Genomic DNA, 56,696 nt, shown 5'->3' with positions numbered 1-56,696 from the left:
CCGCACCTCAACCGGATCGCGACCGGCGCGGGCGCAGGCGGCGGTGATGCGGTGACGCAACTCGGCGAGATTGGCGCGAATGGTCGCGCCCGGATCGGTGCCGAAGCGGTCCGTGTCGAACCCGGTTCTCGTCATCTTCCATCCTCCGCCCGATACCTTATCGTACCGGCCACAACCCAGGGCATCGCCACGAGGGCCGCGGCATCGGCGGCTGGCGCAATCGAGGCGAAACCATACGTGCCGCGCTTGGGCAGGCGCCGGACGCGGCCCAGATCATTGGCGGGGCAAGCGGCAGGGCTGGCATCCATCCGTAGAGCGTGCTCCAGATACGGGCCCAGTCTGCATCAATCCGGTCCGGCGAGAAGGACCGGAAGACCACGCAGCCTTTGTATGTGCAACCGCGCGAGGCGCTGCGCCCTGCTATTCTTGCAGGCCGCTTTGCACCTGGCCTGCGCCCGGGGCATGGTTCCAACTGCGCCGGAGGTACGCCAGCAGGCGGTACGGATGGTGCTGGACCACGGCAGCGGTCACGCGTCGCAACGGGCTGCGATCGGCTGCAGGGCCGAGACGCTGCGGAAGCGGGTGAAGGCCAAGCGCGACCAGGGACAACAGCCTGGCTGGAGAGAGCCCATATCTCCAGGGTGCAAGGAAGGTTCGCCTCTCCGGTGAAGAGGCGAACTGGATCTTCGACGAACTGGCGCATTGGGAGCAAATACTAAAAGATACATCGATGACGGGGCCACCGCCGCCGTCCCTGTGGGCGGGGGCGGCCATGTCCCAGGGCTCCGAACTCATTTGAGGCGCCGTGACAGGTTGCGATTTTTTTCGCTTCGATGGATGTGGTCGATTCGGAGCCTCCGGCCATGCCCGCTGCTACCGCTACCGCTCAGGGGAAGTCCCGCCTGGGCGTTCTGCTGGAGCATTTTGCGGCGATCGACGATCCGCGCGACGTGCAGCGGATCGCCCATCCGCTGCCCGAGGTGCTGCTGCTGGTGGTCTGCGGGACCATGGCGGATTGCGATGACTACGACCACATCGCCGCCTGGGGCGAGGCCCATCTCGCCTTCCTGCGCCGGCATCTGCCCTATGAGCATGGGGTGCCCGGCGGCCGCTGGCTGACGATCCTGATGAACCGCATAAACCCCGCGCTGTTCGCCGCCGCCTTCACCGCCTGGGTGCGCGAGGCCTGGCCCGACCGGCCGGACTTCATTGCCATAGACGGCAAGACCTCGCGCCGCAGCCACGACCGGGCGGCGGCGGTTGCGCCCCTTCGCCTGGTCTCCGCCTTCGCCACCACCAGCCGCCTGGTGCTCGGCCAGGAGGCGGTGGCCGACAAGTCCAACGAGGTGACCGCGATCCCGAAGCTGCTGGAACGCCTGGCCGTGCAGGACGGGCTCCGGGGCGCGCTGGTCTCGATCGATGCGATCGCCACCAATGCCACCATCGCCCAGACCATCAAGGCCGCCGGCGCCGACTATCTGCTCGCGGTCAAGGCCAACCAGCCGACGCTCCGCGCCGAGATCGAGGCCGCCTTCGCCGCCGCGCCCCCCGGCACAATCGAGACCGACACCGAACACGACAAGGGCCATGGCCGCATCGAGCAGCGCAGCGTCAGCCTGCGCCTGCGAGGTCGATTGGCTCGCCAGCGACCGCCGCTTCCCCGGCGAACTACGCCTGCCAAGCGTCGCCTGCGTCATCCGCGTCGAGAGCCGCAGCGAACGGGCCGGCAAGAGCCAGGCCGAAACCCGCTACTACATCGCCTTGGCACCCCTCACCGCACCGCGGGCGGCGCAGGCCATCCGCGGGCATTGGGGCATCGAGAACCGCCTCCACTGGGTCCTCGACGTCGTCTTCCACGACGACCAGTCCCGCCTTCGGAAAGGCCACGGCGCCAGGAACATGGCCGTCGTCAGGCATCTCGCCCTCAACCTCGTCCGCTCCGCAGCCGATAGGAAATCCCTCAAGCTGCGCCGAAAACTCGCCGGCTGGACACCCGACTACCTCAATCACCTCCTCAGCCTGCCAGCCCTATGAACTTGGATTCGAAGCCCTGGGCCATGTCCTTAAGCGAGAATTTCGGCGGCGTCGTCGGCTTCGTGCCGCCCGCCCCCGGTCAAAGCGTGTTGCCCCGTTCAGCCTCCGGCTGTCTGAGGCAGAACGGGACCGCCTGACGCAAGAGGCGCGCGGCGCGCCTCTTGGCAGCTACATCAAAGCCAAGGTTTTGGGGGACGCGCCGCCGCTGCGGCTGCGCCGGACCGGCCTTGCGGTCGAGGACCGACAGGCACTGGCGAAGGCGCTGGCCCTGCTGGGAGAGTCCCGTCTCTCCAGCAACCTCAACCAGCTCGCGCACATGGCCAGTATCGGCGCGCTGCCGGTCACGCCGGAGCGGTTCTGTCGAAGCCACGACGAGCTCCGCAACTTCCTCCGCCTTCGAACCCGTCACCGCCAGCACGTCCCCGCCGACCGTCGTCGCCTGCTCCACCTCCGTCGCGCCGCCATCGCGCTCGCCCTCCTCGAGGCGGCGTAGGCCTAACTCGCCCACCAGCTCATGCCGGCAGGTTTGGCGCGAGTGCTGACAAAACCATCACCTCGGCCGGAAAGCGGAATCCGGCATAGAGGGGCCTGGCGGCGGGCGAGCTCATTTCGGATGCCTACCGATGCCGGATCAGACCGCCAACCCCCTGCCAAGTTGACGGCGCACCTGCCATTGCTGCCCGGCGAACAGGATCGGCTAGTGACCGGCCGGCCGCCACTCCAGGACGCGGCCCGGCATGCCTTCCACCGGCGACAGGTCCATCACCGCGGCCAACCGCGCGGTGGCGGCGCCGCTCCGCGCCTCGGCCTCAAGCCGCCAGATGCTGCGCCGGCCGCTGCCGGGCAGGGCCTGGGGCACCCCCGGGCGCAGCCCGCGCGACAGTGGCAGGCCGCCCCTCGGCGCCTCCGGCAGGAGCCCCCGCACCAGCGGTGGCGCCGCCTCGGCCGCCGGGCGGGAGCGGCCGGAATGCACCGTCACCGCGGGGCGGAGCGCCTCGGCCAAGGCCCGGTCGAAGCCCGGTACGGCGCCGAGTTCCGCGGCGCTGCGGAACGGCCCGAGCCCTTGGCGGTCCGGCTCGCGCCAGGCAACGACACGGGCGGCCAGGGTGGCGGCATCGCCGGGCGGCAGGCCGGCGGCTGCGAACAATGCGGCAAGCAGCGCCTCGGGCGCAGCGTTCAGGTCGAGCCGCCCATCCTCATCCGTGGCCCGCACCACCACCGGCACGCCGCCGGGCGCGAAGGCGAAATCGGCCGGGTGCGGCCGGGACTGGCGCGGCAGCGTGGCCAATTGATGCGCCGCCGCCCAGATTCCGCCCTCGGCCGCGGCCCGGGCGCGCGCCAGATCCGCCTCCAGCCGCGCCGCGCCGGCGCCGGTGGCGGCAAGGCGGGTGGCGGCAATGCCCGCCACGCCAAGCAGCAGCGCCAGCCACAGCGCGAGGACGAGCGCCGAGCCTGGGGTCTCAACGCGGCGGCGCATTGGGCCGGCGCGGTGGTTCGTCGCGCGGCTGCATGCTGCGCATCCGGCTGCGCAGCTCCTCGGTCACGCGGCGCAGATCCTCGGTGGTCTGCACCACCCGCGGCGTCAGCAGGACCAGCAGCTCGGTCCGCCGCCGGGCGCGGCTGGTGACACCCAGAACATCCCGCAGGACAGGAACCTGGTCGACGAAGGGCAGGCCGGTGCGGCTGCGGGTGTCGCTTTCGCGGATCAGCCCGCCCAGCGCCACCGTCTCCCCATTCGGGACCGAGACCATGCTGCGTAACCGGCGCTGCTGGATGGTCGGGCTGTCGATGCCACTGGTGGTGGTCCGCACCGCGTCGGAGACGTCCTGGTCCACCTCCAGCAGCACGCCGCCGGCGGCATTCACCCGCGGCGTGACATCCAGCGAGACGCCGGTGTCGCGCAACTGCACCGAATTGACGATGCGCGAGTCGGTGATGCCGCCACCGGTCGCCTGCTGCGTCACGATCGGCACCGAATCGCCGACCCGGAGCCGCGCCGTCTGGTTCGAGAGCACCATCACCTGCGGCGAGGAGATCACCCGCACATCGGTCATGGTGGCCAACGCGTGCAGCACCACCCGCGCGTCCGTATTGCCGGAATAGAGGATATTGAACCCTGGGAAGCTCGGGCTTGGTGTGGGGCTGTTGCCCGCCGTGAGGCTGAATTCGAAGAGGCCCGAGCGGAAGTACCAGGACAGGCCGTATTCGAGGTCGTCGTTCAGCGTCACCTCGGCGATGATCGCATCGATCGCGACCTGGCTCGGTGGCCGGTCGAGCAGCAGGATGGCGCGCTCCACCAGCCGCCAGTCCGCCTGGCTGGCATAGACGATCACCGCGTTCTGCCCCTCATCCGCGACGATGCGGACAGGCGCGGCCGGCAGCCCGCCCGCGGCGCCGCCCAAGGGCGGCGGGGGCTCGCCGGGGAGGCCGCCGGCGAGAGCGCCAGGGATCGAGCCGGGAAGGACGGGCGGCAGGCCCGGCGCCTCGCCGCCACCCGGCACGGCGCCGGGCGCCAGGCCACCCGGCATGCCCCCGTTCGGCACGCCGCCGGCCACCATGGCACCGGGCAGGCCGCCGGGCACCAGGCCAGGGGCGCCGCCCGCCGCCACCGCGAGCGTGCCGCCCGCCGCGGCCAGGGCGCCCGGCAGTCCGGGCGCCAGCAGTGGCGCCCCGGCGCCGCCCCGTGCATTGCCCTGCAGCAACTGCCGCAGCGTATTGGCGAGGTCGGTGGCGCGCACATACTGGATGCGGTGGACGAAAAGCTGCGGCGAGCCGCCGAGCCCCGCATCCAGCTCCCGCACCCAGCGCCGCACCCGCTCCAATTGCTGCGGCTGGGTGGTGACCACCAGCAGGGCATTCATTCGGCTGACCGGCACGATGCGGAGCGCCTGGCGCCCGCCCTCCGCGCTGAAGACTGCACCGATCTCCTGCGCCACCAGCGCGGCCGGCGCATTCTCCAGCGGCAGCAACGCCATGGACTGCCCGCGAAGCCAGTCCACGTCGAAGCTCTCGGCGGTGTCGAGCAGGGTCGCGAGCTGCGGGCCGGTGCCGGCCAGCAGCAGCACGTTGCGCGCCTCGTCCGCGATCACTGTACCGCCGCGCGGCGCCAGGGGTTGCAGCACGCGTTGGAGGTCGGCGGCGCGGGCATTGGTCACCGGCAGGGCGACGATCGCGAAGCCCGGCCCCGGCACGGCCCCGGCGGCGCGCAGCCCGACCGGCGGGCCGGCCTGCATCGCATCCTCCAGTGGCACCACGCGATAGCCGGTGCCACCGCGGACCAGGGCGGCGTTGTTCACCTCCAGCGCCGATTCCAGCAGCGAGAGTGCCGCCGCCTGCGGCACCGGGCGCTGGGTCTGCAAGGTGACGGTACCGCTGACGCGCGGATCGATGGTGTAGTCGGTTCGCAGCAGGTCGCCGAGCACCGCCTGCACCACCTGCGGCACCGGCGCCTCGACGAAATTGAGCGTGACCGAACCGCCGCCCGCCTCCGCCGCGCCGAGCGGCCCAGGCGAGCGCGCCGGCCCGCGCCCGGCCAGGCCGAGGTCAATCACCGTGCGGCGCGGCCCGCCACGCACCGGCTGGCCCTGCACCACGGTGCTGCCAGGCGCCAGGCCGAGGCCGGGCGGGCGGCGCTCCGGGTCCTGCAGGCGCCGCATCGCCTCGTCGAAGGCGGCGGGGCCACGTGGCCGGGACTCGCCGCAGGCGGCCAGCGCCAGGCTAGCCAGCAGCAAGGGAACGAGGCGCCTCATCTTGCCCCCAGGGCAGCGGTATTGGCGCCGAGGATCGCGTCCAGCGTCGCCAGGACGATGCTGGCGACCAGCCCCCCCAATACCAGGGTCACGGCCGGGACCAGGAGCGATAGCAGGCGTTCCGTGGCACGCTCCAAATCCTCTTCATGAATGATCGCGACTTCTTCCAATAATTCCCTGAGCCGCCCGCCTTCTTCGCCCACCCCCGCCAGGGTGATGGCAAGGCGCGGCAGCGCCGCCTCGCGCGTGAGCGAAGCGGCGAATCCGGTGCCGGCGGTCAGGTGCAGCCGGGCCCGTTCCAGCCCCGCCGCCACCGCCGAATTGCCCGAGGCGGCCGCCGCATGGCCGAGCGCATTGGCCAGTGGCACGCCGGCGCCGAGCAGGGTCGCCAGCGCCCGGGCGAAGCGCGCCGTGGCTGCGCGCCAGGCAATGGGGCCGAGCAGCGGCAGGCGCAGCAATTGCGCATCCCGCCAGCGCCGCCCCGCCTCCGCCGCCATGGCCCGCTGCGCCAGCAGCGCAAGCCCGAGCAGCGCCGCCAGGCCGATACCGCCCCAGTCCCGCAGCCAGGCCGCCGCCGCCAGCACATTGCGGGTGGAGGCGGGCAGTTCCCCCGCCGCGGCGGTGAACAGCGGCTCCAGCGCCGGCAGCACCACCGCCACCAGCACCGCCACCGCGACCAGGGCGAGCATCAGCACGATGGCCGGGTAGGTGAGGCCGCTGCGGATGCGTTCGGCGATGCGGGCGCCACGCAGGATCTCGGCCGCCATGCGCTCCAGCACGGCGGGGAGCCGCCCGGTGCCCTCGGCGGCGCCGATGGCCGCGGCATACCAGGACGGGAAGGCGGCCGGCCGCGCCGCCACGGCGACAGAAAGCGCCGTGCCGGCGGAGACCCCCTCATGCAGGGCGCGCAGCAGGGCGCGCGCGGCGGGATGTGCCTCCGCCCCCGCCAGCGCCTCCAGCGCCGCATCCAGCGGCAATCCGGCGCCGAGCAGCAGCGAGAGGCCGCGCGTGAGGCGGGCCAGCTCGCGGGGCCGCAGTCGGCGGTCATCGCGGGCCGGTGGTGCGGTCATCGCCTCGCCGGCCGGGCGGAGCTCCACGGGGAGGCTGCCGCTTTCCTGCAAGCGACGGGCGGCGGCATGCGGGTCCGCGGCCTCGATCCGGCCACGCAGCATGCGGCCGTCGCCGGCGATCGCCACGTAGTCGAAGCTCGGCAGGGGGGGCGACCCGCTCATGTGCCTACCACCCGCAACACCTCCTCAATGGAGGTGGTGCCCGCCAGGGCCTTGCGCTGCGCCGCCTCCAGCAGGCTCGGCATGCCCGCGGCGGCGGCACTCTCGCCGAGCGTGCCGGCATCGGCGCGGCGCAGCACCAGCTCGCGCAGGGCAGGATCGAGCGTCATGATCTGCAGCACCGCGGTGCGGCCGCGGTAGCCGGTGCCGCCGCAGGCTGGGCAGCCGCGCGGCCGGTGCAGAGTGATCGGTCCCCCATGCCCGGCCCGCCGCGCCAGGCCGAGCCGTTCCACCAGCGGCTGCGGCGCCGCATAGGGTTCCCGGCAGGCGGTGCAGAGGCTGCGGACCAGGCGCTGCGCCAGGGCGCCGCGGAGCACCGAGGCGATCAGGTATTCAGGCAGGCCGAGATCCATCAGCCGCGTCACGGCCGAGGGCGCGTCATTGGTATGCAGCGTGGCCAGCACGAGATGCCCGGTCAGGGCCGCCTGCGCCGCGGCCTCGGCCGTCGCGGCATCGCGGATCTCGCCGACCAGCACCACATCGGGGTCGTGCCGCAGCATTGCCCGCAGCGCATCGGCGAAGCCGAAGCCGATCTGCGGCCGCACCTGCACTTGGCTGACGCCCTCCAGCCGGTATTCCACGGGGTCCTCGATGGTGACAACCTTCAGCCGCTGCCGGTCCACCGAGCCGAGTGCGGCATAGAGGGTGGTCGTCTTGCCGCTGCCGGTCGGGCCGGTGACCAGCACGAGCCGGCTGGTTTGCGCCAGCAGCCCGTGCAGCGCCGCGATCTCCTCCGCGGCGAAGCCCAGCGTGTTGAAATCCAGCGCCACCGCGGCGCGGTCCAGGATTCCGGAGCACCACGCCCTCGCCCTCCAGGGAGGGAATGACCGAGATGCGGAGGTCGACATCGCGCCCGCGCACCGCCAGCCGCAGCCGCCCATCCTGCGGCAGCCGCCGCTCCGCCACGTCCAGCCGCGCCATGATCTTGAGGCGGGAGACCACGCCGACCCCCAGCGCCGGCGGCACCAGCCCGGCATCCTGCAGCACGCCATCCACGCGCAGCCGGGTGCGCAGCCCGGTTTCGGTGGCTTCCAGATGGATGTCGGATGCGCCCAGCTCGACGGCCTGCAGGATCAGCGCGTTGACATGGCGCACCACCGGCGCCTCGCTCGCCTGGTCGCGCAGCCGGGCGGCGTCTTCGGCGCCGCCGGCCGCGGGTTCCGGCGCGGCGATGGCGGGGGCGGCGGCAGCCTCCAGCCTGGCATGCGCGGCCTCGATCGCGGCGGGTTCGGCCACCGCGACCAGCACCGGCAGGCCGGTGGCGAGCGCCGCGGCCTGGGCGGCGAATCCGTCCAGCGGGTCGGCCAGGGCCAGCAGCAACTGCCCGGCCTCGATCCGCACCGGCCAGGCGCGGGACCGGCGCAGGAAGCGCGGCGCCAGGCGCCCGGGCAGCGGCGGCTCGGCCGGCAATTCCTCGCGCCGCAGCAGCGGCAGGCCGAGCGCCTCGGCCATGGCGGCGGCCAGCACATCCTCGCCGAGCAGGCCAAGGGCGAGGAGGGCACCGGCCAGCGTCTCGCCGGTGCCGCGCCGGGCCTCTTCGGCACGTGCCAGGGTGGGTGGCGCCAGCAGGCCGCGGGCCAGCAGATGCGCCGAGAGGCGGCGCCCGGCCTCGGCGGCTTCCGTGGTCACGGCGCCACCCAGGAGGCGGTGCCGCCGCCGGCGATCCAGACCAGCCAGGCGGAAGCGGCCAGAGCCGGCGCGAAGGGCACCGCGGCATCCGGCGCCAGGCGGCGGTCGCGCAGCAGGACCATGCCCAGCGCAAGGGCGGCCGCCAGCGCGACCATCAGGCCAAGCCCGCCCGGCCCCACCCAGGCGCCGGCCGCACCGAGCACCCAGGCATCACCCCGGCCGAGACCCTCCCGCCCCCGCAGGCGGCGGAAGCCCCATTCCACGGCAAGGAAGCCGAGATAGCCCAGCGCCAGCCCGGCCAGGGCGGCGGCGAGCACCGCTGCTCCGGCCAAGGCGGCGAGCCCGAGCCCCGCCAGGGCCAGCGGCACGGCCAGCGCGGCATGGACAATGCCGGCGCGGAGATCGAGCCAGGCGATTGCGAGGAGAAGGGCGCCGAAGACCGTTGCGGCGGGCCAGGCAGCGGCCGGCAGCAGCAGGGCCGCCAAGGGGGCGAGCGCCGCGCCGCAGGCCATGGCCGGATAGGGCCAGGCCTGCGGCGGGCGGCCGGCCAGCCGGCGGACGGCCAAGTCGGCAAGGCCACCCAGCAGCGACCCCGCCCCGGCCGCGCCGAGGATGACCCCGAGCATATGGTATTCCGTCATGGCCAAAGGGCGTGCCGTCCTTGCGGCGCCCGAAAGAATGCTCTCGGGAATGCGAGTAGATTGTATTGAGATTTGGCCGGCCCCTCAAGGGTAAGGCGAATTTTGCGGAGAAAAGAGCAATCGAAGGGCGATTTCTCATTTCGTCCACAAAATGTGAAGAGCGTCGCCGAAACGTATCGTTATGCTTCCGTTAAGTAAGGCCGGCACGCCTCGTATACAAAATCGGCAACGGAAGCGCCCTCCGGCGCCCATGTTGTCGAAAAAGCGCGACGGTTCCGGGAATTCGGGTGAAGGAATCACGATGAGTTACAACCATTCCGGTGCGTTTCGGCCGATGGCGTGGCGCGTCCTGGCTGCCTCCGCCCTTGCCGTCCTGCTCTCCGGCGATCGCTCCGCGGCCCAGGATCGCCCGGCGCCGGGCCCGCAATGCGCGCGGCAGCTCACCGCGGATGTGGTTGCCCTGGAACAGGCGGTGCAGTTCAACCGCTACGGCTCCCACTACCCCGCCTTCATGATCTACGCGCTGCGGCGGGACGTGGTCGCGACCGATGGCGGCACCTCGCTCAGCCCCGGCCATGTCCGGCTGCGCGACGACCACCGGCCACGGCCCCTGGTGCTGCGGATGAACCAGGGCGACTGCCTGACCGTCACCTTCACCAACCTGCTGAGCCCGGATGGCTCCCCCCGACAATGGCGCCAGTTCCAATGGGGACCCGACGGCCACGCGGATGGCGGGGCTGCATGCCACCGGCCTCAACTACACCCGCAGCATCCGCGACGACGGCGCCGAGGTCGGCCGCAACGTCAACAGCCTGGTGGCTCCCGGCGCCAGCACCACCTATCGCCTGCACGCCGCGCATGAGGGCACTTTCCTCTTCTACAACCAGGCGGTCACCACCGGTGGGGAGGGCAATCTCGGCTCCATCGCGCTCGGCATGTTCGGCGCGATCACGGTGCAGCCGAAAGGGGCCGAGTGGTACCGCAGCCAGGTCACCCGGGCGGACCTCGACCTGGCGACCGAGCGCGACGCCATGGGCCGGCCGGTGCTGCTGCCGACCGGCCAGCCGCGCATCGACTACGACGCCGCCTATCCGGCGGGACATCCGCATGCCGGCCGGCCGATCCTGGCCATGCTGCAGGGCAACGCCATCATGCATGGCGACCTGCATGCCATCATCACCGGCCCGAACCGCGGCGACCTCACCTCGGTCTCGACCGGCAATGTGGTGCTGGAGCCGAACGCGACGATCCCCCAGGACACGGGCGCCCTGCCGCGGCGGCGCAATGAGGCCTTCCGCGAATTCACCATCATCTTCCATGACGAGGTGAAGTCGATCCAGGGCTTCCCGCACTTCGACGACCCGGAACTCGGCCACACGCTGAAGGGCGTGGGCGATGCCTTCGGGATCAATTACGGCATCACCGGCATCGGCAACCAGATCCTGGCCAACCGGCTCGGCCTCGGCCCGGCCGCCGGCTGCGCCGAGTGCAAGTACGAGGACTTCTTCCTCACCGCCTGGGCCGGAAACGACCCGGCCCTGGTCACGGATGTGCCGGCCAGCGCCGGGCTCCGGTCCGACGGGACGGCGGACCCGGATGCGCCGCGGGCGACGCGGGCGCTCTATCCCGCGGACCCCGCGAATGTCTTCCCGAGCTACCTGAACGACCGCCTGCGGATGCGGAACCTGCATGCCGGGGCGGAGCAGCACATCTTCCACCTGCATGCGCATCAGTGGCTGGCGAATGCGGAAAACGCGGATTCCTCCTACCTCGACAGCCAGTTCATCGCGCCGGGCACCGGCCGCACCTACGAGATCGCCTATAACGGTTCGGGCAACCGCAACCAGACGGTCGGCGACAGCATCTTCCACTGCCACCTCTACCCGCATTTCGCCCAGGGCATGTGGGGCCTCTGGCGCGTCCACGACACCTTCGAGCAGGGCACCGAACTGAGCCCGGATGGCCGCCCCGCGCCCTTTTCCCGCGCCTATCCGGATGGCGAGATCGCCAGTGGCACGCCGATCTATGCGCTGGTGCCCATCCCCGGCATGGCGCTGGCGCCGATGCCCGCCACGGCGCATGTCGTGAACGGCCAGGTGGTGCTGGCCTCCCAGGGCACCGAGGCCGCGGACAATCCCGGCTATCCCTTCTTCATCCCCGGCCAGGCCGGCCATCGTGCGCCGCGGCCGCCGCTCGACACGCTGCATGACGGCGGCCTGCGCCGGCATGTCGTGCTGTCGGGCGCCGCGCATTCGCAGCTCACCCGCCTCGACATGGACAAGGTCAGCGAGGAGCTCAATGTCCGCTGGCTCGACGAGCAGGGCGAGCCGCGGGAGCGCGCGGCCATGGCCTTCCATGCGCTGCGCAGCCACGAGAGCGTCACGCATGACGGCACGCCGCGGCGTTTCGTGACGAATGGCCGGCCACCGGTGCATGGCGCGCCCTATGCCGACCCCTGCATGACCGATACCGGAGCGGCCAGCTCCGGCGCGGCCACGCCGCGCACCTACCAGGGCGCCGCCATCCAGGTCGGCATGACGCTGAACCGCGCCGGCTGGCACTTCCCGCAGGCCCGCATGGCCGCCCTCTGGCAGGATGTGGCGCCCACGCTCTCCGGGGCCCGGCCGCCCGAGCCGCTGGTCCTCCGTGTGCATGCTGGCGACTGCGTCGAGTACCAGCACGCCAACCTGGTGCCGAGTGTCTATGAACTGGACGATTACCAGATCAGGACGCCGACCGACATCATCGGCCAGCATATCCATCTGGTGAAGTTCGACGTCACCTCGGCCGACGGTTCCAGCAATGGCTGGAACTACGAGGACGGCACGCTGGCGCCCGCCGAGGTGCGCGAACGTATCCGCGCGATCCGCCGCCACAATGGCTGCGGCGGCAGCGACACCGGGCCGGACTGCCCCCTGCCGGTACCGCACCCCTTCTTCGGCGCCGGACCGGCCCTTACCGCCTCGGAGGGTGGCGACTTCCCCGTGGCGGGGCAGTGGGTCGGCGCCATGACCACCTTCCAGCGCTGGTATGCCGACCCGCTGAAGGGTTCGACCGGCCAAGCCCGTGAGCAGGGCGCGGTCTTCACCCACGACCATTTCGGCCCCTCCACGCATCAGCAGACCGGCCTCTACGCCTCGATCGTCATCGAGCCTGCCGGGTCGACCTGGCTGGAGGCCGAAAGCGACCAGCGGCTGGGCTACCAGCGCGCCGACGGCGGCCCGACCAGTTGGGCGGCGCGGATCATCACGGCGGATCCACAGGACTCCTTCCGCGAGTTCACCCTCCAGGTCGCCGATTTCGTGCATGCCTATGCCAGGGGTGGCGGCGTGGACGGGAATGGCCGGCCGATCCCCGATCCGGCGCGGGTGGTGAACGGCCCGTCGCGGGAGCGCCTGCCGCTGCCCTACCTGATCGGCCGCGGGAACAACTGCGAAAACGGCGACCGGGCGCCCTGCCCGCAGGCGATCTCGGTCGCCGATGTCGGCACCTTCACCGTCAACTACCGCAACGAGCCGCTGGCGCTGCGGGTCTTCGACCCCAATGCGCCGCGCCCCGATGGCAGCGGCAATGGCGGGCAGGCGGCCGGTCGGGCAGGCGACCTGGCCTATGCCTTCCGCTCCGACGTGCCGCGGGCACTGCCGGACTTCAATCGGCAGCCCACCAGCTATCCGCCACTGACCGCCGGGCTCTCGCCGGGCGACCCCTGGACGCCGATGCTGCGGGCCTACAAGCGGGACCGCATCCGGGTCCGCCTGCTGGCCGGCGCGCATGAGGAGCCGCATGTCGCGCATATGCATGGAGCCCGCTGGCTCGCCGATCCCGACGACCCGCATTCGGGCTGGCGCAATGGGCAGCAGCTCGGCATTTCGGAGCATTTCGAGATCAGCCTGTCGGTGGTTCCGCCGGAGAGCGACCTGGCGCCCACGGTCGACCATCTCTACGCCGCCTCGGGCGGGATCGAGGGCTATTGGAACGGCACCTGGGGCCTGGCCCGGACCTATGAGTTCGAGCAGGCCAATCTGCGGCCGCTGCCGAACAACCCGCCGCCGGCCCGCCGCTTCGTCAGCACGGGCACCGGCACGGTGAGCGCGGGCGCCACCTCGGTCATCACCAACCTGGCGGAGTTCAACGGCGCCTGCCCGCGCAACGCGCCGGTACGGCGCTATGCGGTCTCAGCCGTCGCGGCCAGCGTGGCGGTCGGCCCGAGCGGCATCGTCTACAACAGCCGGGTCGGCAACTATGGCGGCCAGCCCGGCCCCATCACCGATCCGACCGGCGCCTTCTACGTGCTCGACAGCGACCTCTCGGCCGGCAAGCTGCTCCCCGGCCGCACGGTGGAGCCGCTGGTGCTGCGTGCGGCGGCGGGCGACTGCATCGAGGTCACGCTCACCAACCGGCTGCCGGCCACCTGGGCCAGCCAGGTCGTGGCCCCGGCCAACCACAACTACATGATGCTGCCCTTCCTGGTGGATCGCTTCAACGCCAACCAGCTGCGGCCTTCGATGGAGGTGGGCCTGCACGCGCAGCTCGTCACCAGCGACCTCAGCCGGAGCGACGGCGCCAATGTCGGGCTGAATGCGGCGCTGCGCGATGGTGTCCGCAGCACCAGCCAGACCGCGGCCTCGGGCCGGAGCATCACCTACCGCTGGTATGCCGGCATCCTGCAGGAGCAGGCGGTCGCGCCTGGCCAGATCCGGCTGGTGCCGACCCCGGTGGAATTCGGCGGCGTCAACCTGATGCCGGCCGACCGCATCCGGCAGAGCGGCAAGGGGCTGGTCGGTGCCCTGGTCGTGCTGCCGGAGGGCGCGCAATGGGCGGAGGATGCGAATACCCGGATGCAGGCCACGGTCACGACCCCCGAGGGCCGCAGCTTCCGCGACTTCGTCCTCATCGCGCAGGACGATCTGTCGCTGCGCGCCGGCAATCGGCCGATCTGCATCGCCGGCGCCGATGCCGCCAAGGAGGGCGGGATCGAGCCGAGCGTCACGCAGACCGGCTGCATCGGCCTCGATGACTCGCAGGATGCCGGGCATCACGGCTACAACTTCCGCACCGAGCCGATGTGGTTCCGGCTTGGCCATCCGCCCGGCGAGAGTCTCGGCATCACCAACGGGCTCGACTATGCGAGGGCCCTGTCGAACGCCATCGCCGGCGCCGATCCGCGGACGCCGATCTTCGCGGCGCAAGCGGGGCAGGAGGCGCGGTTCCACCTGCTGCAGCCTGGCGGGCACATGCGCACCGGGGCCTTCACCCTGCATGGCCACAGCTTCGTCGAACGGCCCTATGCGGCAGGGGCCGTGCCGTCGCAGCGGATCGAGGGGCAGTCCTGGCGGGCCGGCTATCGTCCGGGGCAATGGCTCGGCACGCGGGAGGGGGTGGCGCCGGGCAACCACCACAACGTCGTCGTCGAACAGGCGGGCGGGCCGTTCCGCATCTCCGGCGACTACCTGTTCCGCAACATGTTCCCGAATGCCTTCGATGGCGGCCAATGGGGCATCCTGAGGGTGAAGCCATGATCCGCCGTCACCCCATGGCGGCCCGCCAACTGGCCGTGGCCGCGCTGCTGCTCGGCACCGGCGCGGCCGGCGCGGAGGAGACAGTGGTGCGGGCCAGCCACAGCGCGGCCGGCCTCACCGCCACGCTGGAGATCCGCGGCGCCGCCGGTGGCGCGCCGCGGGCCGGGGAGCTTGCCCTGCTCAACCTGCGCTTCGCCGCCGAGGATGGCGGCCCGGCGCGGGGGCTGCGCCCGGCCGCCTGGGCGGAACGCGCGACGCTGCACGCCAGCGAGTGCCGGGAAAGGGTGCGGGGGCTGATCCAGGCGCGGCTCGGACGCCGGGCCGAGATCGACCTCAATGCCTGGCAACTGGTCTATCTCGGCGACAACGGCGCGGTCTATGCGCTGGACCCGCTGGGCGGCAATACCCGCACGCGGCTGCTGGCGGTGGTGAATCTCGGCGACCGCCCCGGTGGCTTCGCCGAGGACCAGGCGCGCGACGCGCTGTTCGTCGCACTGCCGGAGACCGGCGAGGTGGTGGAGGTCGATACCAGGCGCTGGGTGCAGCGCCGCCGCATCGCCGTCGGCGGCCGGCCGGCGCGGATGGCGCTGGACCCGGGCGGGCTGCGGCTCTGGGTCGGCCAGGACGGCGCGGCGGGCGCGCAGGAGACGGTCGCGGTGATCGAGCGCGCCAGCGGCGAGGTCACGGCGCGGCTGGCGGCCGGCCCCGGCCCGCATGCGGTCACGGCCGCGGGCCAGGGCCGGGCGGTGGTGGCCTCGCCAGCGGGCGCGGCGGTGCTGGAGGCGGCAGCGTCGCGGCCATTGCCGGCGCTCGGCGGCGGCTTCAGCGACATCGCCTGGTCGCCGCTGGCCGAACTGGCCCTGCTGCTGGACCGAGCCGAGGGCCGGGTCCTCGCGCTGCGGCCGGACGGGCGGCCGGTGGCGAGCTGGGAGGTGGCGCCTGCCGCGTCCGGGCTCTTCCCGGACCCCAGCGGCCGGTTGCTGCTGGTGCCGGAGCCCGAGGAAGGGCGGCTCACCGTCATCGATCTCGGGCGCGGCGTGGTGGCGCATCGGGTGCCGCTGGAGGGCCGGCCGCTGCGGGTCGGCTTCAGCCGCGGCCAGGCCTATGTGCAGCGCGAGGGCTCGCCGCAGATCGCGCTGATCGCGCTCGGCAGCCTGGTGGAAGGCGGCACGCCCGCCATCGCCGGCATTGCGGTGGGGGATGCCGGGCTCGTCGCGGATGCGGCGCTCGGCGCCACCATCGCCATCGCCCCGGGTGACGGGGCGGCGCTGATCGCGGCACCGGGCGAGCAGGCGGTGCATGTCTACATGGAAGGCATGGCGGCGCCCTCCGGCGCGCTGCGGACGCCGCAGGCCCGGCCGCTGGCGATCATGGCGGTGGATCGCGGCCTGCGCGAGACGGCGCCTGGGCAATACGAAACCCAGACCGTTTTCCCCGCCGTTGGCCGCTATGTGGTGCCGGTGATGCAGCAGGGCGGCGGCTTCCTGCATTGCTTCGAGGTCGAATTGCCGGGCGAGGCCGCGGCGTCGCAACCGCTGGCGCAGCGCCTCGGCCTGGAACTGGCTGGGCCGGAGGGGAGGGTGGTGCCGCTGGATGGCTCGCCGGCAATGCTGCGGGTGCGGCTGCACGGCCCGGAAGCGGAGGGCGCCTGGCGCGAGGCCGCCGATATGGTGGCCCGGGTGGTGCAATTCGCCGGCCACTGGCAGATGCAACTGCCCATGCGGCCGCTGGGCGACGGGCTGTATGAAGCGGCGGTGAAGCCGCCGCGGCCGGGGCCGGTGAATCTCTATGTCGAATCCGCCTCGCTCGGGCTGCAACCGGGCAGCTTGCCGCACATCACGCTGCGGGCGGTGGCGCCATGAGCCGCGTCGCGAGGGAGCCGAGGCGGCGGCAGGCGCTTGGACTGCTGCTTGGCGCGATGGCGGCCTGGCCGGCGGCGGCGCAGGACGGGCAGCAGCCTACCGCGCCGGTTCCGGCGGGGGCAGGCGTGATTCGGCTGCGTGGCCCACTGCCGGATCCGCGCGTGGTGGATGCCGCGCGGCGGCGGCGGCGCCTGGCTTCGGAGGTGATTGGCGGCCGGGTGGTCGCGGTGGATTTCGTGCTCACCGGCTGCGCCTCGCTGTGCGGCGTCGTTTCCGCCGCCATGGCGGGGGCGCAGGAGCTGCTGGCGGCGCGGCTGCCGGGGGAGGCGGGGCTGCTCAGCATCGGCCTCGATCCCTTCGGCGATACGCCGGAGGAGCTGGCCGCCTATGGCCGCCGCTTCAATGCCGGGCCCGGCTGGGCCCTGGTGAACGTGCCGGTCAATGCGCTGGACGAGGTGCTGCGCCGCCTCGGCGGGCCGGCGCCGGGCGCCGACCACGCGCCGATGGTGGTGGTGCTGGACCCGCTGCGGGGCGAGATGCGGCGGCTCTCCGGCCTGCCGGCGCCGGAGGCGATCGCGGCGGCGGTCAATGCGGCGCTCGATGCGCGGAGGGCCGCGGCATGAGCGCCGGGCCGATCTCCCGCCGCGGCCTGCTGCTCGGTGCCGCAGGCCTGGCCATGGCGCGGCCGGCTGCCGCCGAACTTGATTGCGACGGGCGCGAGCGGGACTACTTCACCAATCGCCTGCTGCTCGACCAGGAAGGCCGGCAGGTGCGCTTCTATGACGACGTGCTGCGCGGCCGCACGGTGCTGATCGGCTGGATCTTCACCTCCTGCCCGGATGCCTGCCCGCTGCTGGCGGCACGCAGCCTGGAGATCGCCGATGCGGCGGCGCAATCCGGCCCGCCGCCGCGCATCCTGCACCTCACCACCGACCCGCGGCGCGACCGGCCGGAGCGGCTGAAAGCCTGGGCGGCGCGCTTCGGCAGCTATGCCGACTGGCAATTGCTGACCGGCGCCGCCGCCGACCTGCGGGAGGTGGCGCGCCGCCTCGGCCAGACCGTGGACGAGGAGCGGCCGGACCGGCACACCACGCTGCTGCTCGCCGGGAACGTGCCGGCACGCCGCTGGACCCGTATCCGCCCGGATACCCCGGCCGCGGCGGCGGGGCTGCAGCTTGCCGAGGTCGCCCGCGCACCGGCGGTGGCGGATGCCGCGCGATGCGCAGGTTAGCGCACCGGACCCGACTGGTATTGGGCACCGGGGCGGCGCTGTGCTGGCTTGCCGTGCCGGCGCTGGCCGATCCTGGTGAAGCGTTGTTCATCCGGGGTGCCCGTCCGGGCATGCCGGCGCCGCGTGCCATCGCCGCCGGCGGCACCGTGCTGACCGCAGCCGCGCTGCCCTGCGCCGGCTGCCATGGCGCCGAGGGGGGGCGGCGGGCGGGCGGAGGCCGGGGTGCGGCCGCCGCCGCTCGCCTGGTCCGTGCTGGCCAGCGCCACCGCGGAGCGTCCAGCCTATGACGAGGCCCGGCTGCTGCGCGCGGTGGCGCAGGGGGTCGGTGCCGGGGGCCGGGCGCTCGACCCTGCCATGCCGCGCTATGCGCTGACCCTGGAGGATGGCCAGGCCCTTGTTGCTTGGTTGCGGACGCTCGACCATCGCGCCGTGCCGGGTGTGGCGGAGGACCGGCTGCGGCTCGGCCTGCTGCTGCCGCCGGGGCCGCAGGGCGAGGCTTTTGCCGCCGCCTTCACCAGGGCGCTTGCCGCCGCCGCGCCGGAGGGCGTGTTCGGCCGCCGGATCGAAGCGGTGCGGATGGGCGCAGCATCGCCGGAGGAAGCCGTGGCGGCGCTGGGCCGAATGCTGCCGGCGCCCGGTGTGCTGGCGGTGGTATCCGCCCTGCCGGAAGCCGCGAATGCGGCGGCGGCGGGCGCCGCGGGCGAGGCCCGTGCGCCGCTGCTGTCGGTCCGCGCGGCGCCGGAGGCGGGGCCGCTGGCCTTCGCCCTGCTGCCCGGCGCCGTCGAGGAAGGGGTCGCGCTGCTGCGGAGCCTGGAGGATCCCGGGCAGGCCCTGCTGGCAACCGGCACCGCTCCGGCGGACCAGATGCTGGCGGGGCGGATCATCGAGCGGCTCGCCATCCTGACTGGTGCCGAGCCGCGCATCGTCGGTCCCGCGGAACTGATGGAGGCGGCGCCTGCGGCAAGCGCCGTGCTGCTGCTCGCCGAGCCTGGCGCACTGCCCGATGCGGTGGCGCCGCTGCGCGGGCTCGGCCTGCCGGTGCTGCTGCCGGGTTCGGTGGCGGGCCAGGCAGTACCCGCGGTGGCGGCGGCGCTCGGACGGCCGGTGACGGTGGGTTTCGGGCTGCCGCAGGGCAGCGGCGGCGGGTTGGCCGGGCAGCGCTTCGCCGCGGCCGAAGCGGCGCGCGGCGGAATCATCGGCCGGCTCGGCCATGCGGCGGGCGAGGTGGTGGTGGAGGCGCTGCGCCGCGCCGGGCACGGGCTGACGCGAGAGCGGATGGCGGCGGCGCTGGCCGGCGGCGATGCCTTCGAGACGGGCGCGCTGCCGCCGCTTCGCCTGGCGGGCGGGCCGCGCGGTGGCGGCCTGGAGACGGTCTGGCTGGTACAGGTGGATGGCGAGGGGCGCGTCCGGCGCGGCCCCGGCGCCGCCCGGCTGAATTAGGGGGAAGGGCAGGGCGGTGCGGATTCCGATGCGGACAGGCGCTAGGCGGCGGGCGGTGCGGCCCGGCTTCACCCTGGTGGGATTGTTGGTGGTGCTGGTGATCCTCGGGCTGCTGGCGGCGGTCGCGGCGCCGCAGGCGATGCGCTATCTCGGTGGCGCACGGCACGATGCGGCGAAGCTGCAATTGCAGGGGCTGATCACCGCCATCGACCTCTACCGGCTGGATATCGGCCGCTATCCGAGCCGGGAGGAAGGGTTGGCCGCGCTGGTGCAGCGCCCGGCAGGCCAGGAGCGCTGGAACGGCCCCTATGTCCGCAAGTCCGAGCAGTTGCAGGACCCCTGGGGCCACCCCTACCGCTACCGCGTGCCGGGCGAGAACGGTCCCTACGACCTGTTCACCCTCGGCGCCGATGACCGTCCCGGCGGCTCCGCCGAGGATCGCGACGTGACGAGCTGGTAGCCGCATGCGCGCTTCCCCTCTCCGTGCCCCGGGATTCACGCTGCTGGAAACCCTGGTGGTGCTGCTGATCCTGTCGCTCGCGGCCACCGCCTTGCCGCGGCTCTGGGGCGCGGGGCACGGCGGGCTGGTGCGCGCGGCGGCGGAGGATGCGGCGGCGATGCTGCGCGAGGCGCGGCTGGCGGCGCGCGGCGGAGGGCGGGAGGCGCGGGTGGTCTTCGACACCGCGCTCGGCAGTTTCCGCCGCGCCGAGGGGGGCCGCACCGGCCGGGTGCCGCAGGGCGCGGCGTTGCTGGTGGAAGGCGCGGCGGCGGAGGCCGATGCCGATGGCCGTATCGCCATCCGCTTCGATGCCGAGGGCGGCTCCACCGGCGGGCGGGTGCGGGTGGCGCTCGGCGCGCTATCCTCGGCCGTCGAGGTAGATTGGCTGACGGGGCATGTCCGTGCACGGCCCTGATCGCAGCCCTGGTCCCTGGGCACCTGGTTTCAGCCTGGTGGAGGCGCTGGTGGCGCTGGTGGTGATCGGCGGCGCCGTGGCGGCGGTGCTGCCGCCGCTTGGCCGGGCGCTGCATGCCAAGGGCGAGCGCGAGACAGGGCTGGCCGGCGTGCTGCTGGCGCAATCCCTGCTCGAAGCCCATGCGCCGCCGGGCGCGGCACGGACGGGGCTTTGGGAAGGCCGCGCGGCGGAGGGCCCCTGGCGAGTCGAGATCGGCACCGGTGAGGCGGGACCGCGTGGTTCGGCGCTGTTCCCGGTGCGGGTGACGGTGGGCGGCTTCGCGCTGGATACGCTGCGGCCCGGCCCGGCGGTGGCGCCATGACGCGGCTCCGGCTGGCGCGCCCCGGCATGACCCTGGTGGAGACGCTGGTCGGGCTGGTGCTGCTCGGCCTGGTCTCGACACTGGGCCTGGCGAGTCTCGGCCTGGTGGGGCGGGCGGGGGCGGTGGCGGTTGCCGACAATACCGCGCTGACGGCGGTGCAGGACCTGCTGCGGCTGCGGCTGCTCGCCGCCGTGCCGGTGGTGGGCGAGGGATCAGGCGGCCGCCCGGCGGTGCTCTTCGAGGGCGGTGCGGAGCGCCTGGCCTTCATCACCGAATTGCCTGGCCGCTTCGGTGTGTCCGGGCTCGCGCTGGTGGGATTGCGGCGCGAGGCGGAGGCGGTGCAACTGCGCTGGCGGCCGCTGCGCGGCGCGGCCGAGGGCGAAGGCACTGCCGGCCGCCTGCTGCTGGAGAATGTGGCGATGCTCCGCCTGCGCTATTTCGGCGTGCCGCGGCCGCGCGAGGCGGCGGCCTGGCACGATGCATGGTCAGAGGCCAGCGCCCTGCCGGCGGTGGTGGGATTGGCCATCGCCTTCAAGCCGGGCGATACGCGCCACTGGCCGCCGCTGCTGGTCGCGCCGCGTCTGGCCGCCACCCGGATGCCTGGGGCATGAGCGGCCGCAGCGATATCGCCGCGCTGGCGGCCCGGGGGCGCGCCTTCGGGCGCTGGTGGCGGGAGGAACTGGCGGAGATGCTGCCGGCCCGGCTGCGCCGCGCCGGGCCGCGCCACCTGCTCGACCTGCGGGGCGAGGCGCCCTTTGTCGCGCGCGCCACGCGCACCGGCTGGCGGGCGTTGCTGCCCTTCGCGGCCGCCCGGCGCGGCGCGGCGATCCGGGCCCTCGCCGCCGAGGACCGGTTGGTGCTGGCGGTGCTGCCGGACTGGGTGCTGCGGCGGGTGCTGCGGCTGCCGGAAGCGGCGGAGGCCAGGCTCGACGCCGTGCTCGGCTTCGAGATCGAGCAGCATATTCCCTTCGCCGCGCATGAGGTGGTCTGGACTGCCCGCGTCCTGCGCCGTCTGCCGGAGCAGCAGCGGATCGAGGTGGAGGTGGCGATGCTGCCGCGGCATCTGGTCGCCGGCACCGCCGCTGCGCTGCGCGAGGCCGGGCTGGTGGCGCCGATCGTCGCGCGGCCGGACCCGGATGCCGCCTGGCCCGGCGTGCCGCTGGATGCGCTCGCTCCGCCGCGCCGCCGTTGGCGCAGCCTGGCCGAGGCCGGGCTCGCCGCCGGTGTGGCGCTGCTGCTGCTGCATCTGGCGCTCCAGGATCTCAGGCAGGGCGAGGCCGCGGTGGCGGCGCTGGAGGCGCGGGCCGCCACGGCGCGCGTCGCGGCCGGCCAGGTGCTGGCGCTGGAGGAGCGGGCGGCGGCGCTGCGGGCGCGGCTGGACCTGGCGGCGGCGCTGCGTGGCGATCGCCCCGCCGCGGTGGTGCTGCTGGAGGAATTGGCGGAGCGGCTGCCGGATGAGGTCTGGCTTTCGGAACTGCGGCTGACTGGCGATCAGCTCTCGCTGACCGGCTTTGCCGCCCGCGCCGATGGGCTGCTTGAGCTGCTGCATGCCTCGCCCATGCTGCGCGAGGTGCGCTTCTCCGCACCGGTCACGCGGGAGCGCCGCGAGACGGCGGAGCGTTTCCAGATCGCGCTCCGCCTGGTGGTCCCGGCCGCGGCCGATCCGCTGCGAACGGCCGGGCGATGACTGGGCTCTCGCAACCGGTGCGGCGGCTGGCAGCGCTCGGTCTGCTCGCGCTGCCGCTGCTGTTGGCATGGGCGCTGCTGCTGACGCCCTGGATGGAGGCGCGGGAGGCGCTGGTGCTGCGGCAGGACCGCGCTCTCGCGGTGGAATCGCGCGCCCTCGCCCTGGCCTCCCGCCGCCCGGCGCTGGAGGCCGAGGTGGCCGGGCTGCGCGAATCCCTGGCCGGCGCGGCGGAGGGCGTGCCGGGCGGCAGCCATGCGCTGGCCGGGGCGGGATTGCAGCGCCGGCTGCGGGAAGCGGCGGCCCGGCATGGCGGCATCGTGCAGAGCATCGAGACCCTGCCGGAAGGCCGGGCCGGAGATGGCATAATCGGCGTGCGAGCCCGACTGCAGACCGAGCCCGGCGGGCTGCGCGACCTGCTGACCGAGCTGGAAACCGGCCGAATGCTGCTGCAGGTGGCCTCGCTCAGCCTCACCCCGGCCGCCGGGCGCGGGGCCGCGCTGCGGCAGTTGGAAGTGCAGATCGAACTCCGCGGGCTGCGCGGCGGCCCGGAGGCGGCGCCATGAGGCTGCGGCTGCCCTTGCTGCTGCTGGCCTGTGGCGGGCTTGGCTGGCTCGCCCTGGCGGGGGAGGGCGGCCCTGGCGACCTGCCCGTGCCCACCGGGTTTGCCGAGGCGCCGCCACCCCGCCCCGCCAGCCCGCCCCCGCCGGGGCCGGCTGCCGGACCCTGGCCGGAGCAGGTGGCCCGCCCGCTTTTCGCCGCCACCCGGCGGCCGCCGGAACCACCGCCGGAGCCGGTGCCCCTCATGCTGGCCGCGCCGGGAATCGCCGCCGCCCGCGGCTGCCAGCGGCGTGGTGCTGCGGCCGGAAGGCGCGGTGGCATTGCTGCGGCTCGCGGATGACCGGACGGCGCGGGTGGTGGAGGGCGAGGAGGTCGAGGGCTGGCGGGTGGCGCGCATCTTTGCGGAAGGGGTGGATCTTACCCGCGGCGAGCAGCGGCTCACCCTGTTGGCACGGGCACTGGCGGCGGAGGGGCTTGCCCGGGGAGAATAGCTGCCGGGATAAGGATCTACTCGCGGACAGTATGCAATATAGCAGCAGGACCCGAATCCCTGCTTCTTTCATGAAGCGCAATAGGATTACTTTGGTATTTTAATATTTTGGCTCATCCAGATAAATATACACACCTATTTGAAACGACGCAGATTCGCTTTGCCCCCAGAATGACCCTCGATCTGTGGGGAACGGAGTGGAGAGCATGGTGACGCCCCTGGCCTTTACGGATGCCGGGCCCGACGGGAGCGGCCTCGCTCTCTCGAACAGCCTTGTCGCTGAAAACCAGGCCGGCGCCGTGATCGGAATGCTCACCGTGGCGGCGCCGGTGCCTCTCGCGGTGAGCTTCCAGGTGCTCGGTAGCGGCGGCCTGCCGGACAGCCGCTTCGAGGTGGATGTCTCGGGCGGCGCCCCGGCGCTCCGCCTGAAGCCCGGCATCGCCCTGGATTTCGAGGCGGCGTCCCAGGTGCCGCTGACGCTCCGCGCGAGTTTCACCGAGGCGGGCATGCCCGTGACCCTGCAGCGGAGCTTCACGCTCGGGGTGCTGGACCGCGACGACCCGGTCGTGATCACTCCCGGTGGCCAGGTCAGCGGCACGCTGACCGAGGACCAGAACATGCCGGCGCCGCCGGCACCGCCCATCCTGACCACTTCAGGCCAATTCGGCTTCACCGACCAGGATGCCGGCAGCCTGCATGGCGTCCGCTTCGACCTGAAGTCGGTGGTGAGCAGCGAGGCGGCGGTCGGCCCCGTCGCCCTCGGCACCTTCTCGGTGACGCATCAGGACACCGGCCCGGGAACCGGCCAGGTCACCTGGAATTTCGCGGTGGATGACCGCGCGATCCAGCAGCTTGGCGCGGGCGATACCCTGACGCAGGTCTATTCCGTCAGCGTCGGCACCAATGCGGCATTCGCGGCCAGCCCGACTCCGGCGATCGAGCAACACGACCAGCGCATGGCGGCCCTGGCCGGCGGCGGCTTCGTGCTGGTCTGGACCGGGATCCGCGAGGGCGAGGATTTCCCCAGCGTCCATGCCCGGCTCTTCGACGCCGGCGGCCATGCGACGACGGACGAATTCCGGGTCAATACCAGCAGCCCGGAGCTTGGCGCGCAGACCCCGACGGTGGCGGCGCTCAGCAGCGGCGGCTTCGTCGTGCTGTGGCGCTCGGATGGCGATGCCGGGCCGCTGCCCGGGGCCGGCGGCGGCGAACTGTCCTATGCCGTCTCCGGTCAGGTCTTCAATGCCGGCGGAGTTGCGATCGGCACCGAATTCCTCGCCAATACCACCCTGCCCGGCAACCAGGACCTGCCGGAGGTGATCGACCTGGCGGATGACCGCTTCCTGGTCACCTGGCGGTCGCAGGAGGAGCGGGATGATCCGCTTCCCGGCAACCCGACCAGCATCACCTCATTCCTGCAGGGCCAGATTTTCGAGACCGGACCGGACGGTGCCACCAAGCTGCCCGGCCCCGACCTGGTGACGCCGGCGGAATCCCGCATCACGCCGGACCAGGCGCCCACGGGCGAATCCCTGCTGCCCGATGTCGATGGCAGCCAGGTCATCGGCCTCGCCGGGGGTGGTTTCGTCGCGGTCTGGAATTGGGCTGAGCTGGATACCGGCTTCATCGGCGTGATCTTCCAGATGTTCGACAGCCAGGGCCAGAAGCTTGGCGTGCCCGTCTATGCGAACGATCTGGGGTATGCCCGGTACTCCGCCGACCAGTATGGCGGGCTCTGCACCACGCCGCTGGCGGATGGCGGCTTCGTCCTGTGCTGGCAGAGCGGCGGCGGCGCTTCCGAAGTCTGCATCCGCCTCTTCAACGCGGATTGCAGCCCGCGGGGCGACATCCTGCTGGTTGGCGGTGACCTCGACCCGGTCCTTGCCGTGGATCTGGAAGCCGTGCCGCTGGAAGGTGGCGGCTTCGTTGTGATCTGGCAGGGGTTGGAGGATTCCAGGGTCCGGGGCCAGGTCTTTTCGGCCGATGGCATGGCGGTCGGCAATCGCTTCGAGGCGGATGGCGGCGATGCTGCCGGCCTGCAATACGGGCCGCGCGTGGCGGCGACGGCGGGCGGCGGCTTCACCATCCTGTGGTCGGAACTGGGCGGCCAGGGCACCACGGTCTTCGCGCAGGCCTATACCGCCCTGGGCACCGCCGAGGGCGCCGGCTTCCCGGTCAGCCCGCAGGGACAGGGAACGCAGGAACTCGGCGAAATCATGGCCCTGCCGGGCGGCGGGGTCGTGGCGACCTGGCTTGCGGTCGGCTATGAGGGCACTTCCCTGCTGGGCCAGGTGGTGGGCGGCGGCGCCGGCGGGGCACGGCAGGACATCACGATCACCATCCAGGGGGTGAACGACCGGCCGACCGCGGTGCCGCTGATCGCCAATCCGGTCCCGCTGTCGGAGGCCGGGTTCGGCGTCGAGCATTCGAGCGCCGTCATCGGGCGCCTGGCCACCGCGGGGGTGCTCGGCGATGCCGACGCGGGGGGAGGCGGCGGCGCTGCGGGTGACGCAGGGCGCCCGGCAGGACCAGCCCCAGATCGACCTGGTCTTCCTGGAAACCTCGCCCGGGATCTTTGAGGCGACGCTCAGCGGCCTCTACGGCAACCTGTATATCCAGGCCAATGGCGACTACCGCTACGTGCTCGACAATGCGGATGACGATGTCCAGGCACTGACCGACGGGCAAAGGGTGAATGACGTCTTCGCCTATACGGTCGCCAATGGGGCCGGGGCGGAGAATCGCGCCTCCTCCACCATCACAGTGCAGATCCGCGGCACCAATGACCAGCCGATCGTCACGCCGGAGGCCGTGCTGATTGCGCTCGGCACCATCGGCGCCGGGTTGACCGGCCCGGTGGAGCGGGTGGGAAGCCTCGCCGACAACTTCAGCGATCCCGATGCCGTTCCGTTCGGTGTGCCGCTGACCGTGCGGGAAGCCTCCTGGGACAACCTGGCGCAGGCGCCGCTGGTCTTCGACCCGGCCACTCAGGAAGCGGCGATAGGCGGCCGGTTCGGCACGCTGTTCCTCCGGGCCAATGGCGGCTACCGCTACGTACTGGACCACACCGATCCCGACACCATCGCGCTGGGCACCAGCCCGCTTGTCTCCGAGGTCTTCCACTACACGGTGGCGAACGGGAATGGCGCCGGCGACCGCGCCTCCTCCACCATCACGGTGAACATCACCACGCCCTTCGGGCTGGTGGTGGGACATTCGGCGCTGGCCACGGCGCTGGATGCGGCGGAACTGCGCCTGCGGCTCGATGCCGAGGATCTTTTCGCCTCCTCGCCCGGAAGCGCCGGCGTGACCTACACGATCACCGCCGCGCCCCTCGGCCGGCTGCTGCTGAACGGCGTCGCGATCGGAGTGGGCGCGAGCTTCAGCCAGCAGGACATCAATGCCGGGCGGGTGGAATACATCGCAGGCCCTGTGGCGCTTGCCCCCGACATTGAGACATCGGATGGTGCGGTGTCGGGCACCGGCATCGGCTTCGCGGATGCGGTCGGCCTCAGCGTGGCGGATGGCCTGGGCAATACCGCCACCACCACGCTGGTGCTTGGCTATCAGGATTACGACACGGTCCAGGCGGCGCCCCGGATGGGCAAGTACCAGGGCGGCACTGGCAACGACTACCAGGTCGGGACCACGGCCGGCGACAGCATGCTGGGCGGGGCCGGCCATGACCTGATGATCGGTCGCCTCGGAGCCGATCTGCTGAACGCGCATGACGGCAATGACCGGCTCTTCGGCTATCAGGGGATGGACACGCTGCTCGGCGGCAATGGCGACGACCTGCTGGATGGCGGCCAGGATGCGGACTCGCTGGATGGCGGCGCCGGCAACGACCTGCTGTTCGGCGGGACGGGACTCGACACGCTGCTCGGCGGCTCCGGCAATGACCTGCTGGATGGCGGCACCGGCGCGGACCTGATGATCGGCGGCTTGGGGGACGACCTCTACATCGTCGACAATGCCGGCGATGTGGTGCAGGAAACCGGCGAGGGAATGGATAGCGTCCATTCCTCCATCACCTTCACCCTGCCCCGGCTGGTGGAGGCGCTGACCCTGGCCGGCAGCCTGGCGATCAACGGCACCGGCAATACCCTCGACAACAGCATCACCGGCAATGGCGCGGCGAACCTGCTCAAGGGCTTGGGCGGGAGCGACACACTGCTCGGCGGCGGCGGCAACGACACCTTGGATGGCGGAGCCGGCGCGGACAGCCTGGCGGGCGGCACCGGCGACGACCTCTATGTGGTGGACGACCTCGGCGATCTGGTGGTGGAACTGCTGGGTGAGGGGATCGACCTGGTGCAGTCCCTGGTGAGCTTCACCCTTGGCGCGGCGGTGGAGAACCTGACCCTGACCGGCGGCCAGGCGACCGATGGCGCCGGCAACGAACTGGGCAACAGCATCATCGGCAACAACGCCGCGAACCGCCTCTCCGGCCTCGATGGCGACGACAGCCTCTCGGGCCTCAACGGCGACGACTGGCTCTCGGGCGGCGCCGGCGCGGATACGCTGTTCGGCGGCGCCGGCAACGATACGCTGCAGGGCGGTGAGGGCGCCGACCAGTTGAACGGGCAGGCGGGGCTGGACGTGTTCCGCTATGCCTCGGCGGCGGAGGGGGGCGACACGATCCTGGCCTATTACATCCCGGAGGACGGCATCGAGATCTCGGCCGCCGGGTTCCAGGGCGGGCTGGAGACGGCCCTCGGCGTCCTGGATGCTGCCCGCTTCGTGAACGGCACCGTGGCGACGGCGGGTTTCGGCCAGTTCCTCTATGACCGGCCAAGCGGCGCGCTCCGCTGGGATGTGGACGGAACCGGCACGGCGGCGGCGGTGCTGCTGGCGATCTTCACCAATACCCCGGCGCTGCTGGCCAGCGAGATCCAGGTGATCGCCTGAGCCTGGCGGGAGTCTGGCGGCCACTTGTATCTCTCCCTTGCCTGCCGGGGCAGCTCCGGCGAGGCTGATCGTGGGCGGGAGCCCGTGGGCCGCTGGGGCTCTTGAGCCCGGGACTAGTACTACAGCCGTGTTTGGTCATGGTGGGTGGATTCAAGTGGTCGTCGCAACACCAAGGCGGAGGGTGGTTGCGATGGCGGGTCGGCGGCGTTCGGATCGGGCTTTGCGGGCGAAGTCTCCTTCGCCAGGCCGCCCGGGAGTAGCCCGGCGTGAGGACCAGCGGCGCTTCTGGACGTTGATTGCGGCGGGACAGTCGAGCTGGGACGCGGCGATCGGCGTGGGGGTGTCGGAGGCGGTTGGGTCCCGCTGGTTTCGGGAGGCGGGCGGGATGCCACCATCGACGCTCGGGCGGTCGTCAAAGCCGCCTTCGGGACGATACCTGTTGTTTGCGGAGCGCGAGGAGATTGCGCTGCTGCGAGCCCAGGGCTGTGGAGTGCGAGAGGTTGCCCGGCGGCTGCGACGGGCGGCATCGACGGTCTCGCGCGAGCTACGGCGCAATGCGGCCACGCGCAGCGGCAACCTGGAGTACAGGGCCACGACGGCGCAGTGGCATGCTGAGCGGGCGGCGCGGCGTCCGAAGCCGGCGAAGCTGGTGACGCACCCGGCGCTGAGGGCGTATGTGCAAGATCGGCTGGCGGGTGCCGTGGTCTCTCCAGGCGGGGCTACGGTGCCCGGACCGGCGGTGCCGTGGAAGGGCCGGCGGCATGGACCGAGGCAGCCTCGGCGCTGGGCGAGAGGATGGAGCCCGCAGCAGATCTCGCGGCGGCTGCGGCTCGACTTTCCTGGCGATGGTGCGATGCGGATCAGCCATGAGGCCATCTACCAGTCGCTCTACGTCCAGGGCCGCGGCGCGCTGCGCCGCGAGCTGACGGCCTGCCTGCGAACCGGGCGGGCGCTGCGCGTGCCGCGGGCGCGGAGCCGGGGGGCGCGGCAAGTCGCATGTCGCGCCCGAGGTGCTGATCAGCCAGCGCCCGGCGGAGGCGGACGACCGGGCCGTGCCGGGGCATTGGGAGGGAGACCTCATCCTTGGCCTTGGCAGCTCAGCAATCGGCACCCTGGTGGAGCGCACGACGCGGTTCACGATGCTGCTGCACCTGCCCCGCATGCCGGGTCATGGAGAGGGAACGCGCGTCAAGAACGGCCCGGCGCTGGCCGGGCATGGGGCGGAAGCGGTGCGCGACGCCATCACCCGCATGATCACCACCCTGCCGGAGGCGCTGCGCCGGTCGCTGACCTGGGACCAGGGGGCGGAGATGAGCGAGCACGCCCGGCTGCGGATCGACACCGGCGTGCAGGTGTACTTCTGCGAGCCGCACAGCCCGTGGCAGCGTGGCACGAACGAGAACACCAACGGGCTGCTGCGGCAGTACTTCCCGAAGGGGACTGACCTGAGCGCGCACGGCGCCGATGACCTCGCGGCCGTGGCTGCGGCGCTCAATGGCAGGCCTCGCAAGACGCTCGGCTGGAGAACGCCAGCCGAAGCGCTTGACGAGGCGCTGCGATCGGCTCAGGCAGGCGTTGCGACGACCAGTTGAGCCTGGGGTGTGTCCGTCTGTGCCAGTGGGCTCGGCGCGCACGCTGCTGATGGCGTCGTCGCCAAGTGGACCAGTGGAGCACGGCGTCCGGCCTGGATGGATGGTCCCAGACGAGACGCCAGAGCAGGCGCCGCACCTCGGGCACGGTGAGGGGCAGCAGGTCGGCCGCGAGATCGCGGCTGTCCTCTCCCCCCGACGGCGCCCTGGCGCAGGACGGCGAGGTAGGCGTGCGCCAGCATGGCGAGCGTGATGTGGCGGTGCCAGCCGGTCCAGGAGCGGACCTCGTAATGGTCGAGGCCGACCTCACCCTTGGCCTCCTCGAAGCAGCTCTCGATGGTCCAGCGGGTGCCCGCCACCCGCACCAGATCGGCCAGCGTGGCGGCTGCGGGCGCGAGGGTCAGGTAGTAGGTGAACCCCTCGGGCCTGGCGGTGCTGCGCCGGATCAGCAGGCCCTTCTGCCAGCCCGGGCCGGCCCCGCGACAGGGCAGCCAGGCCCAGTCGTAGAGACGCGGCCCCTTGGCGCCCTCGCCGGCGCTCAGCCGCTGCCAGCCGCCGGGCGGGATCTCGGCCAGCCATTCCTCGACCGGGACCAGGCCGAGCCGCTGCCCGGAGGTCACCGCCAGCACGTAGCCGCAGGGCCGGGCCTCGATGCCGCGCCGGAGGCGGCTGTCGGCGCCATAGACGCTGTCGCCGCTGACCCAGGCACAGGGGACGCCGGCCGTGAAGGCCCGCTGCAGCATCGCCAGGCCAAGTTCTGGCTTGGTGGCAAAGCTGGTCGCCGCCGGCACGCCGGCCCTGGCGCGCCGCGCGGCATCCGCCGCCCAGCCCTGCGGCAGGTAGAGCGCGCGGTCGATCAGCGCCCGCCCGTGCCGGCTGGCATAGCCGAGGAACACGCCGATCTGGCAGTTCTCGATCCGCCCCGCCGTGCCGCTGTACTGCCGCTGCACCCCGGCCGAGTGGGCGCCCTTCTTCAGGAAGCCGGTCTCGTCCAGCACCAGCACGGCGCTCGGGTCGCCCAGCTGCTCGACCACATAGGCGCGCAGGTCGTCTCGCACCGCCTCGGCGTTCCAGCGCGTCCGCGCGAGGAAGTCCTGCACCCGACCCGGGCTCGCCTGCCCGGCCGCCTCGGCCAACTGCCAGCCGTTCTTGCGCTCCAGGGGCGACAACAGCCCGCGCAGATAGGCCAGCGCCTCACCGCGCGGCTCCGCCCGGCCGAACCGCCGCCCCAGCCGAGCCGCCAAACCCTCCAGCTCCCGCGACCAGTCCTCAGCCGCCGCCAGCGCCACCATGGCACCCACCCCTCCGGATGCAGGCCATAACGCGCAAACACGGCTGTAGTACTAGCCTGAAAAATTCACCGGGCTGGGTGTGAGGGCGGGAAGCGCCACGGCGGCTCGCGTTTCGGTTGTGCGGGCGCGCGGCGTTGCCGCTGGCCTCGGGGCCAACTGTCGGCTGCGGATCGCGGGGTTGGTTGGTTGCGGGTCGAAGGGCTCGGCAGGGGCATCCGCCCCGCGGCTCAGCAGGTCAGGCGCGGCAGACGGCTGAGGGCAAGGCGCATGATGGCGTGGTCCGGACAGGCGCTCGGCAGGTGCAGCATGACCCGGGTTTTCAGCGCGACGACGCGGGTGGCGAGCTTGACCAGGCGCAGCCGGAGGGTGTCGAACTGCGCGGTGCGCCAGGTGGAGCGCTTCGGCATGAGGCTACGCAGGGACCACAGCAGCCAGTAGGCGCCGGTGTGCAGCATCAGGCGGAACTGGTTGGCCGTGGCGCGCGAGCAGGAGGTCCGGTCGGCGGCGAGGTGCCGCTTCCAGGCTTTCAGATGGTTTTCCGCCTGTCCGCGCTGGCAGTAGCTCCGCTCGTAGAGGGCGCGCGCTGAGCCACCGGAGAGGTTGGTGACGATGAACCGAGTGTCGGTTCCTTGGGCGCTGGCCTCGATCCGGGCGATGATGCGCTCAACCCGGCTCCAGCTTCCGGCACCATCATAGAACTCCGTGTAGCGGCGCAGCTTGTCGGCCCCGGGCATGGCGGCCCGCCGGGCGGCGGCGCTTTGCTCGAGTGCCGTGACATGGCGGCGCAGCGTCGTGGTGGAAGCGACGCCGAGGATGAAATCGAGACCTTCGGCACGGCAGAAGTCGAGCACCTCCGGGGCGCAGTAGTGGCTGTCGGCGCGGATCAGGATCTCCACCCGCGGCCAGTGCGCCCGGATCTCGCGCACCAGCCGGCGCAGGAACGCCCGGGCTTCGCGCCCGCTGGGGCGGTGGGCGGGGCGTAGCATGGCGACCACCGGCCGGCCCTCACCATCGAACACCACGATCGGCTGGAAGCCATATTCGTCGTAGTGGGCGTTGAACAGCCGCAACTGCTGCTCGCCATGGACCGCATCGAAAGTGTCGTCCACATCCAGCACGATCCGACGTGGCACCTGGCGGAAGTTGCCGCAGTAGAGCCCAACCATGGCCTGGGCCGTGCGCAGCAGGGTGCGCAGATCCGGCAGGTTCTCCAGCCGCGAGATGGTCGGCTGCGAGCAAAGCGCGGCGCCGTCGGGCAGCTGGTCGAGCGCGAGCTTGAAGACCGGATCGTGCCGTAGGCTGTCCGCGTCGTTGCCGTCCTCGTAGCCGGCCGCGATCATCAGCATCCGGAAGCGCAGAATGGCGGCAATGCCGTGCCGGACCCGGCCCGGAGCGCGCGGGTCGTCAATGCAAGCCGCAAGCCGATCCGCGATGCCAAGCCGTCGCTCGACCTCGCGCAGGGCGAGCAGGCCGCCATCGGAGGACAGTTGCCCGCCATCGAAGCGGGCGACCAGAGGTTTGCCAGCAACCGGTGACAGGCCGGGCAGTGGCGGGCTAGATTCAACCTTGGCGGGCATGGGCTCCGGAAACGGCTGGATTTGAGTGTCGCAACCGAATCCTATTGCCGTTCAGCGGCTTGCACTATGCCCGCCAGCTCTCGTGCATAAAGCGGGCTAGTGTGGTGCCCCGCCCACCATCGCGTCCGAGAGCCCGGACAGTCATCGGGGCCGCCGCAGGGCGAGCCCGCATTCGCAAGCGAGGGCCAGCGACGCACCCCAGGGGGGAGGCGCGATGTTTGTCGGCATCGATGTCTCCAAGGCGCGCCTCGATGTTCATCTGCGCCCCAGCGGCGAGAGCTTCGCCGTGCCACGCGACGGGCCCTGGCCTGGAGCAGCTCACCCGCCGCCTGCGCGCCGCCACGCCAGTTCTGGTGGTGGCCGGGGCCACAGGCGGCTTCGAGGCCACCACCGCCGCCGGGCTCGCCAGTGCCGGCCTGCCACTGGCCGTCGTCAACCCGACCCAGGTTCGCGCCTTCGCCCGCGCCATCGGTCGGCTGGCCAAGACCGACAGCCTCGATGCCGAGTTGATCGCCCGCTTCGCCGAGCAGGTCCGGCCCGGTTGAAGGCACTGCCTTCAACCGTCCGGTCCCCGAGGCCGCGGCCCAGGCGCTCGGCGAGCTGGTGGTCCGCCGCCGCCAGATCATCGAGATGATCGGCAGGGAGCAGAACCGCCGCCATCAGGCCCGTAGCCCGCGCATCCAGCGCAGCCTCGACCGCACCCTGGCCGCCCTCCAGGCCGAACTCGACGACACCGACCGTGAGATCGGCCGCCAGATCCGCACCGGTCCCGCCTGGCGCGAGGCCGAGAACTTGCTCACCTCCGTCCCCGGCATCGGGCCGGTCACGGCTCGCACCCTCATCGCGGAACTGCCCGAACTCGGCCACATCACCCGCCGCCGCCTCGCCGCCCTGGTCGGCGTCGCCCCCGTCAACCGCGACAGCGGCGCCTCGCGCGGCCACCGTGCCATCGCCGGTGGCCGGACCTCCGTCCGCAACACCCTCACCATGGCCGCCCTGACCGCCAGCCGGCACAACCCAGCCATCAAGGCCCTCTACGACCGGCTGCGCGCCAAATGCCGCCGTGCACAAGCTGCTCACCATCCTCAACGCCATCCTGCGGGACCAAAAACCATGGCAAACCGCTTGACCCGCAAGACAGTCACTCCCCAGCCTGCCAAGCCCCGCTCAACCTGACAGTGCCGCGGGCCATACGTTGAACGGCAAGAGGAGGGTCCTGAACGGTGACGGGACTCGCTCCGGCCTCACCCTACCCGAAGCTACCCAGGGGGGGCGATCGGTGCAACAAGGCGTAGTGGATTGTCTGTCTCCTGCCTGAAAGGCCAAACGCCCGGCGGGTGTTTCAACCACGCCGGGCGCCGGTTGGCTGGTGCGCTGCGGGCCGGGCCGGAAGCCGGCCAAGTCCCGCAGCGCGTCATGCGGCGAGCCGCGCCATCCTCATGCGAGGATGAAATCGGCCGCGGTGACAACGACGACCGGATTGGAGAAGGTGATGGTTCCGCCGCCGGCGATGGTGACCACACCGCCCGCGATCATCACCTGCGAGGCGAAGTTGGCCGCCGTGACACCCAGTGCGGAGATATCCAGGAGGTCCTGGCCACCGACGGGGTTGTCATCGAAGCCGTTGATCGTATCGTTCCCGAAGCCGCTGCCGAAGATGAAGACATCGTTTCCGGCACCGCCATTCATCACGTCGTTTCCGGCGCCGCCAGTCAGTCGGTCCGCGCCCTCGCCGCCCATGAGGTTATCGTTGCCGATGCCGCCGAGCAGCGTATCCGCGGCGCTGCCGCCGACCACGGTGTCGTTGCCGCTGCTGCCGTCCAGCATATTGCTGCTGGTGAGGCTGCCGCGGATGGTGTTGTCCAAGGTATTGCCGGTGCCGGTGAAAGTGCCGACCCCGGTGAAGGTCAGGTTCTCCACATTGGCGCCCAGCGTGTAGCTGCCGAGCGTCGTCTGGACGATGTCAGTGCCCTGGCCCGCCAGTTCGACAACGACGTCGCCGATATTGTCCACGACGTAGGTGTCGTTGTTGTTGCCACCAGACATCGAGTCGGCACCGGTGCCGCCGTTCAACGTATCGTTGGCATTGCCGCCGTTCAGCGTGTCGTTGCCGGCGTCGCCGTTGAGGAGATCGGCGCCGGCATTGCCGTTCAGCGTATCGTTGTCGTCGCCTCCGTTCAGCGTGTCATTGCCTGAAGCGCCGCCATCCAGCGTGTCCCTGCCAGCGCCACCGTTCAGGGTGTCGTTGCCCAGGCCGGCAGTGACCCAGTCGTCTCCAGCCGTCAGAGTGGGGTTCAGCCCAACGAGGGAGAGAGGGCTATTGACCCGGTCGCCGACCACGGTGGTTGGCGCGGAGATGACCTGCTCCGCCGTCCCGCCGCCATCGGTGAAGCTCACCACCACCCGGAGCTCGTGATTGACCTGGTTCGTACCCGGCGTGAAGGAGGCATTGGTCGCGCCGGCGATATTGGTCCAAGTATCCCCAACGAGTGACTTCGACTGCCACTGGTAGCTGAAGCCGGCGGCAGGCGGCAGGCCATTGGGGTCGATGATCCCGGTGGGCGAGGCCGTGATCGTCAGGGTTTCAGTCGGGCTGGTGTCGCTGAGGGTTGGGCTGCCGCTGGCAGGCCGGTTCACTATTGTAAGCACCTGGTCGGCGAACTGCAGCTCCTCGATGTTCCGCAGCCTGTCCGTGCCGTCGAAGGCGGTGCCGCGGGTATGCGCGACGGTGACCGAGCCGTCGCTGTTCCTGGTGATGTCGTAGCTGGCACGGACATCGGAGTAGACCGCCCGGTCGATATCGGCCGGCTGATCGCCATTGAGGATCTCGCGGACAATGACGAGCTGCCCTGGGTTGAGCCCCCGGGTGAGCATCAGGTCCGTGACGGATTTGCCGACCGTGCTGGTGATGCCGAGCTTCAGGAGGTCGGCCGGGCTGACGATGTCCTTCAAACTGTCGATGCTGAAGAGCTCGGCTCCGGTTCCATCCTTGTTGGCGTGCACGGCGATCCGCACGTTCAGCCAGGAGTCGCCGTCGATGATGTCATCGCCGGCCTTGCCCTGGATGGTGTCGCTGCCGCCACCGCCGAGCAGGATATCGCCGCCGGTGCTGGGGTCGAAGACATAGGCGTTGGGGTCGGCCAGCGGCGTTCCGCCCACCACAGCCTGAAGCCCATGGATCCGGTCGACGCCGGCCTGGGTGAGCCGGCTGTCCGATTCCGGCCCGTTGATGAGGCCGCCCGGGTTGCCGACCGCGCCTGTCGGGAAGTTGGTGCCGATCAACGTATCGTTGAACTTCCAGCCCGAAAGCCCCTCGACGGAGTCGAAGCGGTCGCGGAGCGTCAGGTCCTCCTGGGTGGCGAAGGTCGGAATGCCCAGGTCGGAGTTGGCGGCGTTGGGATCACCCTTGTGGATGCCCCAGTCGAAACCGAGCATCCCGTTGCTGCGCTGGATGCCCGGCCCCTGCACCATGATGTCGTCGCCGGATTCGCCATCATAGTCGGTGTCGTTGCCCTGGCCGTTCAGGACGTCATGGCCGATGATCGGGGAGTTGAAGAACAGGTCGGAGTTCTCGCCGGTAACGGCATCGAACCCGTCGCCACCTTCGATCCAGTCATCGCCCTCATTGCCCATCAGGGCGTCGGCCGAGCTACCGCCGAGCAGGAAGTCGTTGCCTTCGCCGGCGAAGACCTCACCGGACTCCGCGCCGACCATGATGAAGTCCGAGCCGGCGCCACCGAAGAGGATGTCGAAGCCGGCGCCGCCGCTGATGACGTCGTTGCCGTTCTCGCCGCGCAGCAGATCGTCGCCGAACGGATCCTCGATGATGTCGTCGCCGTCGCCAGCGAAGACCTGGTCGGATTCGGAACGGGCATTCAGGTAGTCATCACCACCATCGCCCCAGAGCGTGTCGATGCCCCGGTCGCCGATCAGCGTATCGTTGCCCTCGGTGCCGCCGAGCACCACATGCTCGCCGCCGGTGAACTTCAGATAGCCGCCATCGGCATGACCGTCGCCGTCCACATCCGCGCCGGGATCCTTCCGCACGACCTTGGGGTTGATCACCTGGAGGATGGCGGTGTCCTGAACCGGGTCTTCGTCGATCTGCCTGGACTGGTTGATCTCCAGGGTGAGGTCCGGCGTGTCGAAGAGCTGGCCAGGCAGGTGCGAGGAGCCCGGATTGCCCAGATCGGTGTTGCGCATGACCAGCTCGGCAAAGGTATTCGGCTCGAGCTGGTTCAGCATGTTGGTGCCCTGCAACCGGCTCAGGTAGTACATCCTGTCACCGTTCTGCAGGTTCTCCATCTGCGTCTCGAAGACGAAGTTGAAGGTCGAGCCCAGCATGCCGCCGAACTCCATCTTCACCTCGGCCAGGCCGCCGATCCAGAGATCGACGGCGTTCATGCCGGTGATCGTCCGGCCATCGGCATCATTCGCCCAGGCGCCGGTGCTGTTCAGGAAGTCGAGGCGGTCCTCCGGCACAGGCCCGGTGACGCCGCTGCCCGGCAGATCCCCGAAAACCAGCAGCGTCGCGGCGTTGCGCTTGGCCTCCAGCGTCGTGGCCGAGGTGATGCTGCTGTGGGTTCCGTATGCCGCGATGAAGTTGATGATCGACATCGGGTTCTTGAGGTTCTCGGCGTAGTCGAGCCAGCTGACATAGGGCTTCAGCTGGGTCTGCCCAGTCATCTCATAGAACTTCGCCCGGACGTCGTTGAAGGAGGGAACGCCGGTGTCGCGGGCCCGCGCCAGGTTGAGCGCGGCGAGATCGAGCGGCAGCCCCAGCAACTGGTTGCGCAGGGCGCCGACCACGAACTCGTCGATCTCGTTGCCGGCCTGCCGGGTAATGCCGCGGATGATCGCACCCGCCGCCTCCCCGGCATTGACGCCGCTGGCGACGAAGGCCGCCGGATTGAGGAAGGCGTCGAACAGGGCGATGTCGTCCGCATTCATGTCCGCATCGAGGCGGTTCACCGTGTCGGTGAGCATGGAATGCCCGAAGCGGTACACCGCATGGGCGAACTCGGCGACGATGGCCGGGTTGATGTCGGGGGTATTCGTGAAGACGAAGGGATCGACGTTCGGCTGCACCTTGCGGGCGAATTCCTCGAAGACCAGGTGCTGGTATTCCATCTCGGTGACGAATTTCGCCGCCTGAAAGAGGCGCGCGCCATCCCACACGAGGGTGCCGGTATCGGCCGGCACTGCCGCAACGTCGACGGCAAGGTATTCGTTCAGCAGGGCGAGATTGCCCGCCTGGGCGGCCTCGATGAGCGTGGCCTTGTTGGCTTCCACTAGGCGGTTGTGCTCGGCGTGGAAGATGGTGTGGACGGCTGTGAGGCCGATATTCTCATTGCCGCGGCCGTCGCCGGTGATGAAGTGAGAGTCGAGCAGCTCATTGTCGTACTGGGTGTTCTGGCCGGTCAGCGGATTGACCGGGACGGCATTGCCGGCATCGGTGTCGGCATCGGCCTGGAGCACGCCTCCCAGGATGACCGGGACGGCCGTATGCGCGATGTCGTCCAGGAAGGCATGGCCGGTGCGGAATGCGTTGGCCGGGATCAGGAGGCCGGCCGCGGTCCCTTCGACGAAGCCGGTGGGGGTTGCCACCTGGGCATAGCCATTCGGGCCGAGGATCAGGTTGCCGTAGGCATCGGTCCGTAGCAGAGGCACGTTGAAGATGTCGGCATCGGTCAGCTTGATGCCGAGCATGGTCAGCGCCTGCGCCTTGGTCTCGGCCCAGGTGGCAATCCCGCCATGGGCGCCGTCCAGCAGGTGGCCGGTCGGGACGGTCTTGCCATCTACCCGCACGTATTCGCGCAGGAACGCCTGGTGCGAGGCGTGGGAGGTGTAGGTCTGGTTCTGGTCGACCCAGGGCGTCGTCGTGTTGATGGTCTCGGTCGGTTGGCCGGGGGCCGGGGTCGCCCGTGTCAGGGCCATGAAGTTCTGCGCGCCGGGGGCCGTGCTGTACAGCGGATCATCGGGCTGCAGCGGAATGAAGACCGTGCCGACGCCAGGGCCGCCCTTGGTGATCAGGTCGAGGCCATGGTCAAAGAACTGGCCGAAGAAGGTCATCCAGCCATTGAAGGCCGGCGACAGGCCGATATCCGGCGACTGGTTCGAGATCAGCGCGAGTTCGGCGTTGGTCGGGATGTAGTCCGGGCTCAGGGCCTGGCCGGGATGGGCCTCCTCCCAGGCGGCAACCGCCAGGGGGTTCGCATGCCAGGCCGCGACGGCCGCGGGGTTGGTGTTCGACTGGTCGACGATCAGGTTGCTGATGGTGCGCGGGTTCGAGTCCACGATGTTTCCTGGCGTCGCGTAGTTGTTGTTGGAAACGCCGAAGAACGGATCGGTATTGGTGTCGGTCACGTAGGAGGGGGGCACCAGCCGCGGCAGCACCTGATCGGCGGCGCCGACAGTGCTGCCGCCCGGCAGCAGGTTGTTGTTGGAGCCATCGACGTGGCGCAGGCCAACCGGCAGGATCGCGGCATTCGGGCCGATGATCTGCTGCAGCGCCGCTTCGGGGGTCATGCCGGTGGCGACGAGCGCGGTTTCCGCCTCCGCAACCTCGATCTGTTCCAGAATGAAGGCGAGGTCTTCGGGATTGACGTTGAAACTGATTGCCATGTTGGCCTCCTGACTTAGGTCATGCGGGCCAGCGTCATTGTGGGCGAATTGGCCCACGCAGAGACGCTGGTATCAAAAAAGACGTTCCGCTAGTGACCCTAAGTCAGCTACTTCGTCCGCCGCTAGTAACGAAAACGGTACCGAAACTTATTCTGTTCCACTGGTTTGGGGACGCTTGAGGCAGAAGCTATGTTGCGAGGCATGCTGCCAAAGAGGTGAACAGCCGCTAAATGGCTGAATATCTGCCAGAATTTTTGGGAAGCAATCTGGGCCTGGATTAGGCGGCTCTGGCTGAATCTCAACTCAGTGATCAAAGTTGCACCAGAGGTGCCGCGTTTCGTGAACGCCTTCCCAGCAGTACACCGGATGCGAAACAACTGGGCCCCGACTAACGAAAGGAGCTTCTGATACGCATAGCCGGACAAAGAGAGAACGTCAGGCGGCCCTGGGGTAGGTGTTGGGAAGCGGGCGGAGGGGCCTCAATCCGGCCGGGTTTGCCGACATGTTGTGCGAGGCACCCCAGACGTAATCACCGGTCAGGTTCACGTGCTCCCATGCCGATTACGTGGTCAATGCCGAGGCGCTGGCCTACATGCGCGAGCGCGCCCTGGCCGGGCCGGTGATCGCCCGCCTGGCCGGGCATCCAGAGCGCGCCTTCCCGGACCAGGCGGCCTGGGCTGCGCATCTCGAGCGGCTGGGCATCCAAGGCATGGAAGGCAGTCTCGGCCCGGCGCGCCTCGCCACCGAGGGGGCGCTCTGGGGTGCCATCAAGGCGCATGGCCTGCTGCCCGGGACGGTGATCGTCAGCGACGATGCCGGCCAGTTCGCCTTCGGCAAGCACGCCCTGTGCTGGGTCCATGCCGAGCGCCTGGTCCACAAACTCGACACCTTCACCGACCAACAGCGGACTTCCCAGGCGCGTATGCGCGACCTCATCTGGTGGTTCTACGCCGACCTGAAAGCCTACCGGCGTGAACCCAGTCGGCGCCGCCGGGCCGAGCTGCGTGCCCGCTTCGACCGCCTGTTCAGGCGGCGCACCGGCTTCATCGTGCTCGACTGATTGCTCGCGCGCCTGCACACCAATAAGGCGGAGTTGCTGCGCGTGCTGGACCGCCCGGAGATCCCGCTGCACACCAACGGCTCGGAGAACGACATCCGCGCCCAGGTCACCCGGCGCAAGGTCAGTGGCGGCACGCGGAGCGACACGGGACGCGACTGCCGCGACGCCTTCCTCGGCCTCGCCAAGACCTGCGGCAAGCTCGGTCTCAGCTTCTGGGATTACCTCGGCGCCAGGCTCGGCATCACCGGCCAGACCGCCATCCCGTACCTGCCGGATCTCGTCCGGCCGCGATGCCAGCCCGCCTAGCCGCCACAGGTTTTGCCCCACTTACTTGTAGGGTGAAGCGCCCCACCCCCAAGCTTCGGAGACTTTGTGGTCTCCGGAGAGCGCTTGCCGGGTTCGGTGCATTCTCCAACCCTCAAGCCACCGCGGCACAACCCCAGGAAACCTGCGGTTCACGGCGCCATCGACGCATGAGGAATATTAGGTTGGAAGGCCGACTGGAGCGGGCGAAGGGATTCGAACCCTCGACCCCAACCTTGGCAAGGTTGTGCTCTACCCCTGAGCTACGCCCGCGTCCCCGGTAGAGGCGCGGCTTTTAACAGGCCTTCGCGGGAATGCAAGAGGCACCTGCGCCCTAACCGTGCCGGTGCCGAACCTGGCGCGGACAGCGCTGCCGTCCATCGGCGGCCATGTTCAACATGATCTCCCGACAGGCACCAGTGCGCGGACATCGAAGCCCTGCGCGTAATGCGGCACCGCTCGAGTCATTCGGCAGAATCCTGCTGCCGCAGGAATTCCAGCAGCAACCCGCTCACCGCCTCCGGCTGCTCCTGCTGCACCCAATGCCCGGCCCCCTGCAACAGGTGGCAGCCCTGCATCCGCGTGCAGGCGGCATTCCGCATGCGGTCGAGGCTGCCGGGCACCTGATGCACGCCCCAGTCGCTCGCCCCCGCGATGAAGATCGAGGGCACGTCGATGGTCCGGCCGGAGAAGATCTGCAGTTCGGCGTTGAACCGGCCCTCCGTCCGGCAGCGGTACCATTGCAGCCCGCCCTGGAAGCCGGTCCGGCCGTATTCGGCGCCATAGACGCCAAGCTCGCGCTCGGTCAGCCACCGGCAGGCCGCGATCTGGGCGGCAGAGGGCATCTCGGCCGCCACGGTCTCGGCCATGCCCTGGTGCAGATCCATGATGTAGTAGGTGGGCATCCGCGCCAGTTCGGCGGCGGTCCAGGAGGCCAGCGGGAAGGGCCGGTTGCCCGGCCAATCCGCGCTCTTGTGGTGATAATAGGCGCGCAGGAAGGCATGGACCCCCCTGCGGGCAGTGGCGCATCTCCGCATCGGCCTGGCGGGTCGAATAATACCACTGGTAATGCTTCCGCGGCCGGTCCAGCTTCGCCAATTCGTCATGGATGCTGGGCGCTGCCGGGCCGGTGCCCGGCTGCGGCGCTGCCCCTGCCGTGCCGAAGGGCAGCGCCGGCGGCCCCGCGAAGGGCGCGCTCATCAGCGCCACCGAGCGGAACACGTCCGGCCGCACCAGGGCGCACCAGGCGGCCACCGGGGAGCCGAAATCATGCCCCACCACCGCCGCCACGCTGCGGTGGCCCAGCGCCGCAACCAGCCCCAGCACATCCCGCACCAGGTTCAGTAGCCGGAAAGGGGCGAGGTCGCCGTCGTAATCGGCGCTCCAGCCGGTGGTGCGCCCATAGCCCCGCTGGTCCGGCGCGACGACATGGAACCCCGCCGCCGCCAGCGGCAGCATCATCTTGCGCCAGGAATAGGCGAGTTCCGGGAAGCCGTGCAGCAGCAGCAGGCAGGGCCGGCCGGGCGCCTCGAACCCCGCCTCCAGCACATGCATCCGCAGGCCATTGATGCCCTCCACAAAGCGCGAGCGGATGCCGGGGGGGCAGGTCGGCCTGATCCAGGGGCGCCAATTCGGTCATGCTCATCTCCGCGGCCATGTGCTGCAGGGCCGGCGCGGGAGCCTAGGGGAATCCGCGGGCATTGCCAGCCGCGGCCCCTGGCCCCCCTTCCCCTGGCCCCTGGCCCCGGCCGCAGGTTGCCCGGCAGCCGCGCCCGGGCTTCATTGCTCCATCAGGCCGGGAGAGAAACCGCCATGCGCCGCCACCTGCTTCGCGCCAGGCCCGCCGCCTTCCGGGCCAGGAGGAAGCAGAAGGCCGTGATCTGGTGGGAGGTCATCCGCGCCAATGCCACCAGGCTCGACCGAGCCCCGCCACATCGCAGGAGATTCCATGCCGGAGACGCCCGAGGGCCTGCTCGCCCGCCTCGCAGCCATGGGCATCGAGGCCCGCACCACCACCCATCCGCCGGTCTTCACCGTCGCCGAGAGCCAGGCGCTGCGCGGCGCGCTGCCGGGCGGCCACAGCAAGAACCTGTTCCTCCGCCCGGCGAAGGGCGAAGGCCCCTTCCTGCTGGCGGTGCTGGAGGAGGAGCGGAAGATCTCGGTCAATGCCCTGGCCCGCGCCGCCGGCGCCGGCCGGGTGGAGATGGCGCCGGCCGAGGCGCTGCGCACGGTGCTGGGGGTGGAGCCCGGCTCGGTCACGCCCTTCGGCCTGGTCAATGCGGCGCCCGGCACGGTGCGGGTGGTGATCGATGCGGCGCTGGTCCAGGGCCACGAATGGGTGCACTTCCACCCGCTGGTGAACAGCATGACCACCGCCATCCGCCCCGCCGGGCTGCTCCGCTTCCTGGCGGATCTCGGCCACCGGGCCGAGTTGCTGGACCTGCCGGCGCCGGGCGGCTGAGGGCGCCGGCGATCCTCGCCCGGTCCCGGGCGTTGAGCCGCCGGGGCCGATACCGGGCCGGAACCGGCGCCAGGCAGCGTTGCGGCCACCAACCTGGCCGCCCCCCATTGCCCAACCGCCAAGTCGGGGCATCTATGTCGACAAGAGCCGAGGAATTGCTGCCATGGACGTCATCTTCGACCCGAACCGCCCGGGCACCCAGCCTGATGCCGCCGCGCCCGCCGCCGACGACATCATCAAGGACGGCGACCAGAAGAGCTTCATGCAGGATGTGGTGAATGCCAGCCGGCAGACCCCCATCCTGGTGGATTTCTGGGCTACCTGGTGCGGCCCCTGCAAGACCCTGACGCCGACGCTGGAGAAGGTGGTGCGCGCCGCCGGCGGCCGGGTGAAGCTGGTCAAGATCGACATCGACAAGAACCGCGAGTTGGTCCAGCAGCTCACCCAGCTCGGCCTGCCGCTGCAATCCGTGCCCACCGTGGCCGCCTTCTGGCAGGGGCAGATCGCCGACCTGTTCCAGGGCGCCCTGCCGGAAGGCGAGGTGAAGCGCTTCATCGAGGGGCTGCTGAAGCTCGCCGGCGGCCAGATGCCCAGCGCCGACCTGCTGGCGGAAGCGAAGGCGGCGGCGGAGGAGGGCGACCACCAGACCGCCCTCGAACTCTTCGGCGCCCTGGCGCAGCAGGAGCCGGAGAATGCCGAGGCCTTCGCCGGCGCCGCCCGCAGCCTGCTGGCGCTCGGCCAGGAGGAGCAGGCGCGGCAATTGGTCGAGGGCGTGCCGGCCAATTGCAGGACCATGCCGAGATCGCCGGCATCCGTAGCGCCCTCGAACTGGCGGCGGAAGGCCGCAAGGCCCGCGCCAGGCTCTCCGAATTCGAGAGCCGCCTGGCCGCCGATCCGGAGGACCATGCCGCCCGCATCGACCTCGCCATCGCCCTGAACGCCATGGAGGAGCGCGGCCAAGCCACTGATGCCCTGCTGGAGGCCATCCGCCGCGACCGCGCCTGGAACGACGAGGCCGCCCGCAAGCAGTTGCTGAAATTCTTCGAGGCCTGGGGCATGACCGATCCGGCGACCCTGGCGGCGCGACGGAAGCTCTCCTCGCTGCTGTTCCGGTAGGCGCCGCGGGGCCGGGCCGTGGCCGCCTTCCATCCCGGTTTCGGGGATCTGCCGGCCGAGATTCCGGTCTTCCCGCTGGCCGGCGCCCTGCTGCTGCCGCGGGGCCGCCTGCCGCTGAACATCTTCGAGCCGCGCTACCTCGCCATGGCCGAGGATGCGCTGGCGGCGGGGCGGATGTTTGGCATGATCCAGCCGGAGCCGGGGGCGCCGCGCGGCAGGACCGGCCCCGGCCTCTACCGTATCGGTTGCCTCGGCCGGGTCTCCTCCTTCGCGGAGACGGAGGATGGGCGGCTGCTGGTGACGCTGACCGGGGTGATCCGCTTCCGGGTGGCGGAGGAATTGCCGCCGCGCCGTGGCTACCGGCGGGTCCGGGCGGAGTACGGCGCCTTCCGCGCCGATCTCGACCTGGCGGAACCGCCGGCGGGGATCGACCGCGAGGCGCTGCTCGGCGCGCTCCGTCCCTTCTTCCGGGCCCGCGGCATCGAGGCGAATTGGGAGGCGGTGGAGCAGACCTCCGACCCCCTGCTGGTGCTGACCCTGGCCATGGTCTGCCCCTTCGAATTGCGCGAGAAGCAGGCGCTGCTGGAAGCCGCCAGCCCGGAGGAGCGCGCCGCCATGCTGATCGCTCTGTTGCAGATGGGCGTGCATGCCGCACCCGCCGGGGGCCTGCCGCCGGACAGCCGCCCGAGCTAGTGCGTTTTCCGTTCGCATTGGCTCACGGAATCCGCTCTAGCCTTTTGTTTTAGCGAGCAAATTACTCCGGCCGGGTGATTCCACCCGGACGGAGTTTGCTCTAGAAGGACCACCATGAGCGACACAACCCCCGAAGCCGCCCCCTCCCCCGCCCCTACCCCCGGGGGCGAGGTCGATCCGGCCCTGCTGGAGATCCTGGTCTGCCCCGTCACCAAGGGCCCCTTGCGCTACGACCGGGCGCGCGGTGAGCTGGTGAGCGACTCCGCCCGCCTCGCCTACCCGATCCGCGACGGCATCCCGATCATGCTGCCGGACGAGGCGCGGCAGTTGGACTGACATGCCCACCCCTACCCCCACCGAACTCCGCCTGAAGCGCGCCGAGCGCGTGCTGGAGGTCGCCTTCGATGACGGCGCCCGCTTCGCCCTGCCGGCGGAATACCTGCGGGTGGAAAGCCCCTCGGCCGAGGTGCAGGGCCACAGTCCGGACCAGAAGGTGACCGTCTCCGGCCGACGGGAGGTGGGGATCATGCGGATCGAGCCGGTCGGGCACTACGCGGTGCGGATCGTCTTCGACGACCTGCATGACAGCGGCATCTACAGTTGGGACTACCTGTACCGCCTGGGCGCCGAGCAGGCCGAGCGCTGGGCGGCCTATGAGGCCGAGCTGGCCACGAAGGGCCTGAGCCGGGACCCGCCGCGGCGCAGGCACTGAGGTCTGGGCCGGAACCCGGCCTGGCTGCGGCGTTGTAGCGGTGCCGGGTTGTCCCGCCGCGCCAAGGAACGCCCATGCCGAACCGCCCGCCGCGCAGCAACATGCCCGCCTTCCTGGCGGGGTGCGCTGTCATCCCCCTTCTCGCCGCCTGCGGCTACCAGCCGCCCAGCCGGTCCGTGGCCTCGACGCCGATCGGCAGCACCGCCACCAGCCCGCCCTGGCTGAGCCCCCAGGGCTACGGCCCCGGCGGCATCAACCGGAACTACTATATCGGTGCCGATCCCAACTTCCCTGAAGGCACCACCGGCAGCCGGGGCGGCGGAGGTGGCGCGGGTGGCCGAATGCGGTAGCGCGCCCGCCGGCCCGGCTTGTGTCTTGCAGGCCGATTCAAGGCTTCGGGCATTCGCCCCTGCGCCGACCGGACCGCTTCAGCGCGCGGGGCCGGGGATCAGCCCTTGCCCCGCCAGCAGCCCGGTGACGCCCGGCCCGAGCCCCATCGCCTGCCGCGCGAAGGCGCGCTTCAGGGCCGGAATCCGGTCCACCGCCGCGATGCCGAGCCGCCGCGCCAGCCGCACCGGCGCGATGTCGTTGCCAAACAGCCGCTCCAGCGCATGCATGCCGGAGAGCATCAGCAGGGTGTCCGGCCGCCGCCGTGCCTGGTAGCGCGCCAGCAGCCCGGGCGCGCCGGGGTCCTGCCCGCCGTTCCAGGCCTCGATCACCAGCTCCGCCAGCGCCGCCACGTCGCGGAAGCCGAGGTTGAGGCCCTGCCCGGCAATGGGATGCACGCCATGCGCCGCATCGCCGATCAGCGCCAGCCGCGTATCGGTCCAGCGCTCCACATGCAGGGCCGAGAGCGGATAGGACCAGCGCCGCCCGATGGACCGGATCTCGCCGAGATGGCCGCCCAGGCGCCGCCGCAGCTCCCGCCCGAATCCCGCCTCCGGCAGCGCCAGCATCCGCCGCGCGATCGCCGTCCGGTCGGCCCAGACGAAGGCCGAGGCATGCGGCAGTTCCGCCGTGCCGAAGCCGCCCGGCCCGTTCAGCGGCAATTGCGCGAAGGGGCCGTTCGGCAGGAACTGCTCCAGCGCCACATTGCCATGCGGCCTGGCATGGGCGAAGGCGCCGACCATGCCGATCTGCCGGTAGTCCAGCACCGCCGCGCGGATGCCGGCCTGGCGCCGCATCGGGCTGTTGCGCCCCTCGGCGCCGACCACCAGCCTGGCCCGGATGGTCTGGCCGCTGGAGAGATGCAGCGTCGCGCCCTCGCCCCGCCGCTCCACCGCCGCGGTGGCGGGGGCGAAGACCCTGAGATGGTCGAGATGCGGCAGCCTGGCGTTCAGCGCCACCCGCAGCGAGCGCGCCTCCACCATGAAGCCGAAAGGTTCGGGGCCGACCTCGGCCGCGTCGAATTGCAGCGAGAGGGGTGAGGCGGGCTCGCCTGGCCGGCCATCCGCCACGCGGATGCGGCAGATCGGGCAGGGCGGCTCCGGCAGCCGGCCCCAGATCCCCGCCGCCTCCAGCAGCCGCTTCGAGGTGAGCGCGATGGCATAGGCGCGGCCATCGAAATCCGCGAGCGCCATCGGCGGCAGGGGTTGGCTGTCCACCACCGCCACCGGCAGGCCGGCGGCGGCCAGGGTGGCGGCCAGGGTGGCACCGACCGGGCCGGCACCGAGGATGCAGGCCGCGACCTCCAGGGTCTCCGTCATAGCGGGTTCATGCCAGCCCTGGCCGGGCGCGTCCACCGGCCCCGGCTTCCGCCGCATTCCTGCACTGTCCGCCCGGGCTTTGGGCAGGCGCCGTGCCCGCATTGGTTCGCGCTGCCCGGAACCGGGCTTCCCGGCGCTGGCACGGGATTTGGAAGGTCCACTTGGGTTTCGCTTTGGCAGGAGGGATGCGGGCAGATGAAGCTGGTGGTGGCATTCATCAAGCCCTTCAAGCTGGACGAGGTGCGCGAGGCGCTCACTTCGCTTGGCGTGCAGGGGCTGACGGTGACCGAGGTGAAGGGCTTCGGCCGCCAGAAGGGGCAGACGGAGATCTACCGGGGCGCCGAGTACCAGGTGAGCTTCCTGCCCAAGGTCAGGATCGAGGTCGTCGTGCAGGACGCGCTGGCGGATGCGGTGGTCGAGGCGATGGCCACCGCCGCCCGCACCGACAGGATCGGCGACGGCAAGATCTTCGTGCTGGATGTGGAGCATGCGCTGCGCATCCGCACCGGCGAGACCGGCCAGGCGGCGCTCTGAGATGCCGCCCTTCAGGACATTGGGGAAGACGATGATGAGGATGCCCGCAGGCATGGCGCCCCCCGGCCGCGACCATGGCCGCCGCGCTGCTCGCCGCGACGCCGGCCCTGGCGCAGGAGGCGAGGATCGATACCGGCGACACCGCCTGGATGCTGACCAGCACCGCCCTGGTGCTGATGATGACCATCCCCGGCCTCGCGCTGTTCTATGCCGGCATGGTGCGCAAGAAGAACGTGCTCGCCACCATGATGCAGAGCTTTGCCCTCGCCGCGCTGGTTTCGGTGGTGTGGATGGTGGCGGGCTATTCCCTGGCCTTCGGCGAGGGCAATGCCTATGTCGGCGACCTCTCCCGCCTGTTCCTGGGCGGGCTGGCGGAGGGATGGGACAAGCCCTTCACGCTCGGCAGCGGTCCCGCGGCGGTGGCGACGACCATCCCCGAGACGGTCTTCCTGATGTTCCAGATGACCTTCGCCATCATCACCCCGGCGCTCATCACCGGCGCCTTCGCGGACCGCATGCGGTTCAGTGCCATGGTGGTGTTCAGCGTGTTGTGGTCGCTGCTGGTCTATGCGCCGGTGGCGCATTGGGTCTGGCACCCGAATGGCTGGATCTTCGGCCTCGGCGCGCTTGACTTCGCCGGCGGCACGGTGGTGCATATCAATGCCGGCGTGGCGGGGCTGGTCTGCGCGATCGTGCTCGGCAAGCGGGTCGGCTACGGCAATGACAACATGTCGCCCTTCAACCTGGCGCTGGCGGTGATCGGCGCCTCGCTGCTCTGGGTGGGCTGGTTCGGCTTCAATGCGGGCTCGGCGGCGGGCGCCGGGGCGCGGGCCGGCATGGCCATGCTGGTGACGCAGCTCGCTGCCGCTACCGCCGCGCTGTCCTGGATGTTCGCGGAATGGGCGACCAAGGGGAAGCCCAGCGTGCTCGGCGCGATCTCGGGCGCGGTCGCCGGGCTGGTGGCGATCACCCCGGCCTCGGGCTTCGTCCTGCCGGTGCCGGCGCTGGTCATCGGCCTCGTCGCCGGGCTGGCGGGCTTCTGGGGCGCCACCGCGCTGAAGCACCTGTGCGGCTATGACGACAGCCTGGATGCCTTCGGCGTGCATGGCGTCTGCGGCATCGTGGGGTCGCTGCTGGTGGGCGTCTTCGCCTATGGCCCGCTTTCGGCCACCGCCGCGGCGCCGGAGGGGAGCAGCGGGTCGCTCGACCAGTTCCTGCTGCAGCTCTGCGCCACCGCCGCCGTCTTCGCCTTCTCCGCCATCGGCACCTTCCTTCTGCTGAAGGTGACGGATGCGCTGGTCGGCCTGCGGGTGGCCGAGGAGGAGGAGCGCGAGGGGCTCGACGTCACCCAGCACGGCGAGCGCATCGCCTGATCCCGAAGGGCGGGCCTGCCTTCGGGGCGGGCCCGCCCCCCGCCCTGCCGATCCGACCCTTGGGGGATTTCCACAGATGCCGAGCCCTGCCCAATCGCCCGCAACCCCGCTGGCGCGCTTCCGCGGATTCGCCCTGGCGGCCGCCCTGCTGCTGCCCAGCTTCGGGGCGCAAGCCTTCGAGGTCGAGGCAGCCGGCCTCACCGTCACCGCCACGCCGGCCGTCACCTCGGACTACCTGTTCCGCGGCATCAGCCAGACCCGCAACAACTGGGCCTTGCAGGGCACGCTCGACGTGCAGCACACGAGCGGCGTCTATATCGGCGCCTTCCTGACCAGCGCGAAATTCCTGGCCAATCCCTGGAACGACACCCGCCAGGAGCTCGACCTGCTGGCCGGCTACCGCTTCGACCTGGCCGGGGTCAGCTTCGACCTCGGCTATATCGCCTATCTCTATCCCGGCCAGGACAAGGCGCCGGGCACACAGCTCAACGAGTTCCAGGAAATCGCCCTGCGGGCCAGCACCACCATCGACCCGGTGAAGCTGCTGGCCGGCTTCTACTATTCACCCAACTATTTCGGCCGCTCCGGCGACGGCTTCTACCTGGAGGGCGGCGCCGACGTGAGCCTGCCCTTCGAGGTCACGGCCTCCGCCCGGCTCGGCTACCAGTGGGTCGAGCGCAATGCCTTCTTCGGCACGCCCGACTACCTCTGGTATTCGGTCGGCGTCTCGCGCGAGATCATGGGCGGCGTCACCGCCGCGGTGGGCTGGTACGGCACCAATATCAGCAAGAGCGAATGCGCGCCGCTGCTGGAACGCGCCGCTGCCGGCCAGCGCATCTGCGATGGCCGCGTGGTCTTCACCCTGAGCCGGGCCTTCTGAGCCACCCCGCCGCCGGAAAGCGGGGGCGCTGGCCGCGCGGCCGGCGCCCCCCCCGCTAATTCAGGCGAAGCGGCCGGGCCGGCCCCGGAGCGTGACCAGAACCCAGGCAGGCTGCCCTCCAGGGGAGTCCCGCCGCGTGAGGCCTTGCCGACCCGTCCCATCGCTTGCGTGATTGCCGGGAAGAATCCGGCCGCGGCAGCCGCTTCCGGTGTATATCTGTGGCCGAACCTGAACCGCCGCAGAGCATCATGTCCCGAGCCGCCACCCCACGCCCCGCCTCCACCCCGCTGGCCGGGGTCCGCCGCTTCGCCTCTCCCGCCGTCAAGGCGCTGCTGCGGCGGCGCCTTTCCGAATTGCTCGGCCTGGTCTGCGGCCTGACCGGGCTCGGCCTGCTGCTGGCGCTGGCCAGCTACAACCCGGCCGACCCTTCCGCCAATACCGCCACCGCCGGGGCGCCCAGCAACCTCGCCGGGCCGCTTGGTGCCACCGTCTCGGACCTGCTGCTGCAGGGCTTTGGCTGGGCCGCCGCGCTGCCCGGCGTGGCGCTGCTGGCCTGGGCCTGGCGGCTGGCGACGCATCGCGGCCTCGGCCTGTTCCCAGCCCGGCTCGCGGCGCTGCTGGCGGCGCTGCCGGTGCTCGGCGCGGTGCTGGCGGTGACGCCGCTGCCGGCCGGGATCCCGACACATTCGGGGCCGGGCGGCGTCGCCGGCAGCATGGTAGCCGGCGCGGTGACGCGGCTGACCGAGGCGGTGCTCGGCCCCTTCGGCCTGGTGCTGGGGCAGGTGGCGCTGGCGGCGGCAACGCTGGCGCTCTTCGTGGCGGCGCTTGGCCTCTCGCCGGGGGGAATGGCTGCGGATCGGCCGCGCGGCACGGGTTTCGGCCGGCGGCGTGGCGCGGGCAGGCGGCGCCGGAGCACGCGGCGCCATCGGCCTGGCCGCGAAGCTGCGGGCGCCCTTCCGGGGCCTGATGCGCCTTGGCCGGCGCCCCGCGCGGGAGCCGGGGGCCGACCTCACCGCCGTGCTCCAGGCCGCGGATGCTGCCGTGAGGACGCCGCGGTCCCGGCCGGAGCCGCAGGTCGCCCTGCCGGCCGCGGCCGCCGAGCGCGAAGCCGCCAGGCCGGCCAAGGTCGCCGCCCCGGCCGCGCCGCCCAGGCGCAGCGCCGCGGCGCAGCAGCAGACCCTGGATCTCCAGGAAGGCCCCTGGCGCCTGCCTCCGCTCACCCTGCTGGCCGAGGCGCCGGCGCGGCGCACCGGCCGCCCGACCGAGGAGGCGTTGCAGAGCAATGCCCGGCTGCTGGAGACGGTGCTGGAGGATTACGGCGTGCGCGGCCGGATCGCCGCCATCAATCCCGGCCCGGTGGTGACGCTCTATGAGCTGGAGCCGGCGCCGGGCACCAAATCGGCGCGGGTGATCGGCCTCGCCGACGACATCGCCCGCAACATGCATGTCACCGCCGTGCGCATCGCCACCGTGCCCGGCCGCAACGTCATCGGCATCGAGCTGCCGAATGCCCGGCGGGAGACGGTCTATCTCAGCGAGATGTTCGCCGATGCGGAGTGGGAGCGGCATTCGGGCCGGCTGCCCCTGGCGCTGGGCAAGGATATCGGCGGCCTGCCGGTGGTCGCCGACCTCGCCCGCATGCCGCACCTGCTGATCGCCGGCACCACCGGCTCGGGCAAGTCGGTGGCGATCAACACCATGATCCTGTCGCTGCTCTGGCGCTTCTCGCCGGAGGAGTGCCGCTTCATCATGATCGACCCGAAGATGCTGGAACTATCGGTCTATGACCGCATCCCGCATCTGCTGGCGCCGGTGGTGACGGAGCCGCCCAAGGCGATCGGCGCGCTGAAATGGACGGTGCGCGAGATGGAGCGCCGCTACCGCGCCATGTCGCAGCTCGGGGTGCGCAATATCGGCGGCTACAACGAGAAGGTGACGGAGGCCCGCAAGCGCGGCGAGGTGCTGACGCGCCGCGTGCAGGTGGGCTTCGACCCCGAGACCGGCCGCCCGGTCTTCGAGGACCAGCCCCTGGCGCTGGAGCCGCTGCCGATGATCGTGGTGGTGATCGACGAGATGGCGGACCTGATGATCGTCGCCGGCAAGGAGATCGAGGCCGCGGTGCAGCGCCTGGCGCAGATGGCCCGCGCCGCCGGCATCCATGTCATCATGGCGACGCAGCGGCCCTCGGTGGATGTCATCACCGGCACCATCAAGGCGAATTTCCCGACCCGCATCTCCTTCCAGGTGACGTCGAAGATCGACAGCCGCACCATCCTCGGCGAGATGGGCGCCGAGCAGCTTCTGGGCCAGGGCGACATGCTGCACATGGCCGGCGGCGGCCGCGTCGCCCGCGTGCACGGCCCCTTCGTCTCCGACGAGGAGGTGGAGCGGGTGGTGCAGTTCCTGCGCGAGCAGGGCGAGCCTTCCTATGTCGAGGAAGTCACGGAAGCGGAGGAGGATCTCGGCGGTGGCGGCGAGGGGCTTTCGCTGTCGGGCATCGCCGGCGCCTCGGATGCCGACAAGGGGCTCTTCGACCAGGCGGTGGCGCTGGTGTCGCGCGAGGGCAAGGCCAGCACCTCCTTCATCCAGCGGCATCTCCAGATCGGCTACAATCGCGCTGCCAAGCTGATCGAGCAGATGGAGAAGGAAGGCGTGGTCGGCCCGGCCAACCATGTCGGCAAGCGCGAGGTGCTGGTGCGGCGCAGCGAGGAGGATTGACGCGGGGCGGGCATGGCCATCCGCGCAGACCTTGGCCTGCCGGAACCATCGCCCCGAAAGGCCCCGCCCGCCCCATGCGCATCGGCCGCGGCGCAGGATCGCCCGCCCCTGCTGCCCATGCGCGGTGTCAGCGTGCCGTATCGCACCACCGGTATCCCGGCTGAGCCGGGCTATCGGGCGGCATCAGGACTGGGCCGCCGCACCGGGCCGGCCAGCCGCAACCCCGCCAGCAGCAGCCGGGCGGCCAGGATCTGCCGCGGCAGCGCACCGGGCGGCAGCGCCCTGCGGGCCAGCGCTGGGCTCGCCGCCTCCACCGCCGCCCAGGCCGCGCCGAAATGCCGCGCGCCGAGCAGCCCGGCCAGCATCCCGGCGGGGAGGCGCAGGCGGCGCGCCCAATGCCACAGGGCCGGCGTCTCCGGCGCGACGCTGCCCACCCCGTCCCGCCAGAGCCGCCGCAGCGCCGCGCGGGCGGCCAGGCGGCGGCGGGCCGCGGCCAGGGGTTCCGGCGGCGCCCCCGGCAGCGGGCCGGGCGCGGCCCGCACCACCACCTCCGGGGCATGGCGGATGCGGCGGTCGCGCTGGCGCAGCGCCCCGAGCAGCGCCGCCACGCCATCCTCCGCACCGGCAGCAGGCAGGCCACCCGCGGCCAGCAGCGCGTCGCGGGTGAGGGCAAGGCTCGCCCCGCTTTCCAGCCCATGCCGCGGCCAGGGATCATCGGGATCGGGGTCGAGCCGCGCCGCCAGCGCATCCAGCAGCGCGGCGTAACGGGCCGCCGGGCCGGCGGGCGCGGCGGCCAGCACCCGCCCCGCCACCGCATCCGCCCCGGCGGCGATGGCGGCGAGGTTGGCAGCGAGCCAGTCCGGCGCGGGCGCCGCCGCGGCTTCGGTGGTCAGCACCACGGTGCCGGGGGTATCCGGGCCAAGCCAGCCGGCGGCGGCCGCCATCGCCTGCCGCCACGCCCAGGACGGGGCGGCGGGCGGCGCCTCCAGCACCCGCAGCGGGAAGGGCAGGCCGCGTGCCAGGCCGTCCGGCTGCCCCTGTCCTGGTTCCAGCAGCAGCAGCACGCCGAAGGCGCCGGGCGCCAGGCGCAGCCCTGCCGCGCCGCGCTGCCCCGCCAGGGCCGAGAGGCAATGGCCCAGCCCGGCCGCCGCGCCGCCGACCGGAATCGCCACCACGGCCCGTGGCACGGCGAGACTGGAAGGTGCGACCACCGCCTGGAGCGGCGCGGGGAGTTGGGCAGGGGGCATGGATAGGTCCGAGGGTGGCGCCGATGCGCCGGCGACCTTATCGTCGCCGGAATGGTACCAGGGCGCCGGTCACGGAGCCGCCAGCCGGGATCACGATTCGGCGTGGCCCGGAATGGTTGCGGCGCGATGGGGGTTTTCGCCGCCGGCCCGCCGGTCCACATGGAGGCCCATGCACCGCCGCACCCTGCTCGCCATGCCCGCCCTGCTCGCCGCTGCTCCTGCGGCCGCGCAAGGCACCCTCACCGACCGCGACCGCCGCGACGTTGCCAGCGCCGAAGCCTGGCTGAACGACCTGCGCAGCCTGAAGGCCAGGTTCCTGCAGATCGCGCAGAACGGCGCGGCGGTGGAGGGCACCGCCTGGATCGTGCGCCCCGGCCGGATGCGCTTCGAATACGACCCGCCGGAGCCGCTGCTGCTGGTGGCCAGCCATGGCCAGTTCTTCTATTTCGACAAGGCGCTGAAGCAGGCGACGACCCTGCCGCTCTCGGCCACGCCGCTCGGCATCCTGCTGCGCGACAACCTGCGGCTTTCGGGCGAGATCACGGTGTCCCGGGTGGAGCGCAGCGGCGGCCTGGTGCGCATCACGCTGTTCCGCACCGGCCAGGCGGCGGAAGGGCGGCTGACCCTGGTCTTCGGCGGCGATCCGGTCGAGTTGAAGCAATGGGCCGTGGTCGATGCCCAGGGCCAGGAGACGCGGGTCAGCCTGTTCCAGACCGAATATGGCGGCCGCTTCCCGTCCCTGCTCTTCGATTTCAACGACCCTCGCTTCCGCGAGGAGCTCGGCATCCAGTAGCGCCGCGTCGAAATTCGGCATGGCCAGCGAGGAAGGGATGCCGGCCATGCGGAATTGCGGCGGCACCCGGTGCGCTCGCGTCTTGATCGCGCCGCAATCCCTTGCGATGTTCAGGAGTGATGAAACCCCTCATCGGCATTTCCTGCTGCGTGAAACCCTTTGGCATTTTCGGGACGCCGAATCATGCCGCCTCCGACAGCTACGTGCGCGTGGTGCTCGGGCCGGTCGGCGGCATCCCGGTGCTGCTGCCCGCCGCCGGTGAGGCCATGGCGCCGGAGATCCTGCCCCGGCTGGATGGGCTGATCCTCACCGGCAGCCGCTCCAATGTCTGCCCGGACTACTATGATGGTCCCCCGCATGCCGAGGGCACGCCGGAGGATCATGCGCGGGACGCCACCACCCTGCCGCTGATCCGCGCCGCCATCGCCGCCGGCCTGCCGCTGCTGGCGATCTGCCGCGGCTTCCAGGAACTGAACGTGGCACTGGGCGGCAGCCTGGACCAGCGCATCCAGGACCTGCCGGGGCGAATCGACCATTCCACTCCCTCGGACCAGCGCCTGCCGCGGGTTCGGGTGGCCAAGGCGCATACGGTGCGCCTGCAGCCGGAGAGCCCCTTCGCGCGGCTGGCCGGCGGGGTGGTGCAACTGCCGGTGAACTCCCTGCATAATCAGGGCGTCGCCCGGCTCGCGCCGCGGCTGGTGGCCGAGGGCTGGGCGCCGGATGGCACGGTGGAGGCGGTGCGGGTGAAGGACGCGCCCGGATTCGCGCTCGGCGTGCAGTGGCATCCGGAGTATGACTGGGAGCGCGACGCGGTGAGCCGCCGCCTCTTCGAGCTTTTCGGCCGGGCGGCCGCCGATTGGGCCGCAGGCCGGCACCTGGCGCAGGCCGCCGAATAGCCCAGTTCCATTCAAGATTGCGAGAACGATGCGGATCTGACGGTGTTGCATGGCTGCACCGCGCAATCACCTTTTGCCTCGCCGGGGGGCAAATCGCTATTATCACAGTGCCAGCCGAATACAGGCTGGTGGTCGATGTCCGGTTTCCCCTGCCGGCTCGCCCGACCTTTCCGATCGGAAACTATAACAACGGCGCCCGGTCACCCCCCTGACCGGGCGCTTTTTTTCCGGGTTTTCGCCTGGTAGGCGAGTAGTTTCAGAAAATATTCAATCTTATGCGGAAATGCCGGGCTTCCGGGCGCGCATCGGCGCTGCTATGCCTCGCCGCCATCCGCATCCCAGGAGTTCGCAGGCATGTCCGACTATGTCATCGCCCCGCCGGTGGTGGCTGCCGTGCCGATCAAGGGCAGCAGCCAGATGTTCCCGGTGCGCCGCATCTTCTGCGTCGGCCGCAACTATGCCGAACATGCCATCGAGATGGGCAGCGACCCGACCCGCGAGCCGCCCTTCTATTTCGCCAAGCCGGCCGATGCCCTGGTGGTGCGGGGCGCGGACATGCCCTATCCGCCGATGTCGAAGTCGCTGCACCATGAGATGGAACTGGTGGTGGCCATCGGCTCCGCCGGCGCCGATATCAGCGTGGCCGATGCGCTCGGCCATGTCTGGGGCTATTGCGCCGGCCTCGACATGACCCGCCGCGACCTGCAGAACGAGGCGAAGAAGACCGGCCGCCCCTGGGACATGGGCAAGGGCTTCGATAATTCTGCGCCCATGGGTGAGCTGGTGCCGGCGCGGGACATCGATGTC

The 56,696-nt window shown here is 71.3% G+C and carries 43 protein-coding genes, 1 tRNA gene and 6 pseudogenes (2 of these 50 cut by a window edge); 36 read left to right on the top strand and 14 right to left on the bottom strand.

Going from position 1 to position 56,696, the window contains the following annotated elements; genetic code table 11:
• Positions 1 to 135: the beginning of a YggS family pyridoxal phosphate-dependent enzyme gene (locus KSF81_RS25655; protein WP_217381376.1), read on the bottom strand. 651 nt of this gene lie to the left of the window's left edge; the window shows 135 of its 786 coding nt (coding positions 1-135); its start codon is at positions 133 to 135; its stop codon lies off the left edge, out of view.
• Between the two features lie 728 nt (positions 136 to 863).
• Here KSF81_RS25655 and KSF81_RS25650 point away from each other — a divergent pair.
• Positions 864 to 2,034: pseudogene (locus tag KSF81_RS25650) on the top strand (ISAs1 family transposase).
• Between the two features lie 187 nt (positions 2,035 to 2,221).
• Positions 2,222 to 2,527: a hypothetical protein gene (locus KSF81_RS25645; protein WP_217381375.1), complete on the top strand. Its 306-nt coding sequence runs from the start codon at positions 2,222 to 2,224 to the stop codon at positions 2,525 to 2,527.
• Positions 2,528 to 2,731: 204 nt separating this feature from the next.
• Here KSF81_RS25645 and KSF81_RS25640 read toward each other — a convergent pair whose 3' ends face one another.
• The 6 genes and pseudogenes from KSF81_RS25640 to KSF81_RS25620 form a co-directional block, all read right to left on the bottom strand.
• On the bottom strand, positions 2,732 to 3,511 hold the full coding sequence (locus tag KSF81_RS25640; RefSeq protein ID WP_217381374.1) for a type II secretion system protein GspK: 780 nt from the start codon (positions 3,509 to 3,511) through the stop codon (positions 2,732 to 2,734).
• Positions 3,495 to 5,783 (bottom strand): type II secretion system secretin GspD, encoded by a 2,289-nt coding sequence (gene gspD, locus KSF81_RS25635; protein ID WP_217381373.1) that lies wholly within the window; start codon positions 5,781 to 5,783, stop codon positions 3,495 to 3,497. The genes KSF81_RS25640 and gspD overlap by 17 nt, the downstream gene beginning before the upstream one ends.
• Complete coding sequence (locus KSF81_RS25630; RefSeq protein ID WP_217381372.1) at positions 5,780 to 7,015, bottom strand: type II secretion system F family protein; 1,236 nt, start codon at positions 7,013 to 7,015, stop codon at positions 5,780 to 5,782. Before KSF81_RS25630 ends, gspD begins: the two co-directional genes overlap by 4 nt.
• Entirely contained in the window at positions 7,012 to 7,920 is a 909-nt protein-coding gene (locus KSF81_RS30545) for a GspE/PulE family protein (protein ID WP_254453747.1), read from the bottom strand. Before KSF81_RS30545 ends, KSF81_RS25630 begins: the two co-directional genes overlap by 4 nt.
• 1 nt (position 7,921) lies before the next feature.
• Positions 7,922 to 8,524: pseudogene (locus tag KSF81_RS30540) on the bottom strand (ATPase, T2SS/T4P/T4SS family); the annotation flags it as partial.
• Positions 8,525 to 8,697: 173 nt separating this feature from the next.
• Positions 8,698 to 9,327: a prepilin peptidase gene (locus KSF81_RS25620; RefSeq protein WP_217381371.1), complete on the bottom strand. Its 630-nt coding sequence runs from the start codon at positions 9,325 to 9,327 to the stop codon at positions 8,698 to 8,700.
• Between the two features lie 743 nt (positions 9,328 to 10,070).
• Between KSF81_RS25620 and KSF81_RS25615 the strand changes: the two genes are divergently transcribed.
• From KSF81_RS25615 to KSF81_RS25530, 16 genes and pseudogenes are all read left to right on the top strand, one after another.
• Positions 10,071 to 14,861, top strand: coding sequence for a hypothetical protein (locus KSF81_RS25615; protein ID WP_217381370.1), 4,791 nt, complete (start codon positions 10,071 to 10,073; stop codon positions 14,859 to 14,861).
• Complete coding sequence (locus tag KSF81_RS25610; protein ID WP_217381369.1) at positions 14,858 to 16,723, top strand: hypothetical protein; 1,866 nt, start codon at positions 14,858 to 14,860, stop codon at positions 16,721 to 16,723. Before KSF81_RS25615 ends, KSF81_RS25610 begins: the two co-directional genes overlap by 4 nt.
• Positions 16,720 to 17,346: an SCO family protein gene (locus KSF81_RS25605; RefSeq protein WP_217381368.1), complete on the top strand. Its 627-nt coding sequence runs from the start codon at positions 16,720 to 16,722 to the stop codon at positions 17,344 to 17,346. Before KSF81_RS25610 ends, KSF81_RS25605 begins: the two co-directional genes overlap by 4 nt.
• Entirely contained in the window at positions 17,343 to 17,954 is a 612-nt protein-coding gene (locus KSF81_RS25600) for an SCO family protein (protein WP_217381367.1), read from the top strand. The genes KSF81_RS25605 and KSF81_RS25600 overlap by 4 nt, the downstream gene beginning before the upstream one ends.
• Before the next feature lie 183 nt (positions 17,955 to 18,137).
• Complete coding sequence (locus tag KSF81_RS25595; protein WP_217381366.1) at positions 18,138 to 19,394, top strand: hypothetical protein; 1,257 nt, start codon at positions 18,138 to 18,140, stop codon at positions 19,392 to 19,394.
• 28 nt (positions 19,395 to 19,422) lie between these two features.
• Entirely contained in the window at positions 19,423 to 19,854 is a 432-nt protein-coding gene (gene gspG, locus KSF81_RS25590; protein WP_217381365.1) for a type II secretion system major pseudopilin GspG, read from the top strand.
• Between the two features lie 4 nt (positions 19,855 to 19,858).
• Positions 19,859 to 20,308 carry a prepilin-type N-terminal cleavage/methylation domain-containing protein gene (locus tag KSF81_RS25585; protein WP_217381364.1) on the top strand — a complete coding sequence of 150 codons (450 nt, stop codon included), beginning with the start codon at positions 19,859 to 19,861 and terminating at the stop codon, positions 20,306 to 20,308.
• The gene (locus KSF81_RS25580; protein WP_217381363.1) at positions 20,289 to 20,669 is read left to right on the top strand and encodes a type II secretion system protein; all 381 of its coding nucleotides are present in this window, start codon (positions 20,289 to 20,291) and stop codon (positions 20,667 to 20,669) included. The genes KSF81_RS25585 and KSF81_RS25580 overlap by 20 nt, the downstream gene beginning before the upstream one ends.
• Positions 20,666 to 21,280: a prepilin-type N-terminal cleavage/methylation domain-containing protein gene (locus KSF81_RS25575; protein ID WP_217381362.1), complete on the top strand. Its 615-nt coding sequence runs from the start codon at positions 20,666 to 20,668 to the stop codon at positions 21,278 to 21,280. Before KSF81_RS25580 ends, KSF81_RS25575 begins: the two co-directional genes overlap by 4 nt.
• On the top strand, positions 21,277 to 22,356 hold the full coding sequence (locus KSF81_RS31205) for a PilN domain-containing protein (protein ID WP_217381361.1): 1,080 nt from the start codon (positions 21,277 to 21,279) through the stop codon (positions 22,354 to 22,356). The genes KSF81_RS25575 and KSF81_RS31205 overlap by 4 nt, the downstream gene beginning before the upstream one ends.
• Complete coding sequence (gene gspM, locus KSF81_RS25565) at positions 22,353 to 22,919, top strand: type II secretion system protein GspM (protein WP_217381360.1); 567 nt, start codon at positions 22,353 to 22,355, stop codon at positions 22,917 to 22,919. Before KSF81_RS31205 ends, gspM begins: the two co-directional genes overlap by 4 nt.
• The gene (locus KSF81_RS25560) at positions 22,916 to 23,254 is read left to right on the top strand and encodes a hypothetical protein (RefSeq protein WP_217381359.1); all 339 of its coding nucleotides are present in this window, start codon (positions 22,916 to 22,918) and stop codon (positions 23,252 to 23,254) included. The genes gspM and KSF81_RS25560 overlap by 4 nt, the downstream gene beginning before the upstream one ends.
• The gene (locus KSF81_RS25555; RefSeq protein WP_217381358.1) at positions 23,229 to 23,405 is read left to right on the top strand and encodes a hypothetical protein; all 177 of its coding nucleotides are present in this window, start codon (positions 23,229 to 23,231) and stop codon (positions 23,403 to 23,405) included. The genes KSF81_RS25560 and KSF81_RS25555 overlap by 26 nt, the downstream gene beginning before the upstream one ends.
• Positions 23,406 to 23,610: 205 nt before the next feature.
• Positions 23,611 to 25,983 (top strand): hypothetical protein, encoded by a 2,373-nt coding sequence (locus KSF81_RS25550; RefSeq protein WP_217381357.1) that lies wholly within the window; start codon positions 23,611 to 23,613, stop codon positions 25,981 to 25,983.
• Positions 25,877 to 28,315, top strand: a complete 2,439-nt coding sequence (locus KSF81_RS31200) for a VCBS domain-containing protein (protein ID WP_305801211.1) — start codon at positions 25,877 to 25,879, stop codon at positions 28,313 to 28,315. The genes KSF81_RS25550 and KSF81_RS31200 overlap by 107 nt, the downstream gene beginning before the upstream one ends.
• 190 nt (positions 28,316 to 28,505) lie before the next feature.
• Positions 28,506 to 29,907: pseudogene (locus tag KSF81_RS25530) on the top strand (IS30 family transposase).
• Here the strand turns inward: KSF81_RS25530 and KSF81_RS25525 are convergent.
• Together KSF81_RS25525 and KSF81_RS25520 are read right to left on the bottom strand one after the other, a co-directional pair.
• Positions 29,880 to 31,196: an IS701 family transposase gene (locus KSF81_RS25525; protein ID WP_254453746.1), complete on the bottom strand. Its 1,317-nt coding sequence runs from the start codon at positions 31,194 to 31,196 to the stop codon at positions 29,880 to 29,882. The pseudogene KSF81_RS25530 and the gene KSF81_RS25525 sit on opposite strands and share 28 nt — an antisense overlap.
• 227 nt (positions 31,197 to 31,423) lie before the next feature.
• Positions 31,424 to 32,773, bottom strand: coding sequence for an IS1380 family transposase (locus KSF81_RS25520; protein WP_217381308.1), 1,350 nt, complete (start codon positions 32,771 to 32,773; stop codon positions 31,424 to 31,426).
• A 214-nt stretch (positions 32,774 to 32,987) separates the two neighbouring features.
• On the opposite strand from KSF81_RS25520, the pseudogene KSF81_RS25515 reads away from it, so the two are divergent.
• Positions 32,988 to 33,902, top strand: a pseudogene (locus KSF81_RS25515) (IS110 family transposase).
• 308 nt (positions 33,903 to 34,210) lie between these two features.
• Here KSF81_RS25515 and KSF81_RS25510 read toward each other — a convergent pair.
• Positions 34,211 to 38,845 carry a peroxidase family protein gene (locus KSF81_RS25510; RefSeq protein ID WP_375293357.1) on the bottom strand — a complete coding sequence of 1,545 codons (4,635 nt, stop codon included), beginning with the start codon at positions 38,843 to 38,845 and terminating at the stop codon, positions 34,211 to 34,213.
• On the opposite strand from KSF81_RS25510, the gene KSF81_RS32515 reads away from it, so the two are divergent.
• The 3 genes from KSF81_RS32515 (at position 38,816) to KSF81_RS25500 (ending at position 40,763) form a co-directional block, all read left to right on the top strand.
• Entirely contained in the window at positions 38,816 to 39,415 is a 600-nt protein-coding gene (locus tag KSF81_RS32515; RefSeq protein WP_375293356.1) for a hypothetical protein, read from the top strand. The two genes, KSF81_RS25510 and KSF81_RS32515, sit on opposite strands and share 30 nt — an antisense overlap.
• A 547-nt stretch (positions 39,416 to 39,962) precedes the next feature.
• Positions 39,963 to 40,457, top strand: coding sequence for a hypothetical protein (locus KSF81_RS25505; RefSeq protein WP_217381355.1), 495 nt, complete (start codon positions 39,963 to 39,965; stop codon positions 40,455 to 40,457).
• The gene (locus tag KSF81_RS25500; protein ID WP_217381354.1) at positions 40,458 to 40,763 is read left to right on the top strand and encodes a transposase; all 306 of its coding nucleotides are present in this window, start codon (positions 40,458 to 40,460) and stop codon (positions 40,761 to 40,763) included.
• 195 nt (positions 40,764 to 40,958) lie between these two features.
• Here the strand turns inward: KSF81_RS25500 and KSF81_RS25495 are convergent.
• Both KSF81_RS25495 and KSF81_RS32510 read right to left on the bottom strand, forming a co-directional pair.
• Positions 40,959 to 41,033: transfer RNA gene (locus tag KSF81_RS25495), tRNA-Gly, on the bottom strand.
• A 120-nt stretch (positions 41,034 to 41,153) separates the two neighbouring features.
• On the bottom strand, positions 41,154 to 42,218 hold the full coding sequence (locus KSF81_RS32510) for an alpha/beta fold hydrolase (RefSeq protein ID WP_375293379.1): 1,065 nt from the start codon (positions 42,216 to 42,218) through the stop codon (positions 41,154 to 41,156).
• 490 nt (positions 42,219 to 42,708) lie between these two features.
• On the opposite strand from KSF81_RS32510, the gene KSF81_RS25485 reads away from it, so the two are divergent.
• The 6 genes and pseudogenes from KSF81_RS25485 (at position 42,709) to KSF81_RS25460 (ending at position 46,092) form a co-directional block, all read left to right on the top strand.
• Positions 42,709 to 43,221 (top strand): prolyl-tRNA synthetase associated domain-containing protein, encoded by a 513-nt coding sequence (locus tag KSF81_RS25485; RefSeq protein ID WP_254453745.1) that lies wholly within the window; start codon positions 42,709 to 42,711, stop codon positions 43,219 to 43,221.
• A 163-nt stretch (positions 43,222 to 43,384) separates the two neighbouring features.
• A pseudogene (locus KSF81_RS25480) lies at positions 43,385 to 44,337 on the top strand (tetratricopeptide repeat protein).
• 18 nt (positions 44,338 to 44,355) lie between these two features.
• A complete protein-coding gene (locus KSF81_RS25475) occupies positions 44,356 to 45,030 on the top strand; it encodes an LON peptidase substrate-binding domain-containing protein (protein ID WP_217381351.1) in 675 nt (224 codons plus the stop codon).
• Positions 45,031 to 45,144: 114 nt separating this feature from the next.
• The gene (locus tag KSF81_RS25470; protein ID WP_217381350.1) at positions 45,145 to 45,366 is read left to right on the top strand and encodes a Trm112 family protein; all 222 of its coding nucleotides are present in this window, start codon (positions 45,145 to 45,147) and stop codon (positions 45,364 to 45,366) included.
• A 1-nt stretch (position 45,367) separates the two neighbouring features.
• The gene (locus KSF81_RS25465) at positions 45,368 to 45,742 is read left to right on the top strand and encodes a gamma-butyrobetaine hydroxylase-like domain-containing protein (protein WP_217381349.1); all 375 of its coding nucleotides are present in this window, start codon (positions 45,368 to 45,370) and stop codon (positions 45,740 to 45,742) included.
• Between the two features lie 74 nt (positions 45,743 to 45,816).
• Positions 45,817 to 46,092: a hypothetical protein gene (locus KSF81_RS25460; RefSeq protein WP_217381348.1), complete on the top strand. Its 276-nt coding sequence runs from the start codon at positions 45,817 to 45,819 to the stop codon at positions 46,090 to 46,092.
• A 78-nt stretch (positions 46,093 to 46,170) separates the two neighbouring features.
• Here the strand turns inward: KSF81_RS25460 and KSF81_RS25455 are convergent, their stop codons facing one another.
• Complete coding sequence (locus KSF81_RS25455) at positions 46,171 to 47,448, bottom strand: FAD-dependent monooxygenase (RefSeq protein ID WP_217381347.1); 1,278 nt, start codon at positions 47,446 to 47,448, stop codon at positions 46,171 to 46,173.
• A 195-nt stretch (positions 47,449 to 47,643) separates the two neighbouring features.
• Between KSF81_RS25455 and KSF81_RS25450 the strand changes: the two genes are divergently transcribed.
• The 5 genes and pseudogenes from KSF81_RS25450 (at position 47,644) to KSF81_RS25435 (ending at position 52,953) form a co-directional block, all read left to right on the top strand.
• On the top strand, positions 47,644 to 47,982 hold the full coding sequence (locus KSF81_RS25450; protein WP_217381346.1) for a P-II family nitrogen regulator: 339 nt from the start codon (positions 47,644 to 47,646) through the stop codon (positions 47,980 to 47,982).
• Between the two features lie 74 nt (positions 47,983 to 48,056).
• Positions 48,057 to 49,355: an ammonium transporter gene (locus KSF81_RS25445; RefSeq protein WP_217381345.1), complete on the top strand. Its 1,299-nt coding sequence runs from the start codon at positions 48,057 to 48,059 to the stop codon at positions 49,353 to 49,355.
• A gap of 76 nt (positions 49,356 to 49,431) precedes the next feature.
• Positions 49,432 to 50,235 (top strand): TorF family putative porin, encoded by an 804-nt coding sequence (locus KSF81_RS25440; RefSeq protein ID WP_217381344.1) that lies wholly within the window; start codon positions 49,432 to 49,434, stop codon positions 50,233 to 50,235.
• A gap of 248 nt (positions 50,236 to 50,483) precedes the next feature.
• Positions 50,484 to 50,993, top strand: a pseudogene (locus KSF81_RS32505) (DNA translocase FtsK 4TM domain-containing protein); the annotation flags it as partial.
• A 208-nt stretch (positions 50,994 to 51,201) separates the two neighbouring features.
• On the top strand, positions 51,202 to 52,953 hold the full coding sequence (locus KSF81_RS25435; protein ID WP_375293355.1) for a DNA translocase FtsK: 1,752 nt from the start codon (positions 51,202 to 51,204) through the stop codon (positions 52,951 to 52,953).
• A 170-nt stretch (positions 52,954 to 53,123) separates the two neighbouring features.
• Here the strand turns inward: KSF81_RS25435 and KSF81_RS25430 are convergent, their stop codons facing one another.
• On the bottom strand, positions 53,124 to 54,200 hold the full coding sequence (locus KSF81_RS25430; RefSeq protein ID WP_217381343.1) for a hypothetical protein: 1,077 nt from the start codon (positions 54,198 to 54,200) through the stop codon (positions 53,124 to 53,126).
• 169 nt (positions 54,201 to 54,369) lie between these two features.
• On the opposite strand from KSF81_RS25430, the gene KSF81_RS25425 reads away from it, so the two are divergent.
• The 3 genes from KSF81_RS25425 to KSF81_RS25415 all read left to right on the top strand — a co-directional run.
• Complete coding sequence (locus KSF81_RS25425; protein ID WP_217381342.1) at positions 54,370 to 54,993, top strand: outer membrane lipoprotein carrier protein LolA; 624 nt, start codon at positions 54,370 to 54,372, stop codon at positions 54,991 to 54,993.
• Between the two features lie 119 nt (positions 54,994 to 55,112).
• Positions 55,113 to 55,889, top strand: coding sequence for a gamma-glutamyl-gamma-aminobutyrate hydrolase family protein (locus KSF81_RS25420; RefSeq protein WP_217381341.1), 777 nt, complete (start codon positions 55,113 to 55,115; stop codon positions 55,887 to 55,889).
• Between the two features lie 354 nt (positions 55,890 to 56,243).
• On the top strand, positions 56,244 to 56,696 hold the 5' portion of the coding sequence (locus KSF81_RS25415; RefSeq protein WP_217381340.1) for a fumarylacetoacetate hydrolase family protein. It continues 234 nt past the right edge of the window; only the first 453 of its 687 coding nucleotides appear in the window; its start codon is at positions 56,244 to 56,246; its stop codon lies off the right edge, out of view.

The sequence above is a fragment of the Siccirubricoccus sp. G192 genome (assembly GCF_019084075.1).
In the GTDB taxonomy this organism is placed as follows: Bacteria; Pseudomonadota; Alphaproteobacteria; order Acetobacterales; family Acetobacteraceae; genus G192.
The sequence above is the reverse complement of the archived record's forward strand: the minus strand, read 5'-3'. Positions and strand labels throughout refer to the sequence as shown.

What these genes read in the sequence shown, in the direction of transcription:
- KSF81_RS25460 (WP_217381348.1), top strand. Translation starts at nt 45,817, where the DNA reads ATGCCGAACCGCCCGCCGCGCAGCAACATGCCCGCCTTCCTGGCGGGG.
- KSF81_RS25445 (WP_217381345.1), top strand. Translation starts at nt 48,057, where the DNA reads ATGGCCGCCGCGCTGCTCGCCGCGACGCCGGCCCTGGCGCAGGAGGCG.
- KSF81_RS31200 (WP_305801211.1), top strand. Translation starts at nt 25,877, where the DNA reads ATGCCGACGCGGGGGGAGGCGGCGGCGCTGCGGGTGACGCAGGGCGCC.
- KSF81_RS25585 (WP_217381364.1), top strand. Translation starts at nt 19,859, where the DNA reads ATGCGCGCTTCCCCTCTCCGTGCCCCGGGATTCACGCTGCTGGAAACC.
- KSF81_RS25420 (WP_217381341.1), top strand. Translation starts at nt 55,113, where the DNA reads ATGAAACCCCTCATCGGCATTTCCTGCTGCGTGAAACCCTTTGGCATT.
- KSF81_RS25610 (WP_217381369.1), top strand. Translation starts at nt 14,858, where the DNA reads ATGATCCGCCGTCACCCCATGGCGGCCCGCCAACTGGCCGTGGCCGCG.
- KSF81_RS25465 (WP_217381349.1), top strand. Translation starts at nt 45,368, where the DNA reads ATGCCCACCCCTACCCCCACCGAACTCCGCCTGAAGCGCGCCGAGCGC.
- gspD (WP_217381373.1), bottom strand. Translation starts at nt 5,783, where the DNA reads ATGAGGCGCCTCGTTCCCTTGCTGCTGGCTAGCCTGGCGCTGGCCGCC.
- KSF81_RS25580 (WP_217381363.1), top strand. Translation starts at nt 20,289, where the DNA reads ATGTCCGTGCACGGCCCTGATCGCAGCCCTGGTCCCTGGGCACCTGGT.
- KSF81_RS25620 (WP_217381371.1), bottom strand. Translation starts at nt 9,327, where the DNA reads ATGCTCGGGGTCATCCTCGGCGCGGCCGGGGCGGGGTCGCTGCTGGGT.
- KSF81_RS25470 (WP_217381350.1), top strand. Translation starts at nt 45,145, where the DNA reads ATGAGCGACACAACCCCCGAAGCCGCCCCCTCCCCCGCCCCTACCCCC.
- KSF81_RS31205 (WP_217381361.1), top strand. Translation starts at nt 21,277, where the DNA reads ATGAGCGGCCGCAGCGATATCGCCGCGCTGGCGGCCCGGGGGCGCGCC.
- KSF81_RS25450 (WP_217381346.1), top strand. Translation starts at nt 47,644, where the DNA reads ATGAAGCTGGTGGTGGCATTCATCAAGCCCTTCAAGCTGGACGAGGTG.
- KSF81_RS25560 (WP_217381359.1), top strand. Translation starts at nt 22,916, where the DNA reads ATGAGGCTGCGGCTGCCCTTGCTGCTGCTGGCCTGTGGCGGGCTTGGC.
- KSF81_RS25510 (WP_375293357.1), bottom strand. Translation starts at nt 38,845, where the DNA reads ATGACCTTCTTCGGCCAGTTCTTTGACCATGGCCTCGACCTGATCACC.
- KSF81_RS25550 (WP_217381357.1), top strand. Translation starts at nt 23,611, where the DNA reads ATGGTGACGCCCCTGGCCTTTACGGATGCCGGGCCCGACGGGAGCGGC.
- KSF81_RS30545 (WP_254453747.1), bottom strand. Translation starts at nt 7,920, where the DNA reads ATGTCGACCTCCGCATCTCGGTCATTCCCTCCCTGGAGGGCGAGGGCG.
- KSF81_RS25520 (WP_217381308.1), bottom strand. Translation starts at nt 32,773, where the DNA reads ATGCCCGCCAAGGTTGAATCTAGCCCGCCACTGCCCGGCCTGTCACCG.
- KSF81_RS32510 (WP_375293379.1), bottom strand. Translation starts at nt 42,218, where the DNA reads ATGCTGCCGCTGGCGGCGGCGGGGTTCCATGTCGTCGCGCCGGACCAG.
- KSF81_RS25595 (WP_217381366.1), top strand. Translation starts at nt 18,138, where the DNA reads ATGGCGCCGAGGGGGGGCGGCGGGCGGGCGGAGGCCGGGGTGCGGCCG.
- KSF81_RS25435 (WP_375293355.1), top strand. Translation starts at nt 51,202, where the DNA reads ATGCGCCTTGGCCGGCGCCCCGCGCGGGAGCCGGGGGCCGACCTCACC.
- KSF81_RS25440 (WP_217381344.1), top strand. Translation starts at nt 49,432, where the DNA reads ATGCCGAGCCCTGCCCAATCGCCCGCAACCCCGCTGGCGCGCTTCCGC.
- KSF81_RS25485 (WP_254453745.1), top strand. Translation starts at nt 42,709, where the DNA reads ATGCCGGAGACGCCCGAGGGCCTGCTCGCCCGCCTCGCAGCCATGGGC.
- KSF81_RS25455 (WP_217381347.1), bottom strand. Translation starts at nt 47,448, where the DNA reads ATGACGGAGACCCTGGAGGTCGCGGCCTGCATCCTCGGTGCCGGCCCG.
- KSF81_RS25575 (WP_217381362.1), top strand. Translation starts at nt 20,666, where the DNA reads ATGACGCGGCTCCGGCTGGCGCGCCCCGGCATGACCCTGGTGGAGACG.
- KSF81_RS32515 (WP_375293356.1), top strand. Translation starts at nt 38,816, where the DNA reads ATGGTCAAAGAACTGGCCGAAGAAGGTCATCCAGCCATTGAAGGCCGG.
- gspG (WP_217381365.1), top strand. Translation starts at nt 19,423, where the DNA reads ATGCGGACAGGCGCTAGGCGGCGGGCGGTGCGGCCCGGCTTCACCCTG.
- KSF81_RS25600 (WP_217381367.1), top strand. Translation starts at nt 17,343, where the DNA reads ATGAGCGCCGGGCCGATCTCCCGCCGCGGCCTGCTGCTCGGTGCCGCA.
- gspM (WP_217381360.1), top strand. Translation starts at nt 22,353, where the DNA reads ATGACTGGGCTCTCGCAACCGGTGCGGCGGCTGGCAGCGCTCGGTCTG.
- KSF81_RS25640 (WP_217381374.1), bottom strand. Translation starts at nt 3,511, where the DNA reads ATGCGCCGCCGCGTTGAGACCCCAGGCTCGGCGCTCGTCCTCGCGCTG.
- KSF81_RS25525 (WP_254453746.1), bottom strand. Translation starts at nt 31,196, where the DNA reads ATGGTGGCGCTGGCGGCGGCTGAGGACTGGTCGCGGGAGCTGGAGGGT.
- KSF81_RS25615 (WP_217381370.1), top strand. Translation starts at nt 10,071, where the DNA reads ATGGCGGGGCTGCATGCCACCGGCCTCAACTACACCCGCAGCATCCGC.
- KSF81_RS25605 (WP_217381368.1), top strand. Translation starts at nt 16,720, where the DNA reads ATGAGCCGCGTCGCGAGGGAGCCGAGGCGGCGGCAGGCGCTTGGACTG.
- KSF81_RS25425 (WP_217381342.1), top strand. Translation starts at nt 54,370, where the DNA reads ATGCACCGCCGCACCCTGCTCGCCATGCCCGCCCTGCTCGCCGCTGCT.
- KSF81_RS25630 (WP_217381372.1), bottom strand. Translation starts at nt 7,015, where the DNA reads ATGAGCGGGTCGCCCCCCCTGCCGAGCTTCGACTACGTGGCGATCGCC.
- KSF81_RS25430 (WP_217381343.1), bottom strand. Translation starts at nt 54,200, where the DNA reads ATGCCCCCTGCCCAACTCCCCGCGCCGCTCCAGGCGGTGGTCGCACCT.